Raw genomic sequence first — 55,289 nt, 5'->3', positions numbered from 1 at the left:
GCCCCAGACTGGACCCGACCAACGCCGCCGTCCCACCTGACACCCCACGTCTGAAACCCGCCTGACACCCCGTCCGAACACCCCGCCGCCTGCCCCCGCAGAGGAACGAGGAGCCGCCGTGCACCTGGGCATCCACTTCGCCAACCACACCCTGCCCGGCGGCGCCCCCGCGCTGGGCGCCACCCTGGCCGCCGCCGCCGAGACCGCCGAACAGGCGGGCTGCGCCTCGTTCACGCTGATGGACCACTGGCTGCAGATGGAGAGCTTCGCCACCGCGCACGACCCGATGCTGGAGGGCTACACCTCGCTGGGCTTCCTGGCCGGGCGCACCCGCCGGCTGCGGCTCGGGCTGCTGGTCACCGGGGTGACCTACCGTCACCCCGCGCTGCTGGCGAAGATCGTGACCACCCTGGACGTGCTGTCCGGCGGCCGGGCCCTGCTCGGCATCGGCGCGGCCTGGTACGAGCGCGAGCACCTGGCCTACGGCGTGCCGTACCCGCCGGTGTCCGAGCGGTTCGAACGGCTGGAGGAGACCCTGCAGATCGTGCGGCAGATGTGGAGCGACGACGAGGGCCCCTACACCGGGCGGCACTACCGGCTCGCCGAGACCATCTGCTCGCCGCGCCCGCTCCAGCAGCCGTACCCGCCGATCGTGATCGGCGGCAGCGGTGAGAAGAAGACGCTGCGGCTGGTGGCCAAGTACGGTGACGCCTGCAACCTGTTCGCCACCTCGCCGGAGGAGGTCGCCCACAAGCTCCGGGTGCTCACCGAGCACTGCGAGCGCGAGGGCCGCGACCCGGCCGCCATCCGGAAGACCATCCTCGGCGGCGGCGACCCGTTCGGCGATCCGGACGGGTTCCTCGGCCTGATGGAGCAGTACGCCCGGGTGGGCATCGACACCGTGCAGGTGATGCCGATGACCCCGGACCCGGTCGGCTTCATCGAGGCGGTCGGCGCCCGGGTGGTCCCCCGCCTGGCCGAGATCGCCTGACCGTGGACCGAGCCATGGACCGGGCCCAGCTGGCGGACTTCCTGCGGACCCGCCGGGAGGCGCTGCAACCCGAGGACGTCGGCCTGCCGCGCGGCTCCCGCCGCCGCACCGCGGGCCTGCGGCGCGAGGAGGTCGCGGCCCTGTGCGGGATGTCCCCCGACTACTACAGCCGGATCGAGCAGCAGCGCGGCCCGCAGCCCTCGGAGCCGATGCTCGCCGCCATCGCCCGCGGGCTGCACCTGTCGCTGGACGAGCGGGACCACCTGTTCCGGACGGCCGGTCACAGCACCCCCACCCGCAGCCTGCGCACCGACCACGTCAACCCCGGCATCATGCGGATCCTGGACCGCCTGGACGACACCCCGGCCCAGGTGGTCAGCCTGCTGGGGGAGACCCTGGTGCAGACCCGCCCGGCGGTCGCGCTGCTCGGCGACGAGACCGTGTTCACCGGCCTGGACCGCTGCCTCGCCTACCGCTGGTTCACCGATCCGAGGGCCCGCAGGATCCACCCCGAGGCCGACCACGCGCGGCACAGCCGGATCATCACCTCCGAACTGCGGGCCGTCTACTCGCGGTTGGGGGACGACCCGCGGGTCAACGAAGTCCTCGACGCGCTGCTGGAGCGCAGCGAGGAGTTCGCCGCGCTGTGGCACGCCCACGAGGTCAGCCTGCGCCGCCCCGAGGAGCCCAAGCGCATCCAGCACCCCGAACTGGGCGTCCTGGAGCTGCACTGCCAGGTCCTGTTCGACCACGACCAGGCCCAGGTCCTGCTCGTCTACACCGCCACCCCCGGCACCGAGAGCCACGACAAGCTGCGGATGCTCTCGGTACTGGGGGAGCGGTCGGCCCAGGCCTGAACCGCTGTGACGGTGTGTCAGGCCTGGGCGGTGGTGGTCTGCGCGCCGGTGGCGCTGGCGGCCAGCCACTGGGTCCAGCTGAGGTTGAAGGCCGCGTAGCCGTTGTCGCCCGCCGCGTTGCCACGCGGGGAGCCGGTGATGGTCACCGGGTCGCCCTGCTTGACCATGCCGTAGTACGCCTTGGCGTTGGCCAGCGAGAGGTGCACGCAGCCGTGCGAGCCGTAGCCGTGCCCGGGGACCGGGTCGCCGGTGGAGTAGTGCACGTAGGTGCCGGAGAAGGTCAGGTGCACGTCCCAGGGCAGGGTGAGGTCGTAGAAGTTCGGGTTGGCCCGGTCGCAGGTGATGTGGACGCTGCACGAGGTCATGTGGACCGAGGCGGCCTTGTCGAGCACCGCCATGGTGCCGTCCCAGGTGGGGAACTTCGGGTTGCCCGCGTCGATCGGGTAGGAGTGCTTCAGCACCCCGTCGCTGTAGACCTTCATGCTGTGGCTCGGCACGTCGATCTTGGTCTCCAGGTCCGAGCCGACGGTGAAGCTGTGGGTGTAGTCGTGGGTCCCGTAGCGGCCGTTGCCGTCGCCGACGTCGGTCAGCGCGGCGTCCACGGTCACCTTGGTGTTCGGCGACCAGAACTTCTGCGGCCGCCAGTCGACCCGGCGGCTGCTGAACCAGTGCCAGGCGCCCAGCACCGGGGCCGAGGCGCTCACCTTCAGGTGCTGCTCCACCGCGGCGCGGGCGGAGGTGGCGACCGGGTTGGTGAAGACGATGGATATCGGCATCGCCACCCCGACGGTGCTGCCGGTCGCGGGCGTGATCGAGTCCAACTGCAGCGGCGGCCCCGACGGACGGGTCGGGGACGGGCTGCTGCTGGCGCTGGTGCTCGCCCCGGCCCCGCTGCTCGCGGCCGTCCCGGACGGGCTCCCGGCGGCCGAGCCGCTGCTCCCGCCGCTCTTGCAGCCGCTCACCCCGGCGAGCACCATGCCCGCCAGCCCGAGTGCGATGACGCCGTTCCTGATCAGTCCCACTGCGTTGCCCCTGCCCCTGCCGAATGCGTTCGTTGCGTTGCACGGTCGCGTGCCCCGGTCTCCTTGAAGGATGCCGATCGGCCGGTGAACCGTTGCACCTCTGTTCGACTATTTCCGCGTGACCGCCGTCAGTCGACCAGGCCGTGCTCATGGGCGAAGACCACGATCTGCACCCGGTCCCGCAGGTCGAGCTTGCGCAGGATGCCGCCGACATGGGTCTTCACCGTGGACTCGCCCGCGAACACCTGCTGGGCGATCTCGGCGTTGCTCAGACCGCGGGCCACCGCCCGGAGGATCTCCCGCTCCTTGTCGGTCAGCGACTCGTAGCCGGGCGGCACCGGCGTCCGCGGCCGGAACCGGCCCTCCAGCAGCACCCCCAGGTCCTGCGGCGCCAGCACCGCGTTCCCGGCGTGGACGGTGCGGATGGCGTCGATGAGCATGGCCGGGGTGGTGTCCTTGAGCAAGAACCCGCTGGCGCCGCAGCGGATCGCGGTGGCGGCCCGGTCGTCGAGGTTGAAGGTGGTCAGCACCACCACCCGGACCGGGCGCGGCCGTGCGGACACCCGGGCCGGGGCGAAGATCTGCCGGGTCGCCCCCACCCCGTCCAGCTCCGGCATCCGCACATCCATCAGCACCACGTCCGGGGCCAGCTCGTCCACCAGCCGGACCGCCTGGTGCCCGTCACCGGCCTGCCCGACCACGCACATCTCCGGCTGGGCGTCGACGATCACCGCGACCCCGGCCCGGAACAGCTCCTGGTCGTCCACCAGCAGCACCCTGATCGGTCCCTCGGTCATGCCGTTCCCCCCGCTCGCAGCGGCATCCACGCGGTGGCGGTGAACACCGTGCCGCTGTCGGCCTCCTCGCGGCAGCGCACGTCCAGCCTGCCGCCGACGGCGTCGAGCCGCCGCCGCATGCCGTCGATCCCCGACCCGCTCCGTTCCACGCCCGCGGCCCCGCGGGGCCCGTCCTGCTCCGGGAGCCCGTCCGAGACGGTGTTGCGGACCTCCAGCCGCAGCGCGTCCGCCCAGTGCCGCTCCACCAGCACCGGTTCGCCGCGGCGGCCGTGCTTGAGCGCGTTGGTCAGCATCTCCTGCAGCACTCGGAAGGCCACCGCCTCCAGCTCCGGCGGGAGCGGCTGCGGTCGGCCCTGGACGGTCGACCGGAGCGGACTGCCGGCCGTCCCGACGCCGTCGAGCAGGCTGTCCATGCTGCCGGGCGGCAGCGCGCCGGTGCGCTGCCCGTCGTCCGTGGTGCTGGCGAGCACCTCGCGCACGTCGCGGAGCGACTGGCGGGCCGAGGCCGCGATGTTCTCCATGGTCCGGTGCATCGCGTCGGTGTCGTCCCGCGGCAGGAACTGGGCCGACTCGGCCTGCACCAGGATCACCGCGAGCGAGTGCCCGACCACGTCGTGCACGTCCCGGGCCAGCCGGGCCTGGCCGTCCCTCAGCTCCGCGATCTCCTCGGCCTGGGTGCGCTCGGTCTCGGCCCGCAGCCGACGGGCCTCCGCCTCGGCCTGGTCGCGCTCCGCCGCGGCCCTGACCCGTTGCAGCAGGCCGACCAGCCACGGCACGGTGACCACGGCCAGCAGCGCCGCGCCGACCAGCGTCAGCGACGCCAGCCGGAGCGCGCCCAGGGTCCGGACCAGGTCGGCCAGCGGGCTGGTCAGATCGATCCCGCGACGGGTGATCACCATCACCGCCATCACCGCGCCGCAGGGCAGCGAGAGCCCGCTCAGCCACAGCACCGTCCGGTCCCCGTGGCGCGCGGCGCCGTAGGCGACCACACCGAAGGAGAGCTGCACCATCAGCGCGGGCGGGCCGTCTACCAGCTGGAACAGGGCGGTCACCCAGACCAGGGCGAGCGCGGTGCCGGGCAGCGTCCGGAACAGCGTGACCGCGACGGCGGTGAGCAGTACCGCCAGCTGGACCTGGTGGACGGGGGTGCTGGCCGCGACGACGAACCGGTTCGCCTCGCTGAGCCCGTACCCGGCGACGGCGAGGCCGAGCAGCAGGTCGGGCGCACGGGTCAGCAGCCGGGTCAGCGCTGGACGGGCTGCGGTCGGGGCTGGCAAAGGGGGGAATCTCCTGTGAACGGGGTGTGCGGCTGCTCCCACCATCGAACCATGGTGCTGAGCTGCGCGGTCACCGATGATCTTGAGTCCTGTCGCTGAGCGCGGAACGCAGCAGCTGGTCGAGCAGGGCCGGGTAGGGCAGCCCCGCCTGCTCGAACATCTTCGGCACCTGTGACTGGGCGGTCATCCCCGGCATCGTGTTGACCTCGTTCAGCACCGGTCCTTCCGGTGTGAGGAAGAAGTCGAAGCGGGCGACGGAGCGGCAGCCCAGCGCGGTGAAGAGGGCGAGCGCCGCCTCCCGCAGGGCCTTCTCCTCGGCGTCCGCGAGCGGGGCCGGTATCCGGAACACGGCGCTGCCGTCGTACTTCTGCGCGGTGTCGAACAGCGCGGTCCGCTCCGCCGCCCCGGCCACCACGATCTCCAGCGCGGGCCCGACCAGCAGGCTGCCGTCGGCCCGCTCCAGGACGGCCAGGTCCACCTCACGACCGGTCACGAACTCCTCGACCAGGACCCGGTGGTCGTGGGCGAGGGCGTCCGCCAGCGCGCCGTCCAGCTCCTCGATCCGGTGGACCAGGCCGACGCCGTGGCTGGAACCGGCCGCGACCGGCTTGACCACCACCGGGAACCGGTCCGGGCGCAGCCCGGCCGCGGTCCCGGCATCGACCAGCCGACCGGCCGCGGTGCGGATGCCGAGCTCGGCCGCGACCAGCTTGGTGGCCCACTTGTCCATCGCCAGCGCCCCGCCGCGCACCCCGGCGCCGACGTAGGGCACCCCGGCCAGCTCGAACAGCGCGGCCAGCGAGCCGTCCTCGCCGCGCGGACCGTGCACGGCGGGGAAGGCCACGTCGCAGTCGGCGATCAGCCCGACGGCCGCGGCGAAGCTGCGGGCCCGGGTCGCCGCCAGCGGCTGGCCGTCGGCGCGGAGCCAGTAGCCGTCCCGGTCGACGGTCAGGGACTGCACCTCGAACACGGCGGGGTCGAGCGCCGCGCGGACCGAGGCGGCCGAGGCGAGTGAGACCTCGTGCTCGCTGTTCTGGCCGCCGCCGATGACGGCGACCCGGATACGCCGGGGGAGCGGGGAGAGTTGGGTGTCGATCATGGCGGGAGGGACCGTCCTTCGGGTGGGTGGGTGGGTGTGCTTCAGGGGCTCTGCACGTCAGGGCGAGACCGTGCGGTGGAGGCGGCGGCCGAGGCCGGTCAGCAGCTCGTGCTCGATCGTTCCGGCCCAGCGGGCCCAGTCGGCCGCGGTCGGCTCGCCCCGGTCGCCGGGCCCGAAGACCACGGCCGTGTCGCCCGGCGCCGCCGGGCGGTCGCCGGTGCTGACGACGATCTGGTCCATCGATATCCGGCCGACCACCGGGCAGCGCCGCCCCTGCAACAGCACCTCCGCCCGCCCGTTCGCGGCCCGCGGCAGCCCATCGCCGTAGCCGAGCGGCAGCAGCACCAGGTGGGTCCGCCGGGTGGTGGTGCAGGCATGGCCGTAGCCGACGTGGACGCCGGCGGGGACCTCGCGGACCGACACCACCGGTGCGGTCAGGGTGAGCGCGGGCCGCAGCCGGACCGTGCCGGACGGGTCGATCCCGACCAGGCCCGCGCCGACCCGGCTGAGGTCGAAGTGCGTGCGCGGGTCGGTCAGCGTCGCCGAGGTGGCGGCCAGGTGGCGCAGCCGGGGCCGCAGCCCGGCGGCGCGGGCAGTGCCGACCGCGGCCCGGAATGCAGTCAGCGCCGCGTCGGTGCACGGGTCGCCGGGGGTGTCGGCGCAGCCGAGGTGGCTCATCACGCCGACCACCTCCACCAGCCCGCGCCGCTCGGCCCGCGCCGCCGACCGGCACAGCTCCTGCCAGCGGGCCGGGGCGGCGCCGTCCCTGGCCATCCCGGTGTCGATGTGCAGGTGCAACTGCGCCCGGCGGCCGGTCCGCGCGGCGGCGGCGATCACGGCGTCCAGGTGCTCCCGGCTCGGCACGGCCAACTGCAGCCGGGCCCGCAGAGCGGCGGTGAAGTCGGCGTCCACCGGGTTGAGCCAGCTGAGGACCGGGGCGGCGATGCCCGCGGCGCGCAGCTCCAGCCCCTCGTGCAGCGTGGTCACCCCCAGCGCGGTCGCCCCCTCGGCGAGGACGGTACGGGCGACGTCGGCGGCGCCGTGTCCGAAGCCGTCCGCCTTGACCACGGCCATCAGCGCGACGGCACGGTCCGCCAGCAGCCGGGTGTTGGCGGCCACGGCCCCGAGGTCGATCCGCAACCGCGGACCGGCGGGGCCGGGAACAGGGGCAGCGGGGCCGGGGACCGGGCTGACGGTGCGGGCGGTCGGTGCGGTCACGCGTCGGCTCCGGTGCGGACCGGTCCGTAGCAGGCCTGGCCGGCTCCGACCCGGTAGGCCCAGTAGCGGTCGCCGAAGCTCCAGTGCCACCACTCGGTCGGATAGTTGACCAGCCCCGCCCCGCCCAGCGCCCGCCGCAGCAGCTCGCGGTTCCGCCGTGCCTCCGCGCTGATGCCGGGGGCGGCGAAGTAGCACGCGCCGTCGCTCTCCTCCGGCGTCGCGTCCAGCGCGCAGCCCAGCGGGAGAGGCCGGCCGTCCGCGTCGGCCAGGGTCAGGTCCACCGCGGCGCCCGCGACATGCGGGGCGACCGCGAGCGGAGCGACGTACCTGCTGGTCAGCCGCTCCAGCTCGGCCGCCGGGAGAGCAGGCCGGTCGCGGCGGAGCAGCGCGCGGTAGGAGCGGATGACGGCCTCCTGCGCCGACGCCTGCCGGAAGCCCTCGGACAGATGCAGCCCGATCCCGTCCGGCAGCGCCTGCTGCGCCGCCGCGAGCCGGTCGGCGAGTCCCGCCCTGACCAGCCGCGCGGCACCGGCGGCCGGACCGGACATCCAGTCCAGGGCGACCAGCCGCTCGCCGTTGTCCCGGACCGGGATCCGGGCGACCCGGGGATCGCCGATCAGGGTCGGTCCGGGCTCGGCGGTGCTGGGACGGGTGGTGACAGTGGTGCTCGCGCTGCTCATATCCGGAGCCTAGGAAGCCGGCCCGGCCCGGCACCTCCGCCTGAGGTGCCGACCGCCGGTACCTGAGGCGGAGAACCATCAGGGTCACCCACCGGGGAGGTCCCCAGCCACCTCCCGCTGACGCTCCGTCAGCCGTCCGGTCCGTCGTCGGGTCCGTCGTCCGGCCGGTCGTCCGCGTGCAGACGCTGCATCTCCGCGGCGGTCCTGGCGACGAGTCGGCGCAGCTCGGTCGGGGCGAGCACCTCGACGCCCCAGCCGAGCCGGAACACCTCGCCCAGGGCGTGCGCGGTGGACTCGATCGGGATGACGGCCCGGACCCAGCCCCGCGCGTCCGGCGCCCCCGCGCTGGCCTCGACCGCGGCCAGCACCGCCGAGTCGAACAGGTCCGGCATCCGCCGCAGCGCCTCCGGGGACAGCCGAAGCACGGCCTCGCCGTGGAAGCGCCGGGCGTCGAAGTCGGCGAGCGAGGCCTGCCAGTACCCGGCCAGGTCGAACCCGTCCGGCCGCTCGAACCCGCCGTCCGGGGCGCCCGGGGCCAGCTCCAGGATCTGCGACACCCGGTAGGTGCGGACGACGGGCCCGGCCCCGGCCCCGGAACCTGCCGCCGCCACCAGGTACCAGACCCCGCCCTTGAGCACCACGCCGAGCGGGCTGACCTCGCGCTCCACCTCCCGCGGCTCGGCCCAGCGCCGGTAGCGGAGCCGCAGCGGCCGTTCGTTCCACACCGCGTCGGCGACCGCGGTGAGGTGGGGCAGCGGTTCGGCGGCGCGGTACCAGCCGGGCGCGTCCAGGTGGAACCGCTCGCGGATCCGGGCCGAGCGCTCGCGCAGCACCGGCGGCAGGGCCGCGTCCAGTTTCAGCTGGGCCACCGCGAGCACGGAGCCGAGGCCCAGCTCGGCCGCCGGTCCCGGCAGCCCGGCCAGCGACAGGGCGTCGGCCTCGTCGCCGTGCAGTCCGGTCAGCCGGGTGCGGTAGCCGTCGAGCAGGGCGTAGCCGCCGTCGTGGCCCGGGTCGCCGTAGACCGGGACACCGGCCGCGCCGAGCGACTCCATGTCCCGGTAGACCGTGCGGACCGAGACCTCCAGCTCGTCCGCCAGCTCCTGCGCCGTCATCCGGCCGCGGCTCTGCAGCAGCAGGACGATCGACAGCAGACGGCTCGCACGCATGGGGAGAGTCTCCCAGCATCCACTGACAGACGGTGTCAGGGGATGCCCGCTTCACTGACGTCATGGCTTCCCCACACCCCGTCGGCCGGGCCGAGCGACTGCTCGTCCCCGCCGCCTTCATCACCGCCCTCGGCAACAACGTCCAGCTGATCGCGGGCGCACTGCTGGTGATCAAGTCCGACCCGACGATGCTGGCGGTCGGCTGGCTGTTCATCGCGGTCGCCGTCCCGCAGGCGCTGCTGTCGCCGTTCTTCGGACGGCTGGTCGACCGCTTCGACCGGCGGAGGCTGTGGATCGGCAGCGACCTGACCAGCGCCGTCACCGCGCTGGCGCTGCCGGTCTGGCTCGCCTGGGGCGGCGCGCCGGGCCCCGGGATCTACCTGGCCGGATTCGCGCTGGCGGTGGTCAGCGCGCTGTTCTTCCCGGCCAGCGCCGCACTGATCAAGGAACGGGTGCGGTCGGAGCGGCTGCGGTCGTTCAACGCCAACTACGAGATGGCCACCCAGGCCGGAATGCTGCTCTCGGCGACCGTCGGCGGCCTGGCCGTCCAGGCGTTCGGGGCGGTGCCGCTGCTGCTGGTCAACGCGGGCACCTTCGCGGTGTCGGCGCTCTGCGTGATCGGGGTCGGCCGCCGCCCGGCCGCCGCGCTCGCTGGCCCGGCGCTCCCGGAGACAGCAGCTTCGGCGGCTGCGGAGGCCCCGACGGCCCCGACCGGCGCGGGCTTCCCGATGGGCTGGCTGATCCTGCTCTTCGCCCAGGGCAGCGTCGTGGTCACCGTCTTCAACGCGCTGCTGCCCAAGCTGGTCCTGGGCGAACTGCACCGGGGCGCGGGCACCTTCGGGGCGATCGACGCGCTCGGCAGCCTCGGCTTCCTGTTCGCCACCGGCGCCTACAAGGTCCTCGGCCGCCGCTTCGGCGATCTCGGCGTCGCCACCACTGCCTTCCTGCTCTGCGACGTGCTGTTCGTCCTTGAGCCGCAGTTCGGGGTGATCGGGCTGGCAGTGCAGGTCCCGCTCGGCGCCTTCGTCTTCGGCCAGGCCCGGATCGCGTCCCGCAACCTGCTGATGGCCTCGGTGGACGCGACCCGGGTGGGCAGGGCCTTCGGCCTGGCCAACGGCGGCGGCCTGGCCGCCACGGTGGTGGCCATGCTGCTGGTCGCGACCGTCACCGACCACAGCGACACCCGCTACGGCTTCGCCGCCACCGCCGTGCTGAGCGCGACGGCGGCACTGGCCACCGCCGTCCGCCTGCGCCGCCCGGCCCGCACCGCCGCACCCGCCCCGGCGGTGTACCAGTCGGCGGTGCACTGAGCGGCGGATGACGCGACCTCAGAAGCCCTCATCCGCCGAGCGGATGGCCCGTGGTGGCGTCCACGTGGGCCGGGACCTCGTCGTGGCGGTCGCCGACCGTGGGTGTCCCGGTGGGCTCGAACATCATGATCGACGCTCCGCCGGGAGCGGACGGCCGGTGCCAGACGCCGCGCGGCACGGTGAAGACCGCTCCCCGCGGCAGGACCACGGTGCGCTCACCCGCGGGCTCGGGCTCAGCCGCGGGCTCGCGCAGCGCGATGTGCAGTTCGCCGTCCAGTACCAGGAAGAACTCGTCGGTGTCGTCGTGGGCGTGCCAGACGTGCTCGCCGTCGACCTTGGCCACGCGCACGTCGTAGTCGTTGACGCGGGTGACGATACGGGGGCTCCACAGTGCGTCGAAGGAGGCCAGGGCTTCGGCGAGGACAATCGGTCGTTGGGTCATGGGACCCATCCTTCCCGGTGCGGACGGCCCCGGGTGAGTGCTAGGAATAGCACATGCCGCAAGAATCCTCGCAGCACCCGCTGCACCGGGTCGTGGTCGTCGTGGACGAGAACTCCAACCCCTTCGAGCTCAGCTGCGCCATCGAGGTGTTCGGCCTGCGCAGACCGGAACTGGGCCGCGAACTCTACGACTTCACCCTCTGCTCGCCCGAGCCGCGGACGCTGATGCGGGACGGCTTCTTCGCGCTCAGCGAGGTCCCCGGCCTGGAGGCGGCCGAGTCGGCGGACACCCTGATCGTCCCCAACCGGCCCGACACCGACGTGCCGCGCCGTCCGGCCGTACTCGACGCCGTCCGGCGGGCGCACGCGCGCGGGGCCCGGCTGGTCGGCTTCTGCAGCGGGGCGTTCACCCTGGCCGAGGCGGGCGTCCTGGACGGGCGCCGGGCCACCGCGCACTGGCAGTGGGCCGACGCGTTCCGGGCCCGCTTCCTGCTGGTGCGGCTGGAGCCCGACGTGCTGTTCGTGGACGACGGCGACATCCTGACCGCGGCGGGCAGCGCCGCCGCGCTCGACCTGGGGCTGCATGTGGTGCGGCGGGACCACGGCGCGGAGGCGGCCAACTCGGTCAGCCGCAGGCTGGTCTTCGCCGCCCACCGGGACGGCGGCCAGCGGCAGTTCGTGGAGCGGCCGATGCCCGACCTGCCGGACGAGTCGCTGGCGCCGGTGCTGGCCTGGGCCGAGCAGCGGTTGGAGACGCCGCTGACGGTGTCCGCGCTGGCGGAGCGAGCGCGGGTCAGCCCGGCGACGCTGCACCGGCGCTTCCGGGCGCAGCTGGGGACGACCCCGCTGGCCTGGCTGAACGGGCAGCGGCTGGCGCTGGCCTGCCGGTTGATCGAGCGCGGGGAGTCCCGGCTCGCGGTGGTCGCCCGGCAGAGCGGCCTCGGCACCGCCGCGAACCTGCGCGCGGTGATGCGCCGCGGGACCGGGCTCAGCCCGCTGGACTACCGGCGCCGCTTCGGCCCGGCGGCGTAGCTCCACGCCGCCGGGCCGGTCGGTGGCCGGTCGGGCCGGTCGGTCGGTCCGTTCGGGTGCCGGCTGGGGGTCAGCCGCTGTGCGAGACGGTCAGTCCGTAGAAGGCGACGCGGGCGCCCTTGGTGGTGCTGTTCGAGGAGGACTGGTTGTAGGAGCCGGCCTTGAAGTAGTCCTTGTAGGCGTCGAAGGACGACGGGATGGCGTAGTGGGTGGTGCTGCCGTTGACGGTCAGGTCGATCGTGTTGCCGCCGGAGACGGCGATCGTGTAGGTCCAGGTCTTGCCGATCGACACATGGCCCACCGTGTGCGTGGTCTGGCCGCCGGAGGGCGAGTTCTCCACGCCCGCGACGATGTCGCCGCTGGAGTGGTAGTACAGCTCGATCAGCGGCTTGGTGGACGAGCCGCCCGAGCCGAGGTGGATCTGCCCGACGCAGACGTTCGAGGTCACGGAGACCACCCGCAGTGTCGCGCTCAGCTTGTGGCTGCCGCTGAGCGCCCAGTCCGCGGCGGTGCCGTTGGAGTTCATCTCGCGCAGCTCGGAGCGGGCGTAGTTGGAGTTGGGGGTGGTGACGCCCTTCTCCGGGGCCCAGAAGGTCATCGCACCGTCGCGGGTGTCGGTGTAGAAGTACGAGTCCTGGTAGCCGTTCGAGCCCTGGAGCTCGGAGGACGGGATGGTCGTCGGCGAGCCGGGGGAGCCGACCGGCTCCTGCAGCTCCCACACCGAGAGGTTGAAGTTGCCGCCGGGCGCCTTCGAGGGGGAGGCGGCGTCCGCGTTGGTGCCCATGACGCCGAGGGTGCCTGCTATGCCCACGGTGACGGCCGTGGCGAGGATCCTGGAACGGGTGCGCATGTGGGGGTCCTTCCGAAGCTTGGATGGCGTTCATATACATGAACTAGGTCTAGTCCAATGGCCCGTCAGATCTGGATAGCACGGCTGCTTTTCCAGCGTCAATGGATATGCAGCCTCGAGGTGCGGGCTCAGATTGTTCACATCCATGAATCATGAGCGCTGTGAAAAAATATTGAGCGGACCTGTAGTAGAACGCCCGACCCGTTCGTCATCCAGATGACGAACCCGAACCCGCGATGGGAGTTCTCGATCATGAAGTACCTGATGCTCGTCTGCACCGACCCCGACTTCAAGCCCGGCCAGGACGACGGAGCGCCGGACGTCGAGGACTGGGTCACCGAGATGGACGGCAAGGGCATCCGGCTGATGGGCAACCGCACCCGGCCCGCCGCCGACGCCACCACGGTCCGGGTCCGCAACCGGGAGGTGCTGCTGACGGACGGCCCGTACGCCGAGACCAAGGACCAGATGGCCGGCTTCGACATCCTGGAGTGCGCCGACCTCGACGAGGCCATCGAGGTCGCCTCCAAGCACCCGATGGCCTGGGGCGGCATGATCGAACTGCGCCCGTTCTGGCCCGACGACGAGGACTAGGCACACCATCCGTGTCGGAACAGCTGCCGGAGCAACCGCCGGGTCAGGAACCTGATCAGGCACCGGAACAGGTGCGTGATCCGGTGCCTGATCAGGTGCGGGACCGGATCGCCGGGATCTACGCCGACGGTTGGGGCCGGATCGTGGCCACCATGATCCGGTTCACCGGCGGCGACTGGGACCTGGCCGAGGAGTGCGCGCAGGACGCGTTCGCGCAGGCGCTCAGGAAGTGGCCCGGGACCGGCCTGCCGGAGCAGCCGCTGGCGTGGCTCACCACCACCGCGCGCAACCGCGCCGTCGACCGGATCCGCCGGGCCGCCACCGAGGCGGCGAAACTGCGGGAGGTGGCCGCCACGGAACCCGACTCCGACCCCGACCCGTCGGCGCACCCGCCGGTGTACACCAGTGACGGCGAGATCCCGGACGAGCGCCTGGAGCTGATGTTCACCTGCTGCCACCCGGCGCTGAACCTGGACGCCCAGGTGGCGTTGACGCTGCGAAGCCTGGCCGGGATGAGCACGGCCGAGATCGCCCGCGCCTTCCTGGTACCGGAGCGGACCATGGGCCAGCGCCTGTTCCGGGCCAAGCAGAAGATCGCGCACGCGGCCGTCCCGCTGCGGGTGCCGCCCGGACACCTGCTGCCGGAGCGGCTTCCGGCCGTGCTCCAGGTGCTGTACCTGCTGTTCAACGAGGGCTACGGGGACCAGCGGAAGGCCAGGCTGTGCCAGGAGGCGATCCGGCTCGCCAGGGTGCTGACCGGGCTGATGCCCGACGAGCCGGAGGCGCAGGGCATGCTCGCGCTGATGCTGCTGCACGACGCCCGCCGGGCCGGGCGCGTCGACGCGGACGGAGACCTGGTCACCCTGGACCGGCAGGACCGCTCGCTGTGGGACCGGGACCGGATCGCCGAAGGCGCGGAACTGGTCGAACGGGCGCTGCGCCGGCGCCGGGCCGGGCCGTTCCAGATCCAGGCGGCCATTGCCGCCTGCCACGCCACCGCGCCGGTCGCGGCCGACACCGACTGGCCGCAGATCGTCGGACTCTACGAGCGGCTGGCCGCGGTGGCGCCGGGTGCGGTGGTCGAGCTGAACCGCGCGGTCGCGGTCGGCATGGCCGAGGGCCCGGAGGCGGCGCTGCCGCTGGTCGACGCGGTCGCCGCGACCGGGCGGCTGGACCAGTACTACCTGCTGCACGCGACCAGGGCCGACCTGCTGCGCCGGGCCGGACGACAGCCGGAGGCGGACGAGAGCTACCGCGCGGCCCTCGCCCTGGCCCCCACCGACGCCGAACGCCGGTTCCTGCGGGGACGGTTGGGGCTAGCGGACGGCGGCTGACGCGCTGCGCGGGTCGGGGGTGCCCGGGGAGGGCCAGTGGCGGGCCGCCGGGTCGGAGACCGGCAGGGTGCACCCCTTCCCCTGCGGCTGCTGCCCGCAGACCCGCAGCGTCACTGTGCCGCTGTCGGCGTCGACCATGGGTGAGTAGGCGTCATAGCCCCAGTGGACCAGGGCGACGGCGCTCTGACCCGCGTTGGTGGTGATGGTCGCGGTGTCCCGCGGTGCCGCGTCGGTGAGCTTGGCCCAGGCGGCCCGGCAGGACGGGCTGTAGCGGATGTACAGGATGACCTTGCCGACGTTGCCGGTGAGCAGGGTCACCGCGTCGGCCCCGCATCCGGTGAGCTGGGGGTCCCGGCCGGTGCAGCCGACGCCCACGCAGTCCGGCGTGCCCGCGGCGGCTGCGGCTGCGGTGGCGGTGGCGGTTGGGGTGGGGGTCGTCCGTGGCCGGGCCGAGTGGGCGGCCGGGGCGGCGAGCAGGGCCACGCCGACGACGATCAGCGCGACGAGCGCGGCCAGGTTCGCCAGCGAGAGCAGAAATCGCGGCTCACGTAACGGCGACCGTCGGCCGGGTCCGACCGGTGCGGCGCCGACCGGCAAGGGGCCGACAGGTGCGGGGCCAGCGGGTGAGCCGACCGCTAAAGGGTCCGTTGGCAGAGGGACGGCGTCGGCCACGGCCGGACTCGCGTCCGGACGCGCACCCGGGCCGTCCGGCGCGTCATCGTCCGACGCGCCCGTGGACGCCGCCACCGCTGCCTGCGCCAGCAGACCGCGCAGCGCGTCCGCGTCGCCGCCGACCTGGGTCAGCAGGCTCTCCAACGCCTGTGCGGTGACCAGCCGTTCGCCGTTGAGCCAGCGCTGCCACGATGCCTTGCTGTAGTGGGTGCGCCCGGCGATGTCCGCCAACGACAGCTGCCGGGTGTCCTTGACCTCGCGCAGACGCTCCGTCAGCAGGCGGGCCGGGGAGGACAGATGGGCGGGGAGGGGTTTCCAGCTTGACGCCATGAATCCTCACGGTGGGAGCGGGGTCGTGGGAGCGAGGTCGTTGCTTCCAGCGCGTGGCCGCTGAACACTGATCGGTTGGGGTCGGCTCGGATCTCCGAATGATCCGCAGTGTTCCACACCGCCGGACCCCCTTCAAGGCACCTCGGTGACCCGTCGTCAAAAGTTCGCCGCAATGCCCGGAACGGCTCAAGCACGGGCCTATCCTCGACTCAATCCGCTGGTCAGAGCTGTGGGACGACGGGGGAGCGTCCCACAGCAGCCGAATCGGCTGCACCGGGCGGGTCCGGTCGGGAACAGTTCTGTCGCAGCCGGATTCCGGCCGGCTCCGTCTCTGTTCCGCTGTCGACAAGCCAGAGGAGTCCTTTCCCGTGGATGCCGATTCCCCGCCCGTCGGGCGCAGGCGCGGCCCCAGCGCCCGCCGTAACGCCGACCGCAGCACCCGCCGTCTCCGCGCGACTACGACGACTACGACACGGCCTCGAAGGTCCCCGCTCCGCGCATGGGCCTCGCTCGCCGTCACGGTCGCCCTGCTCGGCGCGGGGGTGGTGGTGACCGCGTCCCCGGCGATGGCCGCCGCTCCGACGCCGATAGCGCTCACCTCGTCGGCGTGCCCCACCAACATCGCCGAGGGCGAGTCGGACGGCTGTGTCACCGAACTGCAGGACCTGCTGAACCGCAACGGCGCGGGCCTGACCGTCGACGGCGACTTCGGCGCGGGCACGCTGGCCGCGGTCAAGACGTTCCAGAGCGGCCACAGCCTGTCCGCCGACGGCGTGGTCGGCCCGCTCACCAAGGCCGCCCTCGACAACACCGGCACCTCGGCGCCCGGCCCGATCGCGCTCGACTCGTCCCGCTGCCCCACCGACATCGCCGAGGGAGAGGACGACGGCTGCGTCACCGAACTGCAGCAGCTGCTGAACGACAACGGCGCCAAGCTGACGGTGGACGGTGACTTCGGGGCCGGGACGCTGGCCGCGGTGAAGAGCTACCAGAGCGCGCACGGCCTGTCCGCGGACGGCGTCGTCGGGCCCGACACCAAGGCCGCGCTGGTGGGCGGCACCGCGCCCGCGCCGATAGCGCTGACGTCGGCGCAGTGCCCGGCCGACATCAGCGAGGGCGAGATAGACGGCTGCGTGACCAAGCTGCAGCAGCTGCTCAACAGCCACGGCGCCAAGCTGACGGTGGACGGTGACTTCGGGGCCGGGACGCTGGCCGCGGTGAAGAGCTACCAGAGCGCGCACGGCCTGTCCGCCGACGGCATCGTCGGGCCCAACACCAAGGCGTCGCTGGACAGCGTTTCCAGCACCGTGCCGGCGCCGATCCCGTTGACGTCGGCGCAGTGTCCGGCCGACATCAGCGAGGGCGAGATCGACGGCTGTGTCACCGAGCTGCAGGAACTGCTCAACAGCCATGGTGCGGGCCTGTCCGTGGACGGCGACTTCGGGGCCGGGACGCTGGCCGCGGTGAAGAGTTACCAGAGCGCGCACGGCCTGTCCGCCGACGGCATCGTCGGACCGGACACCAAGGCGTCCCTTGACGGAACGTCAACCACAGGCCCCACCCCGCCCCCGCCCACCGGGAGCACGCTGTCCAAGATCGTCAGCTATGCGCAGGCGATCGAGAACGGCTCGGCCGAGACCGGCTGGGGCGGCGGCTACGTCCAGTACGTGTGGGGCGGCGGCCACCGTGGCACCCCCGGCCCGTCCACCGGGACCTGCGTCGGCGACCCGCAGTCGCTCAGCTGCACCAACCCCGCCGCGGTCGGAGTGGACTGCTCGGGCTTCGCCCGCTGGGTCTACTCCCTCGCCTACGGGTCCGACGTCCTCGGCGCAGGGCCCACCGGCCAGCAGATCAACGAGATGAGCCGGGTCAGCTCCCCGGTGCCCGGCGACCTGGCCTTCTTCGGAAGCAGCGCCTCGGACACCGACCACGTCGGCATCTACATCGGCAACGGCAAGATGATCAACGCCTACGAGACCGGAACCAATGTGCAGACCAACACCATCGCGGCGGGAGGCAACCTGATCGGCTACTACCAGTACTGACCAGTGCTGATGGCCCCGACTCCCTCGGCGGAGTCGGGGCCGTTGTGCGTGGATTCGTGAGAGTGGACTTGCATAAGGCGTGCGAGCCTCCTATATTTATGAGAGTCAACTCTCGTAAAGGGGAAATCGCATCATGAGTGCCACCGATACCGCTGCTCCTGCCGCCGCTGCCACCGCCTCCGCCCGTACCGTCGAGCTCACCGACGGCCTGTCCGTCACCATCGAGGAGTACGGCACCGCCTCCGACGGCAGCGGCGTACTGCTGCTGCACGGCGGCGCCGGACCCCGCACCATGGCCGGTCTGGGTGCCGCGCTCTCCGGGCAGGTGTACGCCGTCGCGCCGACCCATCCCGGCTTCGACGGCACGCCCCGTCCGGAGTGGGCCGACACCATCGCCGACCTGGCCATCGCCTACCTGGACCTGCTCGACGCCCTGGACCTGACCGGGGTCATGGTCGTCGGGAACTCCATCGGCGGCTGGATCGCCGCCGAGATGGCCCTGCGCGACACCCGCGGCCGGGTCGGCTGCCTGGTCCTGCTCAATGCCGTGGGCATAGCCGCCGCCGACGGCGGCCCCGGCGTCGTGGACGTCCGGGGCATGGCACCGGCCGAGATGAGCAGGCTGTCCTTCGCCAACCCGGCCTTCCGTCCCGACTTCTCCTCGTTCAGCGACGCGCAGCGGGCCGGGATGGCCGCCAACCAGAAGACCCTGGCGACGTACGCGGGCGAGACGTTCACGCACGATCCGAAGCTGCGCCGCCGCCTGCGCCGGGTGACCGTGCCGACGCTGGTCGTCTGGGGCGAGCAGGACGGCATCGCGCCCCTGGACTACGGCCGCGGCTACGCCGACGCGTTCGCTGACGGCCACTTCGTGCCGGTCGCCGACGCCGGGCACTTCCCGCACATCGAGCAGCCGGGGCAGACTCTCGGGGCCATCGGCGAGTTCGTCGACACCGTCGTGAAGCCGGATGAGACGGTCTGACCGGGCCGTTTGACTCGGGCGGTCCGACGACAGTCTGCGGGGGATGCCGACGGGGCGTCAGGCGAAGTCGGTGGCCGGTGTGGTGGCGTAGCGGGCCATCGTCTCGGCGGTCGCCTGCGCGGTCAGCCCGCCGTCCCGGGCGATGGCGTCGCGGAGATCCCGGAAGTACTGCACATACAGGTCCGGGGTGAAGGTGTTGAGCAGCACGACCGGCTGGTCCCCGGGGTTGGCGAAGGTGTGCGGGACGCCGGGCGGGACCATCACCGTGCTGCCGGTCGGCGCCTCGTACTCGGTGTCGCCGACGGTGAACCTGGCGGTGCCGGAGACGACGTAGAAGCCCTCGTCGTGCCGGGCGTGACGGTGCTGGGGCGGGCCGGCGCTGTGCGGGGCGAGAGTGATCTCCCCGATGCCGAGCCGGTGCGCGGTGGTGCTGCCGTCCTCCAGGATGCGGATCCGGGCCGGGCCCAGTTCGATGACCTCGCCGCCGTCCGGGGGCACGATCGAGACAGTGTCCATGGCCATGGGGCCGACTCCTTTGTGAGAGGATGCTCTCATGACTGTAGGATGCTTGCGTTATGATGTGCAAGCTCCCTCCTGTTCCTGGGGGCGTGGGAGTGAACTCCCTACCCGACCGCGCGGACGAGAGGCGGAACGACCGATGACGTCGTCGCAGGGCACAGCGGGGCGTGCCAACCAGAAACTGCGCACGCGCACCGCGATCGTGCAGGCAGCGGCCGAGTTGGGCCGCACCGGCCGCGAAGTGACCATGCCCGAGGTCGCCAAGGCCGCGCTGGTCTCCGAGGCCACCGCCTACCGCTACTTCCCCGACCTGGCCAGCCTGCTCCAGGAGTCCATCGCCGGGCAGCTGCCCGACCCGGCCGAGGCGCTCGCGCCGGTCGCCCACTCCGAGGATCCGGTCGCACGGGTCGCCGTCGCCACCGAGTTCCTGCTGCGCCATGTGCTGGCCCGGCAGGGCGTGGTCCGCGCGATGATCGCGGCCACCGTCGTCCGGCCGGGCGAGGCCACGGCCCGTCCGGGCCTGCGCTTCGGCCTGATCGACCACGCGCTGTCCCCGCTGGACCGGACCCTCGCGGTCACCGACCCTGCCGCGATGGCCCAGCTCAAGAACGGCCTCGCGGTCGTGGTCAGCGCGGAGGCGCTGTTCAGCCTGACCGACCTGCACGGGTTGGAGCCGGAGACCGCCGTCGCCAGCATCGTCCGCACCGCCACCACCCTGACCTGGGCCGCACTGCGGGAGGCCGCCGAGACCGGGTGACCGCGGGGGCCCTCGGTCACCGCTCTCAGCAGGGCGGCTCGGCGCCGGTCAGGTCCACGTCCGCGAACAGCTCCAGCATCCGGCTGAGCACATGCACGCAGGTGGCCAGGTCGGCTTCGGTCAGGTCGCCGCCGACCTGCCGCAGCAGCGCGTGCTCGCGGGCGGTCACGGCGGCGATGGCGGCCCGGCCCGGTTCGGTGAGCTGGATCAGGGACGAGCGCTGGTGGGTCGGATTGGGGATGCTCCGCACCAGCCCGGCCGCAGTCGCGTCGTTGACCATCCGCTGCACGAACTGGCGGCTGAGCGACTGGGCCCGGCCCATCTGCGGGACCGTCAGCGGCCCCTGCTCGCGCAGCAGATCGAGTACGGCGCGGACGCCGACGGAGATGCCCTGGGTGGCGTCCTGCTCGATCCGCCGTTGGACCCGCCGGTAGAGCGGGCCGACGAGGGCGAAGACCTCCATCAGCCGCTCCGGCAACTGCTCGGCGGGGAGGGGGGCGTGGTCGGGTGTGGTCACGGCACCACTATGCCTCATGACAACCTAGTTGCCGTTCTTCCTCAATCATGACACCTTAGGTGTCATGATTGAGCCCGAGACCTTCGCGAACGCCCGGACCCCCGACACCGCCCCCGACGACGCCCTCGCCCTCGACGCCCTCAGCATCTTCGAATCCCAGGACGGCCCCCTCGCCTACCGCGACGCCGGTCCGCGCGACGCCGACGCCGCTGCCGACGCCCCTGCCGTGCTGGTGCTGCTGCACAGCGGCTTCGTCGACCACACCCAGTTCGACAACCTGATCCCCGGGCTGACCGCCCTCGGCTACCGCGTCATCGCCCCGGACGCCCGCGGCCACGGCCGTTCCGCGAACGCGAGCCGCCCGTTCCGGCCCACCGACGACCTCGCCGCGCTGCTGCGCCATCTGGGGCTGCGTCAGGTGGTGCTGGTCGGAGTCTCGATGGGCGCGATGACCGGTGTCGACACCGCGATCGAACACCCGGACCTGGTCCGCGCCCTGGTCGTCAGCGGTCGCGGCCTCGGCGAACCGGACCTGGACGACGCCTGGGCCGCCGCCCTGCACCAGCGCCAGTTCGACGCGCTCGCCGCCGGAGACATCCAGGGCTACCTCGACCACTTCGTCCAGTGGATCGCGGGCCCCCGACGCCCCCTCGCCGACGTCGACCCGGCGATCGTCGCCCACGTCAGGGAGATGGCCCTGTGCACCCTGGCGAAGCACACCCCGGACGAGCCCAACCACGTCGTCCCGGTCGAGGACGTGCCCGGCCGCGCCAAGGGAATCCGGGTCCCGGTCCTCGCCGTCAACGGCGCCCTCGACGCCCCCGGCGTCCTCGCCACCACCGACCACCTGATCCGGACCGTCCCGAACGGCCGCACCGTCCTCCTGGACGGCGCCGCCCACTACACCACCCAGGAGGCGCCCGAGCAGTTCACCCGAGCCCTGCTCGCCTTCCTCCGCAGCGTCGACGCCGTCGGCCCCGCCTGAAGGAGGGACACGGCGGAGGGCCGGGGAACAGCCTGTTACGGCTGCTCCCCGGCCCTCGTCGCTACTGTCGGTGCGTCAGTTCCCCTTCAACACAACGCGCGGGTCAACGAGTCACGGGTACGAGACCACGTTGCTCGGCCCGCCGAAGGTCGGCGAGACCGCCGCTCCGGTGCCGTTGACCACGGAGTCGATCCCGCCCGAGCCGTTGAGGAACACGGTCAGGATGTCGTGGAACTGGACCCCGGCGGTGTTGGGCGCCTGGAAGGCCATCGAGCTGTGGATGTCCACCCCCTGGTTGAAGTAGGAGTAGGCGCCCATCCCGTAGCCCTGGAACGAGGTGACGTTGTTGGCGACGTGGAAGGCCGGGTATCCCTTCTGCGTCCCGCTCGCCATCCACGCGGCCTGGTTCGGCACGTCGTAGGGGTTCTCGTTCTGGTAGAAGACGACGGTGCCGCCCTGGCCGTTCCAGTCGGTCTCGTCCTTCTGGTAGTGCTCGGAGGCGAGGCCGTAGGCGGTGACGTTGTTGCCGTTGACGATGACGCCGGTGTCGGCCTGGTCGCTGGTCCAGACGCCGCCGCCGGCGCCGTGGTCGGCACGCCAGGACCACATGTCGTCGATGATCGAGTTGTTGCTGTTGTCGATGAAGGCCGTGGTGACCGAACCGGCGGTGGCGCCGCCGACGCGCAGGAAGACGTCGTCCACGGTGACCGGGTCACTGGCGTGGCTGACGGTCGAGCCCGCGGTGCCGATCTGCAGCAGCGAGGGGGACTTGACCGGTCCGGCGTCGAAGATGATCGCGGAGACGTTTACACCGTCCACGTCGGCGACCGACATGGTGGTGTTGCCGTTGGTCGGGACCAGGGTCGGGAAGCCCAGACCGATGATCTTGGTGTCCGGGTGGGTGACCTGGATGGTGCTCGGGACGTTGTAGACGCCCGGGGTGAACAGCAGGTTGTCACCGGCGTTCAGCGCGGCGTTGATCTGGTCCACCGTGCTGGACGCGTTGACCACGTAGAACGTGCTCAGCGGCAGCGAGGTGCCGGGGGTGCTGCCGTTCAGCCAGGTCGGACCGGTGGAGTTGGTCTGCTTGGCCGGGACGAACACGTTGTAGTTGCCCGCGGCGTCGGTGTAGAGGTAGGGCTCCTCCTGCGTCACCGGGCTGGCGGCCAGCGTGGTGTACGGCTGGGGGCCGCCGCTGGCACCGGAGTTGGCGGCGAAGCTCTGCGCCGGGGCGCCGGTGTCACCGCTGAACACCTGGTTCCAGACGCCGTTGCTCCATCCGTCCAGGGCGGAGTTGCGGGTCAGGTACTGCTGCTGCGAGCCGTTGGTGATGGTGCCGCCGGTGAACTGCGAGTCCGAGATGAAGCCGCCGGAGGCGTAGTCGGGCGCGCCGGTGCAGTAGTCCATCAGCGTGACGTTGCCGTTCATGTGCACCCTGCGCATCGGGGACGCCTGGGACGCGGCCCAGAAGTCGTCGCCGGAGTAGCAGCCGGAGTTGCCCATCACGTTGACGGTCAGGTTGTTGATGGAGCGCCAGAAGTTGTCGGTGGCGTTGCAGTTGCTGTAGCCGCCGCCCTGGCAGCGGTTGAAGGCGTTGATGGAGCCGTTGATGGTGACGTCGCCCGGGTTCTTGCCCAGGCCCGCGACCTCGGTGTAGTAGCCGACGGTGAACACCAGCGGGTTCGCCGCGGAGCCGTAGGTGCCCGGCTTGAAGAACAGCGCGTAGCGCTGGGTGCCGAACTCGTTGTCGGACTGCTGGTTGGCGATGGTGTTCAGCTGGTTCTGGATGTCGCTCTGCGCCTGGGTCGGGCTGAACACGATCACGTTGGCGCCGAGGCTGCCGCCGGTGGGCGGGGCCGGGGTGCCGGTGCCGCCTCCGCCGGTTCCGGTGCCGCCGTCGGTGGCGAGGTTGAACTCGCCGATGGACCACCAGGCGCCGGTGGACGCGGTGGTCAGCACGATCCGGACGTAGCGGGCGTTCTGGTCGGCGAAGGTCGCGGTCTCGCTGGTGGCCTTGCCGGCCTCGGTGTCGACGGTGGTGAAGGTGCTGCCGTCGTTGGAGACCTGGACCTGGTAGCCGGGCGCGGTGTCGCCGGCCCAGTTGGTGGAGTCCATGACGACCTGGTTGAAGGACTTGGCCGAACCCAGGTCGACCTGGAACCACATCCCCGGCGCGGCCACCGCGTCCGAGCTGTAGCGGGTGCCGGCGTTGCCGTCGATGGCGTTCGAAGGAGCGTCCCCGGCACCGGAGTTGGTGCTCGCGGTGGCGGTCCAGCCGGTGCGGCTGAGGGTGGTCTCGGCGCCGCCGGTCCCGCCCCCGGTGCCGCCCCCGCCGGTGCCCGTGCCGCCGTCGGTGGCGAGGTTGAACTCGCCGATGGACCACCAGGCCCCGGTGGAGTTGCCGGTCAGCACGATCCGGATGTAGCGGTCGGTCTGGTCCGCGAAGGTCGCGGTCTCGATCCCGGTCTGCGCCGCCTCGGTGTCGACGGTGGTGAAGGTGGTGCCGTCGTTGGAGACCTCGACCTTGTAGCCGGGCGCGGTGTCACCGGCCCAGTTGGTGGAGTCCATCACGACCTGGTTGAAGGACTTGGCCGAACCCAGGTCGACCTGGAACCACATCCCGGTCGCCGCTGCCGCGTCGGAGCTGAAGCGGGAGTTGGCGCTGCCGTCGATCGCGTTCGAAGGAGCGTCCCCGGCAGCCGAGTTGGTGCTGGCGGTGGCGGTCCACCCGGTGCGGCCCAGTGTGGTCTCGGTGCCGGCCGCGCCCGCGCTGACCGCGGGGGCGCCGAGCGCCACCACGACCGCGCCGACGGCGAGGAGCGCCGCGCTGGTACGGGCTCGGCGGCCCGGTGTTGCGGCCCCGCGCCGGAGCGCGGGGCGCCCGGCTGCCACATCGGGTCTGTCACTGCTACTGAACTCGGTCATGGGGGACCGCACCTCTTTACCTAGGTGGAACGCGGGTGGGTGGCCCGCGCAGCAAGAGACCGGTGCGGGGCGGGGAAGGCCGGGCACCGGTGACGGACAGTCAGCGAGGAGGGTGGAACGCCCGATGGGGGTTCATGGGATGCCTCCTGGGGGTGGGGAAGGCCGGAGCGCCGCATCGTGGGGAGAGCGCTCTCCGAAGCAGAGTGAAGCAGTGCCGGTGACACGGCGTCAATATCCCCGTAGGTGTGGAATTCTCCCCGGTCCGGCGCGTGGAGCGGGCCGAGAGGGTGTTTGCGCAGGTCCGGGTACATGAAACCAGAGAGCGCTCTCTGGTGAACGCGACGTATACGAATTCCCGTGCAAGGGGCGGGCTGGGTTCCGGAACCGCCACCCTGTTGACCACCCTTGGCATGTGCGTAACTATCGGTTCAGCGCCGGTCAGGTCAGAACCGGAGCGGGACCGTACACCCCCATCCCGGCACCGCGCAGGCGAACAGGCAGGCACGCCGTTCCCCTTGCGGGCAGTGGCCCGATGGGCGATCTGGCCGTAGCGCAGCAGCAGTACGCCGACGCACCGGTCCGGTGGCCCGTGGGGACCCGCCACGCAGACTCCGACGGAGGACCACCGTGCTGTTCGACAAATTCTGGCCGCATGTCCTTTCCCTGTTCCGCGTCGTCGTAGGGGCGCTGTTCCTGTGCCACGGCGTCGCCACGATCTTCGGGATCATGGGCGGCAACATGGGCTCGGGCCACAGCCTGCAGGCCGGCGTCTGGCCCGGATGGTGGGCCGCGCTGATCCAGCTCATCGGTGGGGCCCTGGTCGTGCTGGGCCTCGGCGCCCGGCCCGCGGCGCTGCTGTGCTCGGGCTCGATGGCCTACGCGTACTTCAGCATCCACCAGGCCAAGGCCCTGCTGCCGATCCAGAACTCCGGGGAACCGGCCGTGATGTTCTGCTGGGCCTTCCTGCTCATCGCCGTCGCCGGGCCGGGCGCCTGGGCCCTGGACGCCCTGCTGACCCGGGACCGGGGCGCCCCCGCCGCGGTGCGGCGGCACGGCGCGGCGGTGCGGGACAACATCCCGGCCTGAGCCGCAGGCCGGCGGTGGCGGTGCCCGCCGCTACCGCCGACCTGTCGCGACCTCTGCCCCGCCGCAACCTCCCCGCCCCCCGCTTGCCCTGCCGCCCCGCCAACACCCCGCCGCGGCCCCTGCCCCGCCGTCACCGCTGACCCGCCGTACGTCCTTCGGGCGGCGTTGGCCCGGGGTTCGCCTGCGGCGGTCACGCTGCTCGGGTGCGGAACCGGAACCGGTGGGTGGGGCTCGCGGGAACGACCGCACTGGCCCTGGGCGGGGCGGACGGCGCGGGCGCGCTGCCGTCGGCCGCGGGCGTCCGGCATCCCTCGATCGGCTTGTTCCTGGCCTACTTCGGCCTGGTGCTGCTGGTGGGGGCGTGGTGGCGGCTCGGCCGGACGGTCCGGTCGGACCGGCCGCCGTCCAGCCGGGAACTGCTGCTGACGCTGGCGGTGTGGGCCGCGCCGCTGCTGCTCGCCACCGGCGGCGGCCTGCTCGCGTTGGTCGCCCTGCTGTGCGTACGTCCGGCCCGGTGAGGCCGCGGGCCCCGTGGCGGGGAGCGCTGCGGCGGCTGGGGGTCCCTCGGTCGGGGGTCCCGAGGCAGGCGGGCGCTAGGAGGCGGCTGGGCGCTCAGCGGCCGGGGGTCCTGGGGCAGGGTGCGCTGCTGGGCTTCACCGTCGTCTTCATGGTCACCGTGCCGTTCTACCGGGGCTGGTTCGACCTGTACGTCTACTACGGGACGATCAACGACTGGGTCCGGCACAGCGGCCAGATCTACGACTACCTGCTGCCCGGCACGCCGTACGGCTTCACCTACCCGCCGTTCGCCGCGCTGTGCATGCTGCCGGATGCGCTGGTGCCGCGCGGGGTCGCGGTGGGTCTGGCGTTCGCGCTGAACACCGCGGCCTCGGTGTACCTGCTGCGGCGGCTGGTTCCCGGCTGGCCCCCGGTCGTCGCGGTGTGCCTGTTCGCGATGCTGGAGCCGGTGCGGGACAGCTTCAGCCTGGGCCAGGTCAATCTGCCGCTGCTGGCGCTGGTGCTGACCGACCTCCGGCCGCACCGGTTCTCCGGGGTCGGCATCGGGCTCGCGGCGGCGGTGAAGCTGACGCCCGCGCTGTTCATCGGCTCCCTGCTGCTGACCCGGCGCCGGCGGGCGGCGGGTACGGCGACCGGGGTCGCCCTCGCCGCCACCGGGGCCGGTTGGCTGCTGGCGCCGGGCCCGTCGCGGCGGTACTGGACGTCCGCGCTGTGGGACACCGGACGCGTCGGCGATCCGGCCTACGTCTCGAACCAGTCGCTGCGCGGGGTGCTGGCCCGGCTCGGCGATCCGGGGCACCCGGTGCTGTGGCCGCTGCTGGTGCTGGCGGTGCTCGCGGTCTGGGCGCACCGGGTGCGCCGGGCGCCGGACCAGCTGACCGCGTTCGCCCTCACCGGCGCGGCGGCCTGCCTGGTCAGCCCGGTGACCTGGGTGCACCATCTGGTCTGGCTGCTCCCGGCACTGGTGCTGGCGCGGTCCGCGGTCGGCCATGTGCTGCTGTGCAGCAGCCTGGTGTGGCTGTGGCGCTTCGACGCCCCCGGGTGGCCGGGCGTGGCGGGCGTGGTGGGCTTCCTGGGCGCGAACGCGTATGTGTGGTTCACCCTCTGGTTGCTGCTGCGGCGTTACCGGGCACGACCATTGACGCCCCATCAGACCCCCTGATGTCCTCCGGCATCCCTTGATCAACAGTGTTGGCTTCTGGTCTTTTGTGGAGAGTATTGACACTTAAATGAACACGACAACACACTGTGGGCCACATCCACGCCACACGAAGGGCGTTGACCATGGCGCGCTTACTCCGACTCACCCCCCTGTGGATTCTGGCGCTGCTGGCCGCCCTGCTGGCGGTCGGCGCCCCCGCGCACGCGGCTGCCGCGGCCACGTCCGTCACCGTGGACGGCACCCAGGGCGGGCGGACCTTCGACGGCATCGGCGCGATCAGCGGCGGCGGTGGCAACTCCCGTCTGCTGGCCGACTATCCGGCGACCCAGCAGAGCCAGATCCTGGACTACCTGTTCAAGCCCGACTACGGCGCGAACCTGCAGCTCCTCAAGGCGGAGATCGGCGGGGACGCCAACTCCACCGACGGCTCCGAGCCGTCGATCGAGCACAGCAAGGGCACGGTCAACTGCAACGCGGGCTACGAGTTCTGGCTGATGCAGCAGGCCAAGGCGCGGAACCCGAACATCAAGCTGTACGGTCTGGCCTGGGCCGCGCCCGGCTGGATCAGCGGTGGATTCTGGTCCACCGACACCATCAACTACCTGATCTCCTGGCTTGGTTGCGCCAAGCAGCACAATCTGACGATTGACTACCTCGGCGGCTGGAACGAGCGCGGACACGACGTCAACTGGTACATCCAGCTGCGCTCGGCGCTGAACGCGGCCGGCTACGGCGCCGTGCAGATCGTCGGTGACGACAGCGGCTGGAGCGTCGCCGACGACATGGCGAGCAACTCCGCCTTCAACAACGCGGTCCAGATCATCGGCGCGCACTACCCCTGCCAGGGCGGCGACGGCGGGAACTCGGACACCTGCTCCAGCACGGCGAACGCCAAGAACAACGGCAAACCGCTGTGGGCCAGCGAGAACGGGTCGCAGGACATGAACAGCGGCGCGCCCGCGCTGATCCGCTCGATCACCCGCGGCTATGTCGACGCCGACATCACCGGCTCGCTCAACTGGCCGCTGGTCGCCGCGATCTACCCCAACCTGCCCTACGCCACCGTCGGCCTGGCCACCGCCGCCTCGCCCTGGTCGGGGAACTACAGCATCGGTGAGAACACCTGGGCCACCGCGCAGGTCACCCAGTTCGCGCAGCCGGGATGGAAGTTCATCGACTCCGGCTCCGGCTACCTCGGCGGCGCCGAGTCCAACGGCAGCTACACCACGCTGAAGTCGCCCAACGGCAAGGACTGGTCCACGGTCCTGGAGACCACCACCGCCACTGCCGCGCAGACTGCGACGTTCACGGTCAAGGGCGGGCTGTCCACCGGCGCGGTGCACGTGTGGGCCACCGACGTGAACGCGCCGAAGGCGGCCACCGACTTCGTCCACACCCAGGACATCACCCCGGTCGGCGGGAGCTTCTCGCTGACCATGCAGCCCGGCTACGTCTACACCGTGACCAGCACCACCGGGCAGGGCAAGGGCACCGCGACCTCGCCCGCGGCCCACCCGCTGGCGCTGCCCTACGCCGACGACTTCGACGCCGACGCCAGCGGCACCGAGGCGACCTACCTGTCCGACATGCAGGGCGCCTACGAGGTGCAGCCCTGCGCGGGTGGCCGTTCCGGGCAGTGCCTGCAGCAGATGGCGCCGGTCAAGCCGATCGAGTGGCAGGACGACTCCGACGCCTACTCGCTGATCGGGGACACCAGTTGGTCCAACTACACGGTCAACTTGGACGTGTTCCTGCGCAGTGCGGGGACGACGGAACTGTTGGGCCGGGCCAATGAGCAGGAGCGCCCGCAGTCGCACATGAACGCCTACTACTTCCGGATCCGCGACACCGGGCAGTGGTGGATCGAGAAGATGTACACCGACGGCTCCAACCACACCCTGGCCACCGGAACCACGACCGCGCTGGGGACCGGCACCTGGCACAAGCTGTCGTTCACCTTCCAGGGCACGCAGATCAGCGCCGCGGTCGACGGGCACACGGTCGGGTCGGTGGCGGACTCCTCGTTCCTGTCCGGGCAGGCCGGGCTCGGCATCCAGGGCTACCGCACCGACCAGTTCGACAACCTCTCGATCACCCCGGGCACCGGCACCGCCCAGCCCCCGGTGGGGCCGGTCACCTCCGGCATCAGCGGCAAGTGCCTGGACGACTACACCGGCTCGTCCGTCTCCGGGACCAAGGCCGACCTGTGGGACTGCAACGGGACCGCGGCGCAGCGCTGGGCCTTCACCGACGGCACGCTGCAGACGGCGGGCAAGTGCCTGGACATCACCGGGGCCGGCAGCGCCAACGGCACCCTGGCCGAGCTGTGGGACTGCAACGGCGGAGCCAACCAGCAGTGGGAGCCGGAGAACGGCGCCCTGGTGAACCCCGGCACCGGCAAGTGCCTGGACGACCCGGCGTTCAGCAGCACCAACGGCACCCAGCTCGACATCTGGACCTGTGACGGCGGAGCCAACCAGCAGTGGACGCTGCCGTCCTGACGGACTGTCTGTTTCTGACGGGTTGTCTGTTCGTTCGCCGAAACCCTAGCCGTGAGCCCGGCCGCCGGGCTCACGGCTCGTCGCGGGGTGGGAAGCCGCCGATCGCCCCCTCGGCCCGGCCGGTCAGCCCCGGCCGGGCGGCCCGGCGGCTGGCCGCCTGCTCCTTGCGCTGACCCGCAGGGTAGAAGCGGCGGAACCACCACGATCCGGGGCGGGCCAGCCGCAGCGCGACCACCAGCGAGGCGAACGGCACCAGGATCCCGGCCAGGGCGAACCAGTACCGCCCCTTGAGCGCCGCCACCAGCGAGGTCGCGGCGTGCAGCAACAGCACCCCGACGAAGAACCAGATCCCCTCGCCCTGTTGCCGGGACAGCGGGTTGGCCGCGACCAGTCCGACCGTGCCCAGCCCGGCGACGCCGACCACCGCGTCGACCGACTGGCGCCCCTCCTGCTCCCAGTACACGTCGGTCAGGTGCAGCCACAGCGCGAACTCGTCCAGCGTCAACGCTGCTCCGGCGCTGAACACGCCCGCCAGCGCGTTGCGCGCGGCGCCGTGCGGGGCGAGGACGAACTCCAGCGGGGCGCTGGCCAGCATGATGAAGATCCCCGGTACCAGGTGGTGCACATGCACGCCGTCGACCTGCACGTCGCCGAACGGGCCGCGGCCGGACCGGATCAGGCGCACCACCAGCCGGGTCACGCCGAAGGTGGCGATGAAGGACAGCAGCATCACCAGCAGGGTGACCCGGCCACTGTCCGCGGCGAGCTGCTCCATTGCGCCATTACTACCGCACCGGGGCGGTCGCCGGGCGGCACCACGCCCGGGGAGTGCGGGGGCGGTATTGACCATTGTGGGTTAGGTATGGCTAACCTAAGTTCCTGTTGCTTCACGTGCCCCCGTATCTGCGAGGAAGGCCACACCCGTGCCCCTGCCGTTGCTGTCCCCTGCCCTGCCGCAGCTCGCGGCTGATGCGCCGTCGACACCGTTGGGTCCGTTCGCGGACAGTGCTGTGGCGTGGACCACCTGGGTCACCCTGATGGGCTTCGTCGGACTGGCCGCCCTGGCGCTGCTGGTCGCCGGGCCCGCGGCGGCCCGCACCGTGCCCGGGGCGATAGCCGCGATCACCTCGCGGCTGGCCCTGGTCGCGGTCGTGGTCGGCGTCCTCGCGGTCCCCGCCGTGCTCACCGACCTGGCCCACGGCGCGTCGCAGAGCGGGGGCTACGACTACTCGGCGGCCTGGAACTCGCTCTACGACGGCAGCAACGACGGCCGCCTGTCCGGCCTCGAAGTCACCTTCTCCCTGGTCGGCGCCGCGCTGCTGGCGCCGCTGACGCTGCGTACGGTCGCGGCGGGCCGAGCCCGGCGCTGGCTGCTCGGGGCCGGTCTGGCCGCGGGCACGGTCGCGCTCGGCAGCACCAGGTTCCCCGACAAGACGCCCGACAACTGGGGCCGCACCGTCTTCGAGACGCTGATGTGGATGCTGCACCTGATCGGCGGCGGCGTCTGGCTCGGCGGGCTGGCCGGGCTGGTGGTCATCGCCGCGCTCGGCGCGGTCCCCGCCGCCGAGCGCGGCGCGTTCTGGTCGGCCGCCATCCGCCGCTTCTCGGTCTGCGCCATGAGCTGCGTCGCCGCCATCGCGCTGTCCGGCCTGTTCCTCTACTGGGAGCACGTCGACGGGCCGACCCAGCTGGTCACCACCATGTACGGGCGGGTGCTCGGGGTGAAGATCCTGATCTTCGGCGGGCTGCTGGTGCTGGGCGTGTTCAACCAGTTCTGGCTGCACCCGCGGATCGACGCCCTGCGCGCCGCGGGCGACCAGCGCCCGCTGGCCACCGTGCTGCTGCGGCGGTTCCCGGTTGTGGTCGCGGTGGAGGTGCTGCTCGGGCTCGCGGTGCTGTTCGTCGCCCCGTTCCTGCACGGCTCGGCCCGCAACCAGGCCTACCAGGCCGACCTGGCCAAGCACTCGGCTTCTGCCACCGTGGACGCGAAGCAGCTGCCCAAGCTGGCGCCGAAGACGGCCGGCGGCTCCACCTGGGCCTGGGGCACCGTCGAGACGATCGCGGTGATCGCGGTCATGGCCGGCGGCTACCGGCTCTCTGGCCGACTGGCCGGTCGTCGGGCGGCGGCCGCCGCCGGTGTGCCGGCCGCGGACCCGGGCGATCTCGTCGGAGCCTGAGCCCCCGCGGCGGGAGGCCTGGGCCCCGGGTCGGAGCCCGGTCTTCCGGCCGCGATCGGTTGTCGTGTCCGCGGGGTGTCCGTTCGCGTGGTACCGCGCGTAGTCTCGGATTTGGTGGATTTTGTGGTGACGCCCGTCACCATTCGACGCGGCGTCGCCCGTCTTTGCCTCTTCATCCGTTCTCGATCGGAAGGACCCGATCATGAGCAGCGAAATCCCCGCCGAGACCCCCGCGGCTGCCGAAGTCCCGCCCCCGACCCCGGTAGCCGCAACCGCCACCGCCGCCTCCGCAGCGGCCCCCGCCGCGTCCTCCGCCGACCCCGCGCCGCTCGGACTGGCCGGGTTCGCGGTGACCACGCTGATGCTGTCCTTCATCAACACCCACATCATCAAGGAGGACGGCGCGATCATCGTGGTGCTGGGCCTCGCCGCGTTCTACGGAGGCATCGCCCAGTTCGCGGCGGGCCTGTTCGAGTTCCGCCGCGGCAACACCTTCGGCGCCACGGCGTTCGCCTCCTACGGCGCGTTCTGGCTCAGCTACTGGTGGATTGTCACCCACCTGAACGCCGCCAGCGGCGACGTGCACCAGGCGCTCGGGCTGTTCCTGCTGCTCTGGGCGGTCTTCACGGCCTATATGGCGGTCGCCTCGCTGCGCGTCTCCAGCGCCGTCCTGGCCGTGTTCGTGCTGCTGACGCTGACCTTCGTGTTCCTGGCCATCGGCAGCTTCCAGAACGGCATGCCGGCTCCGGACGCGATGACCAAGGTCGGCGGCTGGCTCGGCATCGCCACCGGCGTCGCCGCCCTGTACGCCTCCGCCGCGACCGTGGTCAACGCCACGCACCGGCGGAGCCTGCTCCCGACCGGCCCGCGCTGAGAAGGCGGTAGCCGTGTCCGAGGAGACCCTGTCGAACCTGCTGAACGAGACCCGCCGGTTCCCGCCGCCCGCCGAGCTGGCCGCCACCGCCAACGTGACCGAGGAGGCCTACCGGCAGGCGGCAGCCGACCGGCTCGGCTTCTGGGCCGAGCAGGCCGCGCGGCTGCACTGGGAGCAGCCCTGGGACGAGGTGCTCGACTGGTCCGACCGCCCGTTCGCCCGCTGGTTCACCGGCGGCAGGCTGAACGTGGCCTACAACTGCGTGGACCGGCACGTCGAGGCCGGACACGGCGAGCAGATCGCGATCCACTTCGAGGGCGAGCCCGGCGACAGCCGCTCGGTCAGCTACGCCGAGCTGCAGCGCGAGGTCTGCCGGGCGGCCAACGCGCTGACCGAGCTGGGCGTCGTCGCCGGGGACCGGGTCGCCATCTACATGCCGATGATCCCGGAGACCGTGGTCGCCATGCTGGCCTGCGCCCGGATCGGCGCCCCGCACTCGGTGGTCTTCGCCGCCTTCTCCGCCGCCGCGCTGCGCTCGCGCATCGACGACGCCGAGGCGAAGGTGCTGATCACCGCGGACGGCTACCACCGCCGCGGCACGGTGGTCGACCTCAAGCCGCAGGCGGACGAGGCGGTGGACGGCGCCGAGTCGATCGAGAAGGTCCTGGTGGTGCGCCGCACCGGCCAGCAGGTGCCGTGGCAGGACGGCCGCGACCTGTGGTGGCACGAGCTGACGGACCGTCAGTCCGACCAGCACACCGCGGAGGCCTTCGACTCCGAGCACCCGCTGTTCATCCTCTACACCTCCGGCACCACCGGGAGGCCCAAGGGCATCCTGCACACCACCGGCGGCTACCTGACCCAGGTCTCCTACACCCACCACGCCGTGTTCGACCTCAAGCCGGACACCGACGTCTACTGGTGCACGGCCGACGTGGGCTGGGTGACCGGCCACTCGTACATCGTCTACGGCCCGCTCAGCAACCGGGCCACCCAGGTGCTCTACGAGGGGACCCCGGACACCCCGGACCGGGGCCGGTTCTGGCACAACGTGGCCAAGTACAAGGTGTCGATCCTCTACACCGCGCCCACCGCGATCCGCACGTTCATGAAGTGGGGCGGGGACATCCCGGCCAAGTCGGACCTGTCGTCGCTGCGGATCCTGGGCAGCGTCGGCGAGCCGATCAACCCCGAGGCCTGGATCTGGTACCGGGAGCACATCGGCGGCGGGCGCTGCCCGATCGTGGACACCTGGTGGCAGACCGAGACCGGGGCGATGATGATCGCGCCGCTGCCCGGCGTGGCCGCGACCAAGCCGGGCTCGGCGATGCGTCCGCTGCCGGGGATCTCGGCCCAGGTGGTGACCAACGCGGGCGTGCCGGTCCCGGACGGCGGCGGCGGACTGCTGGTGCTGGACCAGCCCTGGCCGTCCATGCTGCGCGGGGTCTGGGGCGACCCGGAGCGCTTCCGCGACACCTACTGGTCCCGCTTCCCGGAGCAGGGCTACTACTTCGCCGGCGACGGGGCGAAGAAGGACGCGGACGGCGACCTGTGGCTGCTGGGCCGGGTCGACGACATCATGCTGGTCTCCGGCCACAACATCTCCACCACGGAGGTGGAGTCCGCGCTGGTCTCCCATCCCGCGGTGGCGGAGGCGGCGGTGGTCGGCGCGAAGGACGAGACGACCGGCCAGCGGATCGTGTCCTTCGTGATCCTGCGCGGCGGACGGGAGGAGGACCCGGGCCTCGACGCCGAACTCAAGGCGCACGTCACCAAGGAGATCGGGCCGATCGCCAGGCCCCGGCAGATCCAGTTCGTCGCGGAGCTGCCGAAGACCAGGTCCGGCAAGATCATGCGTCGGCTGCTGAAGGACGTGGCCGAGGAGCGGTCGCTGGGCGACACCACCACGCTCACCGACGCCTCGGTGATGGACCTGATCGCCGCCAAACTCCCGCACGCGGCGGAGGACGCGTAGCGGGGCGCTGGACAGGGCGGGGCGGTCACGGCGGAGTTCGCCGGGGCCGCCCCCGTCCGGTTCTGTGGAGGCGCCCCGCAGGGGGTCAGTGCCGTGGGGCGACGCGTCGGCCGCCGTCGACCAGCAGGTCGGTGCCGGTGACCCAGGCGGCGGCGGGGGAGAGCAGCCAGAGCACCGCCTCGGCGATGTCCTCCGGCTCGCCGAGGCGTCGTAGCGGGGTGGCGGCGGCCAACCGGGGTTCGGTCGACTCCCAGTAGTGGCGCGCGAGTTCGGTGCGGACCAGGCCGGGGGAGACCGAGTTGACCCGTACCCCGGGGGCGAGTTCGGCGGCCAGGTGCCGGGTGAGCTGCAGCAGCGCGGCCTTGCTGGTCTCGTAGGCGGCCAACCGGGGCCCCGCGCCGTGGACCCCCTCGGTGACGATGTTCACCACCGCGCCGCCGTGCTCCCGCATCCACGCCTGCCAGGCGCCGCGGACCAGGGCGAGCGGGCCGTGCACATTCACGGCGAACGTTTCCAGCCAGACCGCCGGATCGCCGTCGACGGCCGGGGCCAGCGGCTGGTTGGCCCCGGCGTTGTTCACCACGAGGTCGACCCCGCCGAACAGTTCCAGGCAGGCGCCGACCCAGTCGGCGGTGTCGGCGGGGCTGCCCGCGGAGCCGGTGCGGCCCTCGACCCGGCCATGGCGTCGGCCGTCGGTCGGTTCTGCGTGCTTCGCCCGCAGCCGTTGGACGGCGTCCGCGACGCCGGCGGCGTCCCTGGCGGTCAGCAGCACGTCCGCACCGGCCGTCAACAACCCGTCGGCGACTGCGAGTCCGATTCCCCGGGAGCCGCCGGTGACGATCGCCGCGTGTCCGTCCAGTCGTCGCATGGCCACAGGGTGGGCCGCCGTCCGCGAGAAGGGAAGCCCAGGCGGGCCGGGGGGAGGCCGGGAGCCGGTCGGTTCCGGTTCCCGCATCCGTGCGCGAAGGCTTGACAGGCTCGTAACAGAGCCGTAGAAATCAGCTGCTAGAGAGCGCTCTCTAAATCGCACGGAAGAGCCAACCGGCTTGCCCAGTAAGCGTGTTGTGGCAGATCAGGTGCCGCAACTTTGCGCTGCGCGCCGCCGGAACCGAGAGAGCGCGATCCGCGCTGAAGGGAAGGCAACGTGTCCTTCATACCCCGTCAGGGCCGACAAGTCGGCCGCCGAAAAGCCGCGTTGAGGGGCCGTTCGATCCTGGCCACGGTGGCACTCCTCGCCGGATGCCTGACCGGCGCGGTCGCCGCGACGGTGGTCACCGCGCCGGCGGCGATGGCCGACACCGTGCCGGCCGCGCCCGCGGGCTGGAACACCGTCTTCGGGGACGACTTCGCCGGGGCCGCGGGCTCGGCGCCGTCGTCCTCGAACTGGTTCTACGACATCGGCAGCGGCTACGGGACCGGAGAGATCGAGCAGACCACCAACTCGACCAACAACTCCTACCTGGACGGCAACGGCCACCTGGTCCTCAAGGCGATCAACAACGGCGGGACCTGGACCTCCGCGCGGCTGGAGAGCACGAGGGACGACTTCCAGGCCCCGGCCGGCGGCGAGTTGGAGATGACCGCCTCGATCCAGCAGCCGAACCCGGCCAACGGCCTCGGCTACTGGCCCGCGTTCTGGGCGCTCGGCGCCCCGATGCGGACCGGCGGCGGCTGGCCCACCTCCGGTGAGATCGACATGATGGAGGACGTCAACGGCTCCAACCAGGCCTCGCAGACCCTGCACGACTCGGCGAACAGCCCCGGGCACGCGCTGATCGCCTGTCCCGGTGCGGGCTCCAGCTGCCAGACCGGATACCACACCTACTCGGTGATCGTCGACCGCACCAACACCAGCGCCGAGACGATGCAGTTCCTGATGGACGGCACGGTCGAGACCACCATCACCGAGGCCTCGGTCGGCACGACCGCCTGGCAGCAGGCCGTCGACCACGGGTTCTTCATCATCTGGGACCTGGCCATGGGCGGCAACTACCCGGACGGGATCTACGGTTCGCCGACCCCGACCGCGGCCACCAGTTCGGGCGCGTCGATGAGCGTGGCCTATGTGGCGGTGTACGAGAAGGGTGGCAACTCCACCCCCACCGGCACGGCCACCGCGACCGGCACAGTCAAGGGCATCAACGGGCTGTGCCTCGCCAACCAGAACTCCCTGAACACCGAGGGCAACCCGATCAACGTGAGCGCCTGCGACGGCAGTGCGGGCCAGCAGTGGTCCCCGTACTCCGACGGCACCCTCCGCGGTCAGGGCGGCTGCCTCGACGTGGTGAGCGCCGGGACGACCAGCGGGACCAACGTCGACTGGTACGCCTGCAACGCCACCGCCGCGCAGGGCTGGACCCATCAGGCCAACGGCGAGCTGGTGAACCCGAGTTCGGGTCTGTGCCTGACCGACCCGGGCGGCAACACCGGCAGTCGGCTGGACATCGAGACCTGCACCGGCTCGGCCCAGCAGCTGTGGACCCTGCCCAGCGGGGGCGGTGGTGGTGGGAACACGGTCACGGTGACCGGTCCCGGCAACCAGAGTTCGACGGTGGGTTCGGCGGCGAGCCTGCAGGTGAAGGCGAGTGACTCGGCGTCAGGTCAGACCTTGAGCTACAGCGCGACCGGTCTGCCCGCTGGGTTGTCGATCAATGCGGCGACCGGGTTGGTCTCGGGCACGCCGACGGCGGCGGGCACGTCCAACGTCACCGTCAAGGCGACGGACGGCACCGGTGCTTCCGGTACTGCGGCGTTCAGTTGGACGGTGGCCGCCGCGGGCGGCGGCGGTTGCGGCACGACCGACGTCGCGCTCAACAAGACCGCGACCGCCTCGTCCACCGAGAACGCGGGCACCCCGGCGAGTGCGGCGGTGGACGGTGACACCAACGGCACCAGGTGGTCGAGTGCGTTCTCGGACCCGCAGTGGTTGCAGGTGGACCTCGGTTCGACGCAGTCGATCTGCAAGGTGGTGCTGTACTGGGAGACGGCGTATGCCACGGCCTTCCAGCTGCAGACCTCCAACGACGGGACCAACTGGACCACGATCTACTCCACCACGACGGGCACGGGCGGCACGCAGACCCTCAACGTCACCGGCAGCGGGCGCTACCTGCGCATGAACGGCACCGCCCGAGCCACCCAGTACGGCTACTCCCTCTGGGAACTCCAGGCCTTCGCGGGCACGGGCGGTGGTGGTGGCGGGAACACGGTCACGGTGACCGGTCCCGGCAACCAGAGTTCGACGGTGGGTTCGGCAGCGAGCCTGCAGGTGAAGGCGAGTGACTCGGCGTCAGGCCAGACCTTGAGCTACAGCGCGACCGGGTTGCCTGCCGGGTTGTCGATCAATGCGGCGACCGGGTTGGTCTCGGGCACGCCGACGGCGGCGGGCACGTCCAACGTCACTGTCAAGGCCACCGACGGTACCGGTGCTTCCGGGACCGCCGCCTTCACCTGGACCGTGACCGCGGCAGGCGGCGGTTGCGGTAGCACCGACCTCGCGCTGAACAAGACCGCGACCGCGTCCTCGCAGGAGAACATCGCCTTCCCGGCGAGTGCGGCGGTGGACGGTGACACCACGGGCACCAGGTGGTCGAGTGCGTTCTCGGACCCGCAGTGGTTGCAGGTGGACCTCGGGTCGACGCAGTCGATCTGCAAGGTGGTGCTGTACTGGGAGACCGCTTATGCCACGGCCTTCCAGCTGCAGACCTCCAATGACGGGACCAACTGGACCACGATCTACTCCACCACGACGGGCACGGGCGGCACGCAGACCCTCAACGTCACCGGCAGCGGGCGCTACCTGCGCATGAACGGCACCGCCCGAGCCACCCAGTACGGCTACTCCCTCTGGGAACTCCAGGCCTTCGGCAGCAGCTGATCCCGACCCGTACAGCGCATCGCACCTCGTCCATCGCACACCGGCAGGGCCGCGGCACTCCCGCGGCCCTGCCTTTGGCTGGGGCATCACCTTCGCTGGCAGATCGAGTCCGATCCGGACCACTGCAGCGAGGTCGAGGTGCGCTTCGTCGCGGAAGCGCCGGGGCGGACTCGCGTCGAGCTCGAACACCGCCGGATCGACCGGCACGGCCCCGGCTGGCAGTCCCTCAGGGACGGCGTGGCGGGGGACCAGGGCTGGCCGCTGTACCTGGCCCGCTACGGCGCGCTCTTTCCCGAGGTGAGTTGAATGGCTCCGACGGCCTCAACCGCTCCGATCGCCGTGAGCACCGAGGTGAACCGCCCCGCGGAACGGGTGTTCGCCTACGCCACCGGCCCGGCCCGGCCCGGCCCGACCCGGCTCGGCCCGCAAGGAGATGCCCGCCAACCTGGCCACACTCAAAGCCCACCTGGAATCCGAGCCGGGCTAGCTCCCGACTGGGGCCGCCATCGCCTGTCCGTTCTTCACGGCCCGTGGCGGGCGGGTACCTACAGGTGCCTGGGCTTCCGGAGCAGCCACTGGCCGGGTGACCGTCGGGGGCGGCGGACCACGACGCGGCCGAAGGTCTTCTTGCCGGTCAGTTCGACGCGGAGGGTGACCGGGGTGTCGGGGTTCGGCGGGTGGTGGATCCTGACCTTGCTGAAGGCCAGGTTCAGGGCGTCGGCGTCGACCACGATGCCCGGAGCGGTGATCAGGGTCAGGTTCTTGCCGTGCATCTCCATGTCGATCCGCAGGGTGTCCTGGGTGATCACCGCCTGGGTGAAGTCGAGCGTCACCTCGCAGAACTCCGTTGCCAGTTCCAGTCGCCGGGGCACCGCCCAGCGTCCCGCGCGTTCGACCGGGCTGAACCTCTGGTCGATCCGGAGCACGTCCTTGACCTCCCCGAGCACCGCGCCGCCGGAGGCGGAGACGGGCGGCAGGTCGGCGGTGAGCGCGGTCAGTTCACTGAGCGTCCGGGCGGCCAGGGCGGCCTCCACCCGCTCGTCCAGTTCGACCGCGGTCAGCCGGCCGTCGCCCGCTCCGACCCGCAGGACGTCGACCACCCGGTCCCGGTCCGCGTGAGAGGCCCGCAGCTCGGGGTGGGGTGAGCCGCCGTCAAAGCGCTTCCCGTCAGGGCGCTTCTCGGGGAGCGAACTGTCTCCGGGCATGGTCCCGTCCGTCCTGGTCGTGTGGGGAGGTCCTCGCGCGAGGTGTCGGGGACACGGCCGCGCGGTAAGAACTAACGCTATATCGCGTTGTGGAGTGCCGCCAAGCCTGATGGGGGGAATCATGGAACCGTGTGATGGGATCACAGCGCACGCCGAGACGTCTGACGAGAGGGAGCGGAATGGCTGAGCAGCCCGCCTGCATCGACACCGACTGGCAGCCGGACATCCTCGGCGACGGCTACCGTCGGCGGGAGATCGAGCTGGGCGCCGACCCGGACCGGGAGGGCGCGGTCGCCGCCGTGCTGGTGCGGCGTGAGGTCCGCGCGGACGAGGTGGCCCGGGGCGCCGTCCTCTATGTGCACGGGTTCTCCGACTACTTCTTCCAGACCGGGCTGGCCGACGCCTTCGCCCGCCGCGGCCTGCCGTTCTACGCCCTGGACCTGCGCAAGTCGGGCCGGGCCCTGCGTCCGGGGCAGACCGCGCACTACGTCTCGGACCTCGCTCTGTGCGACGTCGAGCTCGAACGCGCGCTGGAGATCGTCGCCGAGGCCCATCCCGGGCTACCGGTGACCCTGGTCGCGCACTCCACCGGCGGCCTGATCGTCCCGCTGTGGCTGGACCGCCGCCGGGCCGCGGGGCGGGTCGCGCCGGTCGCCGGCCTGGTGCTCAACAGCCCGTGGTTCGACCTGCAGGGCAAGCCGGTGCAGCGCGGAGCGGCGACCCAGGCGCTGCGCCTGCTGGCGCGGGCGCTGCCGAACCGGGCGCTGAAGCTGCCGCCGAGCGTCTACGGGGAGACCCTGCACACCAGCGGCACCGGAGAGTGGGACTTCGACCTCCGGCTGAAGCCGTTGGCGGGCTTCCCGGTCACCGTCGGCTGGCTCAACGCGGTGCGGCGCGGACACGCCCGACTGCACCGGGGCCTGGACGTCGGCGTCCCGTCGCTGGTGCTGCGCTCCGACCGCACCCACTTCTCGACCCGGTACTCGGAACTGAGCGACCGCGCCGACACCGTGCTGGACGTCGCCCAGATCGCCCGGTGGGCCGGCTGCCTGGGCGGGGAGACCACCGTCGTCCCGATCGAGGGAGCACGCCACGACGTGTTCCTGTCCCTGGCCGAGCCGCGTGAGCAGGCGTACGCGGCCCTGGGCGGCTGGCTCGACCGGCACGGCCTTCCGCCGGTCGCGGCGGGGGACTGAGCACGGACGGGCCGACACCCGCCGATGCCCAGCCGACACCCCTGAGACCCCCGACACCCCTGAGACCCCCGACACCCCTGACACCCCTGACACCCGCCGGGCCTACCGGCGGGTGTCAGGTTGCGGAGCGTCACGTGTCAGGTGGCGAGGCCGTCGCTCAGACGCTGCCGACCCCGTCGGAGTAGCCCGTCATGTTGTAGGTGCCGAAGCCGTTCTGCACCGGGTCGCCGCTGTTGTTGATGCAGTGCAGGATGCCTCCGCCACCGGGCCCGTTGAGGCAGACGGTCATCAGGTCGGTGAAGACCACGCCGGGGGTGTCCGGGACCTCGTAGGCCCGGTCGGTGTAGATGTCGGCGTTGAGGTCGAAGAAGCAGTAGCTGCCCAGCCCCCAGGCCTGGTGGTGGCGGACCGAGTCGGCGACCTTGTAGGCGGCGTAGCCGTTGGTGCCGCCGTGGACCCAGGCGGACTGGGTGGGGACGTCGTAGGGGTGCTCGTTCTGGAAGAAGTAGGTGCGGCCGTGGTCGCCGTTCCAGAGCACCTCGTACTTCTGGTAGTGCTCGACGGCGAGGCCGTAGGCGGTCACCCGGTCGCCGTTGACCAGGAAGCCGGTGTCGGCCGGGTTGACCGACCAGCCGACGGTGCCGTCGTTGCCGTGGTCGGCGCGCCACAGCCAGAGGTTGTCGCAGACCACGTCGTTGCTGTCGAGCTGGACGCTGACGGTCGCGCCGCCGGCCAGCGCGCCGCCGATCCGGGCGTAGACGTCGTAGAGCACGGTGGGGTTCCCGCTGTGGCTGGTCCGGCTGCGGCCGTGGCCGACCCGGAGCAGCACCGGGGAGTGCGCCGAGGCGGCCTCCAGCAGCACTCCGGCCACCGAGACGCCGCCGACGTCGGCCACCTCGATCAGTGAATTGCCGTGCGTGGCCTGGAGAGTGGTCAGTCCCAGGCCGAGCACGACGGTGCCGGGGCGGTTCACCCGCAGGGCGGAGGAGAGGGCGTAGACGCCGGGGGTGAACAGCAGGTGCTGACCCCGGGCCAGGGCCGCGTTGATGGTGTTGGCGGAGTCGCCGGGCTTGGCCACGTGGAAGCGGTCCAGCGGAATGCTCTGTCCCGCGGTCCGGCCGGAGGCCCAGCTGGTCCCGGCGGAGTCGCGGCGGAGCGCGGGGACGAAGACCCGGTAGGAGCCGTGGGCGTCCACGGTGAGGAACGGCTTCTCCCGGACGGTCGGGGTCCGGTCGGCCACCGTCCAGGCCGGGTTGGGGAAGTGCTGGGCCGGAGCGCCCTTGGTGCCGACGAAGACCATGTTCCAGTTGGAGCCGGTCCAGCTGCCGAAGGCGTCGTTGCGGGACAGCCACTGCTGCTGCGAACCCGAGTCGACCTGGCCGTCCACCACGCTGTCGGCCAGGAACCCGCCGCTGGACCACTGGTTGCCGGGCGGGCTGGGCCACAGCGTCATGTCGCCCTTGACGTGGGTCCGGCGCATCGGTCCCGCCTGGGCCACCGCCCAGCGCTCCAGGCCGTCCGGCGGGACGATGCACAGGTTCTCGGCGGTGCGCCAGAAGTTCTGGGTGCCGTTGCCCTGCAACCACTGGGCGTCGACCGTGACATGACCGTTGATCACGACGTCGTCGGGGCTGTCGCCGAGCCCGAGCACATGGGTGTAGAAGCCGACGTTGACGTCCACGTTGTAGGTGCCGGGCTTGAAGGCCAGGGCGTAGCGCTCGGTGCCGAACTGGTTGGACTGCTGGGTGGTGAACACCGCGTCGACCTGGGCCTGGATCGCGGCGTCACCCATCGAGGGGTCGAACACCAGCACGTTCGGGCCCAGCAGGCTGGAGTGGCAGGGGTCGCCGGGATGGCCGTGGGCCGGGGCACCGGACCCGTGGTCGGGCGAGGAGGCGAAGGCCGACCCGGCGGAGAGCGGGCCGACCAGGGGCAGCGCGGCGGCGACGGCTGCGCCGCGCAGCAGGGTACGGCGGTTGGGTGTGACGGACATGGCTCTCCCTGGAGTGGTGGGTGGGGGAGGGTGGTGCGGCTGTCCACGAGCGCGAGAGAGCGCTCTCGCAGGGAAGTGAAGCAGGTGGGTTGTACAGCGTCAATAGAGTCAAGGGAAACGCGAGAGCCAAGGGAAACGCGAGAGCCAAGGGAAACGCGGTGCGGGCCCCTCGCGGCAGGGCGCGGGCCCCCTCACGGCAGGGCACGTGTCCCTTGCGGCTGGCCGAGGGCCGTGCTGTCGATCCGTCAGCTGACGAACAGTCACGGAGTGCGGTCGGACGGCTGCTTGGCGGTGTCGGCCTCGATGCTGATCTTCTGGAGCTTCTGGCCGAACGACACCGTCGCGCTCACGACGGTGCTGCCGTCGGCTCCGGCCCGCATCGCGTCCTGGACCCAGGCCGCGACCTCGTCCAGGGTGAGGAACTCGCCTTTGTCTGCCGCGATCTCAAGCCTGCGCTTCGCCATGGACGTCAGTATCCCAGGCCTACTCGGCGAGCGGGGGCGCGTCCTTCAGCAACTCGGGGCCGTTGTTCCGGACGCTGTTGACCGCGGTGCTGACGGGGCGTGCGGTGAGGTGTCCGGCGGCGGGCTGCCCGAGCAGCGCGCGGAGGTCAGGGCCGGGCTCCTTCCCGAGCCCATCGGCGAGCGCCTGCGCGTCAACGCCAAACGGCTCCGTACCTGGGCCGACGACCACGACCGCACCCGCATCGCTGCTGAGGAGGACCCCGCGTGAGCCCCGCGCCCGACGAACGCGACCGTATCCGTGCCGCCATGGACCGTATCCTCGCCGGCGCCCCCGAGCGCTCCAACGGCGCCCTGACCATCGTCGCCCTGGCCATCGAAGCCGATTTCCCCAGAAATGCCCTGACTCAGCGTCACCTGGACCTGAAGAACGAGTTCTACAAACGGGTCAAGATCCAGGGCGGCACCAGCGAGGTCGAGACCCGCCTCCACACGAAAATCGTCACACTCAAGACGACGATCGCGAACAAGAACGCCGAGATCGCCCGGCTCAAAGACGACGTCAACGGGTTCCTCGCGGAGAACACCAGACTCACGCTCGAGAACCAGGAACTGCGCGACGTGCTCAGCGGGACAGCCGCCAACGTCACGCCGCTGCGGTCCGGTCCAGGCCGCTGACAGTGACTCTGGCCCGACGTCCTACGTGCCGCTGCCCCATCGCGAGTAGCCCCGCTCGATCTCAGCCAGGTACTGGGCCAGGTCAAAGCGGACTTCTTCGACGACACGGTCCCCGACACCTGGGTACATCAGATCGCCCCAGATCACGGTCTGCTTCCGAAGCCGGATCCGGATTCCGACCACCGAGACAGTGTCGGAGCCCTGCCCGTAGGTTGCCACGTCCACACTCCGGGCTTGATCGGTCGGGTAGAGCGGGCCTCCAGGCCTGAGCAACTGACTGGGATGGCCGCCGACCGCGCCGTTGTAGGCGCGCGCGATCAAGTCGAGGCCGTCGACAAAGAGGTACGTGTGCACGGTGCCGCAGGTGGGCGGCCCGGGGCAGGTGGCGACCAGCAGTGTGCTGACTGAGGCGTGCCCCTGGCGATCCGTACGGCCGGCACGCAGCAGACGTGGGGGCTTACGCGGCATCCGACCTTTGCGACATCACGGTGCCGATCATAGGCGGCCAATCATCCGTCCAGCAGTTCCTTTTCCAAGCCGCAGGTCATGCCCTCTTGAGATGCCAGTTCCTGCTCAACCCGCAGGCTTCCAGTTCAAGTCGCCCTGCTCGTCGACTTCGCCCACACACGTCGCCTCGGCGCCGCCGAGAGCGGCATGCCGCAGCAGCACCGGCGTCTGTGTCTCGAGTGCGGCAGCGACATCCCGAAGCATCGAGCCGACCGAGTCCCACAGGGGTACCCCCAGTCCCCAGCGCTCGTGGTCCCAGAGGAATACCGCCCCGTAAGATCCGCCGGGCCGAAGGTCAACAATCAGGCCGTCACCGCCGGGGCTCATCGCGATCGGCATGAACTCCGGCAGGAACCGAGGTTCCGGCTCCCCGTTCGCGTCGAGTGTGGGCCCCTCCTGCTCTGCGACGAGCAGCCAGGTCTCCCTGGTTTCCAGCGCCTCGTCCAGTGAGACCGGGGCGAACGACCCGGGAATCCAGTAACCGGCGCTGACGTCGGCCAGGGCCCACCACTCCTGCAGGTCCACCGGGAGTGGCACGGCAAGTGAGACCTCTACGGTCTCCAGGCGGCCAGGGTCCACTGCTGGTCTGAGCGGAACCCACCGGGCACGGGCCTTCAGCCAGAGGCCGATTCGGTCCCATGACTCCCGTACTGCATCCTGATCAATTGAGGTCATGGCGCGCAGTCTGCCAGCCCGCTACGACAACTGCTCCCGACCTCATACCCCGCATCTGGCCCCGGCCTGCGCGACCGCACCCACCTCAGGGTCTTCCCCAACTGCACCTGGGTCGACTACGTCACCGCCCAGTTCCAGGTGATCGAGTCCAACCTGGAGACGGCCGCCAGCTACGGATCCCAGCAGCTGCATCCGCGGTCAGCGAACCCAACTGTCGCGGCCGACCAGGCGTGCCTCTCTCCTCAACACGTCGAGCGCTGCCCGAAGCCCTTCCACAGCTGATTGGAATGCCTTCGTGGTCTCCGGCCCCAGTGTCGGAGACGGCGGAGTGTCCCAAACGCCGTCGCCGACTGCTGCGGCGAACCGCTTCCATGCGGTCCTGTACAGATTCGTGCACCGCTCGAGCTCGGCGGTGCAGTCCCACCAGGCATCACCGATCGCTCCGCCCTTGGTGCACGCCAGGAGATAGTTGACCTCCGCATAGGCAGTGATCATCTCCCCGGTCAGGGCTCGCCGCTGCGAGCCGGAGAAGCGGTGACTCAGGACCTCGATGAACAACTGGTGCGGATTGACGTACGGGTGCCGATCGTCGGGAAGCGGTAGACCCGGTATCGGGCCGAGCGCCAGGGGTCGGTCGGGATCGCTCAGTTCGTCGAGCCTTGCCGTGATCTGCTCCACCGACTCCGCGGCACTGCTGAGGCACGCGGCCCGCTCGGCCCTCCTGGCCGGTTCGACGCTGTGCATCATCCGCACCTCGCCGACGATACGGCCCAGTGCGTTCACCAAAGCCCGGGCCCAGGTGTCGGGGCCGTCCAGGTACTCGTCGTCTGTCACGGCCACATCATGCCGGGCCGAGCCCGCCCAGGTCACCCGGTTGCAGCTGCCCTCCAGGCGGCGGTGACGCAACCTTCCTCCCAGTGCCACCACTCCTTGGCAGCCCCGTGCTGCAACAGCTTCTGAATTCTCGGGAGGTCCGCTCCCGGCGGGACATCCAGCGCGACCATCCGGTACTTCTCGATTCCCTCACCGGTCGTACCGAGCCGGTGGAAGACCTCCAGCACGCTCTGCCGGGCAGCTGCTGAACCGCCGTCCTTCAGCACGATCAACCGGATCGTGCAGTTCTCCGACGCCCTGACCGTCTCCCCAGCCCAGTGCAGGCCCTGTCCATCCGGAAGTGGACCTTCACATGGTCGGCGCTGATGTTCGTCATCGCGCCATCATCCCTGCTGCCCCCACGCCGCCGAAGACTGTCCCCGCCTGGGAACCGATCGCAGTGAAACCGGCCCATGCCATCATCTGCGGATGAGTGAGTACTCCTGGCCCGACGACGGGCCCCTCGTCGGGGCGCGAGCCCAGGCCGCCTGGGCGGCGACCTGCCGGGCCCTGCCGCTGGGAACCCAAATCACCGGCGAGGTCATCGGTCACCAGCCCTTCGGCGTCTTCCTCCGCATAGACGCGGTGCCCGACGCGCTCGGCCTGGCCGAGATCATCTCGATGCCCCGTGAAGCGGCGTTGCCACAGCTAGGAGAGCGGGTTGGCGGCGAAGTCCTCGGCCACGCAGACCACAACTGCCAGGTGAGAATCAGGCTCGACGGGAGTGAGGAGGGGATGTGATGTCCAAGACCAGGCAGGAGTGGCGGGACAGACTCGGCCGGCCCGCCATGGTCGTGCTGTTCAGAACCCCGCTCAGATGGCGCTACGCGGTCTACTTCGCCGAGCCCGGCGGTGTATTCGACGGCGCTTTGACCGACGAGCCGGCCGACGGCCCGCCCGAATCCGCCCAGGCAGCCATGCGCCAGTGGATCCAGGACACCTTCCAGCAGCCCGTCGCCGTCGCCTGGAAGGCCAGCGATCAGGCGGATCGGTGGACCGGAACCGTCCACCCAGTCCCCAACCCGCCACCGGAGATCACAACCCCATGACACTGACCCGTATCAACCTCGCCTCCGGACGCACCATCGGGCTGGCAGAGCTACGGATGTCCTCGACCTACGGCGGACTGCTGGAGGGCTACCCGTTCAAACGGATGAACGACCTCAAGCTCCACTGACAGGCCCGGCACCTGTGCGCGCACCAGGCGGAAGATCTCGGCCACGGGACCGTAGGCGTCCTCGCTCACCTCAAGCACACCGTCATAGACGATGTTGAACGCTTCGGCGGCGGCCTCGTACCTCGCCAGTAGGCGGCGGAGCGTCGCTGCTGCCAGTGGTGCTCGAAGTTCCAACTCGGCCCAATGGACGAAGCGAAGTTCCGTGGGCATCTCGACGAGGCCAGTGATCGCATCCCAGAATGCGTCCCAGTTCATGCCATAGAACGCGGGGAACTTGAGCTGTGCCTTGAGGAGCGCGTGGAGGTCGCGCTCAGTGCGTACGGGGCCCACGTCGATCACCACGGAGCAATGCTCAAGACTTGTGGATCGGTTCCGGGAGGGCACGTGGAGGGCGTACCTTCCCGAATGATCCTTAAGGTCTCCGAGTAGGCCCGCGTTGCAGCGCGGGTCGGGAAGGTACGCCCCGTGCTCAGCGTAGTCACCGACGACGGCTCCACCCAGTCCGGCTCCCTGATCGATGAGATTGTCCGCGAAGGTGCCCGCCGCATGCTGGCCGCCGCCCTGGAGGCGGAAGTCAACCAGTACATAGCCGAGTTGGCGGCTGAGACCGACGAGGCTGGTCGACGCCTGGTGGTCCGCAACGGCCGCCACCGTCCCCGGACCGTGGCCACGGCCGCCGGGGCCATCGAGGTCACCGCGCCCCGGGTGAACGACCGCCGCATCGACGAGTCCACGGGCGAGCGCAAGCGGTTCTCCTCCAAGATCCTGCCGCCGTGGTGCGCAAGTCGCCCAAGGTCAGCGAGGCCCTGCCGCTGCTCTACCTGCACGGACTGTCGTCGGGGGACTTCGTGCCCGCTCTGGAGCAGTTCCTCGGCTCCGCCGCCGGGCTCTCGCCGGCCACCGTGACCCGGCTGACGAAGCAGTGGGGCGAGGACCACGCCGCCTTCCAGGCCCGCGACCTGTCCGACCGCGACTTCGTCTACGTGTGGGCCGACGGCGTCCACCCCAAAGTCCGCCTGGGCCAGGCCCACTCGTGCGTCCTGGTCCTACTCGGAGTGCGCGTGGACGGCACCAAGAAGCTGATCGCCATCGCCGAGGGCCTGCGCGAGTCCACCGAGTCGTGGGCCGACCTGCTGCGCGACTGCCGCCGTCGCGGCATGCGCGACCCGGAGCTGGTGGTCGGCGACGGCGCGATGGGCCTGTGGAAGGCCCTGGCCGAGGTCTTCCCCGCGGCCCGACACCAGCGATGCTGGGTCCACAAAACCCGAAATGTAAACAATGCCCTGCCGAAGTCCGCACAGCCGGGCGCGACGAAGGCGATGCAGGAGATCTACAACGCCGAGGACCGCACCCACGCCGAGAAGGCGATCGAGGCGATCGCGAAGACCTACGGCACCAAGTGGCCCAAGGCCGCCGCAAAGATCACCAACGACCAAGAGGAACTGCTGGCGTTCTACGACTTCCCCGCCGAGCACTGGATCCACCTGCGCACCACGAACCCCATCGAGTCCACGTTCTCCACCGTCAAGCTCCGCACCAAGGTCACCCGCGGCGCGGGCAGCCCCGCCGCAGCCCTGGCCATGGTCTTCAAGCTGGTCGAGTCCGCCCAGGACCGATGGCGCGCGATCACCGGCGCCCACCTGGTCGCACTCGTTCGCGCCGGCGCCACTTTCGAGAACGGTGCCCTTGTCGAGCGGCAGGAGCAGGTCGCATGACCGACGACGCACTCCAGTCGCAGGAGCCGGCCGAGCACCTGCGCTTCCGGGCCTACCTGAGCGCGCTGGAACAGGTCACCGACGCCGACGAGCCCGGGCTGATCCGTGAAGTCCTCGCCGATCCGGGCCAGATGATGGCCGCGTCCGCCGTCCTACGGCACCTGGACCACCGCGCCAGCGCACTCCACCTCGGACCTGACTACGTGCCCTGGGCCGAGATGATGACCCAAGCCACGACGGGCTCTCCGTTCCTGGGGCAGCGCCTGCATGAATGGTCCCTCCTCCGGGCCGTCGCGCTGGGTCAGCCCTGGCACCCGGACACCCTCCTGGGCTCATCCAACTGGCTTCAGCTCACGATGGCCACCACGTCGAACACCGACGCGGTCAGCCTCCTCGCCGAGCAAGGCCGCACCAAACGGATCCGCAGCACCGCCAAGACCACCCTCCAGCGGCACAGCTCACACTGAGCCGCAGGTCACCTCATCCACAAATCTTGACTATTGCTCATCACCACGTAATCGCCGGCGCCCGGCTCCGGCTCCTCGGAGAGCCCCCAGAAGGAGGGGAGCCACCAGCACAGAACTGACCGGTCATCGGGCCAGGGGCGGCGATCTTCGCTCCCCCAGTCCTCGAAAGTGTCCATGGCCGGGTCGATCGGTCGCCAGTCGAGGCAGAGCGGCTCATCAGCTGCCGGTGGTCGCACAGACCGCCTACCTTGCTGATCGCAAGCCTCGAAGTCCTGGAAGTTCCGCTGGGCCTGGACCAGCGAGACCCGGTTAGCGCCGCTCGGCATGAACGGCCATCGGAACTGCACCGCGTCGTCCTCCCAGAAGCAGACAGGGCAGATGACGTGCGAACCGGGCCACCCCTCCTCGATATCGAAGACGAGATGACCACAGCAGGGACAAGGCCGACGGGTATCCACCCCAGAAGTCTGGCCGGGTGCCCTGGCCACCAGCGACTCGATTTCGCGAAGCGATCTTCGACTGGCCCCTTTCGGCCCTGACCAGTCCAACTCGTCAACCCCATGCTCCGTGATCACGCCAGGGCCTACACAATGACTTGCCAGGGAAGCACATGCCTCCACCGTGCCACGGCGGCCTCGGGTGCGACAGGCGGCGGGGCTGGAGGCGCGGGTAGCGTGACCGGTATGAGCGTGACCGTGTGGCAGGTCGCCGAGGTGCCCGGGGCTTCTGTCCAGCCGTCCTGCGACCACCTCGAAACCGGGGATCCGCCGCTGCCGGAACCGCTCGGCTGTGCGGAGTGCCTGCGCGGCGGCGGCCGATGGGTCCATCTGCGGCAGTGCCTGACCTGCGGACACGTCGGCTGCTGCGACAGTTCACCGGGTCAGCATGCCCACGCTCATGCCCGGCCCGGCCACGACGTGGGGCGACCGCTGGAGCAGGGCGAGACCTGGGCCTGGTGCTACACCGACGAAGCGTTCCTCCGGCCGGCCCGCCGCCGCTGAGCCGCCGTCCCCGGGCTGGCGGGCGCCGTAGCCCGCAGACTTGTCGGTAGAGCCTCCGGGAGGAGCGTGCCGTGGCCGAGAAAGCGCTGCTCGGGCCGAAGCCGGGGCTGAGGCCTGGATGGGCCCGGCTGCCGGTGCGGGCGCGGCATCTGCTGGTCGGCGCGTTCGCGCTGCTGGCCGCCGCCGCTGTGGTCGACCTGGTCACCGGGCCGGCCTCCACCGTCTCGCCCGCCCTCGCCGCGATCCCGGTGCTGGCCGGGGCGGTCACCCGCTCGGTGAAGGTCCCGCTCATCGCCGGGGCGTTCGCCGCCGCCTGCGTCGGGCTGCTGGCCCTGGCGAACCGGGCCGTTCCGGCCGACGTCCACGTCGCCGCCCTGATCGCGGTGCTGGCGGTCACCCTGGCCAGCGCGGCCAATGTGGTCCTGGTGCTGGCCAGGGAACGGGAGCTGCTGCAGGTGCGGACGGTGTCCGAGGCGGCCCAGCGGGCGCTGCTGCGCCCCGTCGCCGGGCGGGTCGGGCCGCTGCGGGTCGCCGTGCGCTATGTGGCGGCAGCCGCCGAGGCCCGCATCGGCGGCGACCTCTACGACCTGCTGGACACGCCGTACGGGATCCGGATCCTGCTCGGGGACGTTCAGGGGAAGGGACTGGCCGCGGTGGAGACCGCGGCCGACGTGCTGGGCGTGTTCCGGGACACCGCCAGAACCGAGCCCGACCTGGCCCGGGTGGCGGAGCGGCTGGACGCCGCGCTCGCCCGGCGTCCGGGCGGCGAGCGGTTCGTCACCGCCGTGCTGCTCACCGTGCCGCACCTGGCCGACCAACCGGCCGAGGTGGTCAACTGCGGCCATCCGCCACCGCTGCTGCGCCGCGGCGGACGGGTCGAGGCGGTGGAACCGCCGTCCTTCGCGCCGCCGCTGTCCCTGCTCGGGCTGACCGGCGGGCACTACCGGGCCGGTCCGCTGGACCTGCGCCCCGGCGATCTGCTGCTGCTCTACACCGACGGAGTGTCCGAGGCCAGGGACCGGGAGGGGCGCTTCTACCCGCTCCCCGAGCGGCTGGCGGCGCTCCCGGCGCAGGACCCGGACGGGGTGCTGGACCAGCTGCTCGCCGACGTCGTCGGCTACGTCCCGGACGGGCTGACGGACGACGCGGCGCTGCTGGTGTTCCGCCGCGAGCCGTAGTCGGCGGGCGGCCGGTGTCCTTCCGCGAGCCGTAGTCGTCGGTCGGCCGGCGGTCGCTCGGACGGCGGGTCGGACGGTGCTCACCAGGCCAGCGGCGGCCCGTCCGGGTGCGGTGGGCGGGGCGCCGGGGTGCCGTGTTCGCGCCAGAGGTCGGAGGCGACCTCGTGCAGGGCCTGCAGCCTGATCCGCTCGGCGGCGGCGAAGGGGCCGGGCAGCCCGCTCAGCGGCGTCCCGCGCCAGAGCGCGAACGCCCGCGCCAGCAGGTCGGCCGAGTCGCTCGGCGAACCCTCGCGGAGCGCGTGGGCCGCGCCGACCAGCCGCTCGAAGGCGATGCCGTCGACGCGTCCCGGCGCGATGTCCAGCAGGTAGCCGTCGTCGGTGCGGTGCAGCAGCGAAGCGGCCTGGTCCGGCCAGGACGGTCCGCCGAGCAGGGTGCGCAGCCGGTCGGCGTCCCGGCGGAGCTCCTCGGCGGCCCAGCCGTCCGCGTCCGCGGCGTGCGTCCCCTCCCCGTACAGGCCGTCGACCAGTTCCGCGCGGCTGACCTCCTGGCCCGCCCGGAGCGCCAGCACGGCCAGCACCGCCCGCTGCCGCGGCGATCCGGTCAGCAGCGGACGGCCGCCGGACCAGGCCCTGACCGGGCCGAGGAAGGCCAGGTAGGGGGATTCGGCGGCGGTCAGTGCGGCGGCGACTCTGACCGCGGGCCGGGAGGAGAGGACAGCTGTGCGTCTCACGCTTCACGCTCTTAGGGCTCGGACCGGTGCGCCGACCAGGGTGTCGGCGTCAGGGGGGAGACGGTAGGAGCAGATGGTCAACACCCGTTCAACGTGGCGGAATCGGGCCGTTGCGGGGAATGTCCCGGATACCGCCGCATACCGTTTCGGCGGCGGGCGGATGTGGTGGAACCGCCGCCGGTGCTAGGGTCCGTGGACGCCGCACGGGAGTTCCACTCCCGGGTTCCGCGTCGCAGGGGAGACGAGACGGACCATGGACAAGACGGAGGAGGACCAGGCGGGTCCTCCGCTGGAGTTCCAGCTGCTCGGACCGGTGCAGGCCCGGCTGGACGGGGCGCGGCTCGAACTGGGCTCGCCGCAGCAGCTCGCCGTGCTGGCCCGGCTGCTGCTCGCCGCGGGCCGCGTCGTCCCGATCCAGGACCTGGTCGACGGCATCTGGGGTGAGTCCTCGCCCCCGCGCGCGGTGGGGACGGTGCGCACCTACGTGTCGCGGCTGCGCGCCCTGCTCGACCCGGGGCGGGCCGCTCGCGGCCGGGACGAGGTGCTGCTCTCGGTCGGCGACGGCTACACGCTGCGGATTCCCGAAGGATCGCTGGACCTGACCGCCTTCCTGCGGCTGCGCGCCCGCGCCGCCGAGCAGCGGGGCGCGGGCGACCAGGCCGCCGCCGGGGCGCTGCTGGACCGGGCGCTGGCGATGTGGAGCGGCGAACCGCTGGCCGGGGTCCCCGGCGGGTTCGCCGAGCGGGAACGGGACCGCATCGCGGCGCTGCGCTTCGACACGGTCGAGGAGAAGGCCGCGGCGGACCTGGCGCTGGGACTGCACGGCCAGGCGCTGGCCCTGCTCGGGCCGCTGGTCGCCGAGCAGCCGATGCGGGAGCGGCCCAGGGCGCAGCTGATGCTCGCGCTCTACCGCGGCGGCCGGCAGGCCGAGGCGCTGGGCGTCTACGCGGACACCCGGCGGCTGCTGGTCGCCGAGCTGGGCGTCGAGCCGGGCTCCGAGCTGGCCGCGCTGCACCAGCGGATCCTGGCGGCCGACCCGGACCTCGACCTCGCGCCGCCGCCCAGCGGCCCGGACGACACCGCGGCTGCGGTCGTCCGCCCGTCTCAACTCCCGTCCGACATACCCGACTTCATCGGCCGCGCGGACACCGTCGACTATCTGCTCCGGGCCCTCACCGAGGCGCAGCAGGGCTCGGCGGTGGGGGTGCACGCGCTCTCCGGCCTCGGCGGCGTCGGCAAGACCACCCTGGCCGTCCATGTGGCGCACCGGGCCCGCGAGTCCTTCCCGGACGGCCAGCTCTACGCGGACCTGAACGGCACCCAGTCGGTCCCGGCCGACCCCGCCGACGTGCTGGCCCAGTTCCTGACCGCCCTCGGCACCGCCCCCGACCAACTGCCGGAACGGCTGGACCAGCGCAGCTCGCTGCTGCGCTCGCTGCTCGCGGACCGGTCCGTGCTGATGCTGCTGGACAACGCCAGGGACGCCGACCAGGTCCGCCCGCTGCTGCCGGGGACGTCCGGCAACGCCGTCCTGGTCACCAGCCGCACCCGTCCGGCCGAGCTGCCCGGGGTGCGGCTGCTGGACGTCGGCGCGCTGGAACAGGACGAGGCGGTGTCGCTGCTGGCCGCGGTCGCGGGTCCGGGCCGGATCGCCGACGAGGAACCGGCCGCGCGGGCCCTGGTCAACGCCTGCGCGCTGCTGCCACTGGCGGTCCGGATCGTCGCCGCCCGGCTGGCCGCGCGACCGTCCTGGACGGTCGGATCGCTGCTGGCCCGGCTGGAGGACCAGCGTCGGCGGCTGGACGAGCTGCGGGTCGGCAGCCTCGCCGTGGAGGCCACCTTCCAGCTCGGCTACCAGCAGTTGACGGAGCGTCAGGCACGGGCCTTCCGACTGCTGGCGCTGCCGGACGGGCCCTCGCTGCCGGTCCTCGGCGCGGCGACCGTGCTCGGCGGACGCGAGCGGGAGGCGGAGGAACTCGCCGAGTCGCTGGTGGACGCGGGCCTGCTGGAGGCGGACGGGGCCGGCCGCTACCGCTACCACGACCTGCTCCGGCTGTTCGCCCGCTCCCGGGCCGAGGCCGAGGACGGGGCGGAGCTGTGCGGCGGGGTGCCGCTGGTGCTGCTGGAACGGCTGCTGGAGCGGGTCTGCGACGCCTGGCGCACCCTGATCGGCGATCAGACCCTGACCTGGCGGCTGCACCCGGGCACGAGCGGGACGGCCGGGCAGGGCGTGCTCTCGGGCACGGGCGGCCTCGGCTCAGGCCAGGCCCCGGGCCTGGCCCCGGGCTTCGCCGACGAGGACTCCGCGTGGGGCTGGCTGCGGGCCGAGCGGCAGTTGGTGCCCGCCGTCGCCGAGCAGGTGCTGCGGCACACCCCGGCGCAGGGCCTGCGGGCGGTGGTGGACCTGTTGATCGGCTGGATCTGGCTGTTCGAGAACGAGGCCGCCGCGCAGGGCTTCGCCCCGGTCCTGGCGTTCGCCCTGGACACCGCCCGGGAGCAGGACGACCCGCGCAGCACCGGCCGACTGGCCTACCTCACCGGGCTGCTGGCCGCTCTGGCCGGTCGCACGGCCGAGGCGGAGCAGCACCTGAGGGACGCCCTGGAGCTGCTGGAGACCGACGACAACCTGGAGATCCGCTACACCGCCGCCGCCGAGCTTGCGCTGACCCTCAACTCGTCCGGCCGCCCGGAGCAGGCGCTGCCCTACCTGGAGCTCGCCCGCCGGCTCAGCGCGGAACTCGGCCATCTGGCCGACGAGGCCCGGCTGCTGGGCAACATCGCCCGAGCCCATCTGACCGCGGGACGCAGCGCCGAGGCGGTCCGCGCCGCTGAGTCCGCCTTCGCGATCGCGCAGACCTCGG

51 protein-coding genes and 3 pseudogenes (1 of these 54 only partly in view) are annotated in these 55,289 nt (G+C 71.7%); 28 read left to right on the top strand and 26 right to left on the bottom strand.

The window, feature by feature from the left end; genetic code table 11:
- Positions 1-118 precede the first annotated feature (118 nt).
- Entirely contained in the window at positions 119-991 is an 873-nt protein-coding gene (locus ACEZDE_RS03165; protein WP_380531714.1) for an LLM class F420-dependent oxidoreductase, read from the top strand.
- Positions 992-1,005: 14 nt separating this feature from the next.
- Positions 1,006-1,848 carry a helix-turn-helix transcriptional regulator gene (locus ACEZDE_RS03160; protein ID WP_380532338.1) on the top strand — a complete coding sequence of 281 codons (843 nt, stop codon included), beginning with the start codon at positions 1,006-1,008 and terminating at the stop codon, positions 1,846-1,848.
- A gap of 17 nt (positions 1,849-1,865) precedes the next feature.
- Here ACEZDE_RS03160 and ACEZDE_RS03155 read toward each other — a convergent pair whose 3' ends face one another.
- The 7 genes from ACEZDE_RS03155 to ACEZDE_RS03125 form a co-directional block, all read right to left on the bottom strand.
- Complete coding sequence (locus tag ACEZDE_RS03155) at positions 1,866-2,870, bottom strand: L,D-transpeptidase (protein ID WP_380531711.1); 1,005 nt, start codon at positions 2,868-2,870, stop codon at positions 1,866-1,868.
- Positions 2,871-2,998: 128 nt separating this feature from the next.
- Complete coding sequence (locus ACEZDE_RS03150; protein WP_380531708.1) at positions 2,999-3,667, bottom strand: response regulator; 669 nt, start codon at positions 3,665-3,667, stop codon at positions 2,999-3,001.
- Entirely contained in the window at positions 3,664-4,944 is a 1,281-nt protein-coding gene (locus ACEZDE_RS03145) for a sensor histidine kinase (RefSeq protein ID WP_380531705.1), read from the bottom strand. Before ACEZDE_RS03145 ends, ACEZDE_RS03150 begins: the two co-directional genes overlap by 4 nt.
- Positions 4,945-5,014: 70 nt before the next feature.
- Positions 5,015-6,043: a D-alanine--D-alanine ligase family protein gene (locus ACEZDE_RS03140; RefSeq protein ID WP_380531702.1), complete on the bottom strand. Its 1,029-nt coding sequence runs from the start codon at positions 6,041-6,043 to the stop codon at positions 5,015-5,017.
- Positions 6,044-6,100: 57 nt separating this feature from the next.
- Positions 6,101-7,261, bottom strand: a complete 1,161-nt coding sequence (gene alr, locus ACEZDE_RS03135; protein WP_380531699.1) for an alanine racemase — start codon at positions 7,259-7,261, stop codon at positions 6,101-6,103.
- Complete coding sequence (locus ACEZDE_RS03130) at positions 7,258-7,941, bottom strand: M15 family metallopeptidase (protein ID WP_380531697.1); 684 nt, start codon at positions 7,939-7,941, stop codon at positions 7,258-7,260. The genes alr and ACEZDE_RS03130 overlap by 4 nt, the downstream gene beginning before the upstream one ends.
- A 128-nt stretch (positions 7,942-8,069) precedes the next feature.
- Positions 8,070-9,107 carry a helix-turn-helix transcriptional regulator gene (locus ACEZDE_RS03125; protein WP_380531694.1) on the bottom strand — a complete coding sequence of 346 codons (1,038 nt, stop codon included), beginning with the start codon at positions 9,105-9,107 and terminating at the stop codon, positions 8,070-8,072.
- 62 nt (positions 9,108-9,169) lie between these two features.
- On the opposite strand from ACEZDE_RS03125, the gene ACEZDE_RS03120 reads away from it, so the two are divergent.
- Positions 9,170-10,417: an MFS transporter gene (locus ACEZDE_RS03120; RefSeq protein WP_380531691.1), complete on the top strand. Its 1,248-nt coding sequence runs from the start codon at positions 9,170-9,172 to the stop codon at positions 10,415-10,417.
- A 28-nt stretch (positions 10,418-10,445) separates the two neighbouring features.
- Here the strand turns inward: ACEZDE_RS03120 and ACEZDE_RS03115 are convergent, their stop codons facing one another.
- Complete coding sequence (locus ACEZDE_RS03115) at positions 10,446-10,859, bottom strand: cupin domain-containing protein (protein WP_380531689.1); 414 nt, start codon at positions 10,857-10,859, stop codon at positions 10,446-10,448.
- Positions 10,860-10,912: 53 nt separating this feature from the next.
- Here ACEZDE_RS03115 and ACEZDE_RS03110 point away from each other — a divergent pair, with 53 nt between their 5' ends.
- Positions 10,913-11,890 carry a GlxA family transcriptional regulator gene (locus ACEZDE_RS03110; RefSeq protein ID WP_380531687.1) on the top strand — a complete coding sequence of 326 codons (978 nt, stop codon included), beginning with the start codon at positions 10,913-10,915 and terminating at the stop codon, positions 11,888-11,890.
- A 70-nt stretch (positions 11,891-11,960) separates the two neighbouring features.
- On the opposite strand, the gene ACEZDE_RS03105 is transcribed toward ACEZDE_RS03110, so the two are convergent.
- Positions 11,961-12,740, bottom strand: a complete 780-nt coding sequence (locus tag ACEZDE_RS03105; RefSeq protein WP_380531684.1) for a polysaccharide lyase family 7 protein — start codon at positions 12,738-12,740, stop codon at positions 11,961-11,963.
- A 216-nt stretch (positions 12,741-12,956) separates the two neighbouring features.
- Here ACEZDE_RS03105 and ACEZDE_RS03100 point away from each other — a divergent pair, with 216 nt between their 5' ends.
- Both ACEZDE_RS03100 and ACEZDE_RS03095 read left to right on the top strand, forming a co-directional pair.
- Positions 12,957-13,334 (top strand): YciI family protein, encoded by a 378-nt coding sequence (locus ACEZDE_RS03100; protein ID WP_380531681.1) that lies wholly within the window; start codon positions 12,957-12,959, stop codon positions 13,332-13,334.
- A gap of 83 nt (positions 13,335-13,417) precedes the next feature.
- Positions 13,418-14,668 carry an RNA polymerase sigma factor gene (locus ACEZDE_RS03095; protein WP_380531678.1) on the top strand — a complete coding sequence of 417 codons (1,251 nt, stop codon included), beginning with the start codon at positions 13,418-13,420 and terminating at the stop codon, positions 14,666-14,668.
- On the opposite strand, the gene ACEZDE_RS03090 is transcribed toward ACEZDE_RS03095, so the two are convergent.
- A complete protein-coding gene (locus tag ACEZDE_RS03090) occupies positions 14,651-15,670 on the bottom strand; it encodes a DUF2690 domain-containing protein (RefSeq protein ID WP_380531676.1) in 1,020 nt (339 codons plus the stop codon). The genes ACEZDE_RS03095 and ACEZDE_RS03090 overlap by 18 nt on opposite strands.
- Positions 15,671-16,038: 368 nt before the next feature.
- Between ACEZDE_RS03090 and ACEZDE_RS03085 the strand changes: the two genes are divergently transcribed.
- Together ACEZDE_RS03085 and ACEZDE_RS03080 are read left to right on the top strand one after the other, a co-directional pair.
- A complete protein-coding gene (locus ACEZDE_RS03085; RefSeq protein WP_380531674.1) occupies positions 16,039-17,715 on the top strand; it encodes a C40 family peptidase in 1,677 nt (558 codons plus the stop codon).
- A 133-nt stretch (positions 17,716-17,848) separates the two neighbouring features.
- Positions 17,849-18,697, top strand: a complete 849-nt coding sequence (locus tag ACEZDE_RS03080) for an alpha/beta fold hydrolase (protein ID WP_380531672.1) — start codon at positions 17,849-17,851, stop codon at positions 18,695-18,697.
- A gap of 57 nt (positions 18,698-18,754) precedes the next feature.
- Here ACEZDE_RS03080 and ACEZDE_RS03075 read toward each other — a convergent pair whose 3' ends face one another.
- A complete protein-coding gene (locus ACEZDE_RS03075) occupies positions 18,755-19,213 on the bottom strand; it encodes a cupin domain-containing protein (RefSeq protein WP_380532335.1) in 459 nt (152 codons plus the stop codon).
- 142 nt (positions 19,214-19,355) lie between these two features.
- Between ACEZDE_RS03075 and ACEZDE_RS03070 the strand changes: the two genes are divergently transcribed.
- Positions 19,356-19,973, top strand: a complete 618-nt coding sequence (locus ACEZDE_RS03070; protein WP_380531669.1) for a TetR/AcrR family transcriptional regulator — start codon at positions 19,356-19,358, stop codon at positions 19,971-19,973.
- Between the two features lie 25 nt (positions 19,974-19,998).
- Here ACEZDE_RS03070 and ACEZDE_RS03065 read toward each other — a convergent pair whose 3' ends face one another.
- A complete protein-coding gene (locus tag ACEZDE_RS03065) occupies positions 19,999-20,436 on the bottom strand; it encodes a MarR family winged helix-turn-helix transcriptional regulator (RefSeq protein ID WP_380532332.1) in 438 nt (145 codons plus the stop codon).
- Between the two features lie 118 nt (positions 20,437-20,554).
- Here ACEZDE_RS03065 and ACEZDE_RS03060 point away from each other — a divergent pair, with 118 nt between their 5' ends.
- A complete protein-coding gene (locus ACEZDE_RS03060; RefSeq protein ID WP_380531666.1) occupies positions 20,555-21,475 on the top strand; it encodes an alpha/beta fold hydrolase in 921 nt (306 codons plus the stop codon).
- A 111-nt stretch (positions 21,476-21,586) separates the two neighbouring features.
- Here the strand turns inward: ACEZDE_RS03060 and ACEZDE_RS03055 are convergent, their stop codons facing one another.
- Positions 21,587-24,400, bottom strand: a complete 2,814-nt coding sequence (locus ACEZDE_RS03055) for a discoidin domain-containing protein (protein WP_380531664.1) — start codon at positions 24,398-24,400, stop codon at positions 21,587-21,589.
- Positions 24,401-25,027: 627 nt separating this feature from the next.
- Between ACEZDE_RS03055 and ACEZDE_RS03050 the strand changes: the two genes are divergently transcribed.
- The 4 genes from ACEZDE_RS03050 (at position 25,028) to ACEZDE_RS03035 (ending at position 29,668) form a co-directional block, all read left to right on the top strand.
- On the top strand, positions 25,028-25,486 hold the full coding sequence (locus ACEZDE_RS03050; protein ID WP_380531661.1) for a DoxX family protein: 459 nt from the start codon (positions 25,028-25,030) through the stop codon (positions 25,484-25,486).
- A 203-nt stretch (positions 25,487-25,689) separates the two neighbouring features.
- Positions 25,690-26,004, top strand: a complete 315-nt coding sequence (locus ACEZDE_RS03045; protein WP_380531659.1) for a hypothetical protein — start codon at positions 25,690-25,692, stop codon at positions 26,002-26,004.
- 149 nt (positions 26,005-26,153) lie between these two features.
- Positions 26,154-27,167: a glycosyltransferase 87 family protein gene (locus ACEZDE_RS03040; protein WP_380531656.1), complete on the top strand. Its 1,014-nt coding sequence runs from the start codon at positions 26,154-26,156 to the stop codon at positions 27,165-27,167.
- Positions 27,168-27,289: 122 nt separating this feature from the next.
- Positions 27,290-29,668, top strand: coding sequence for a ricin-type beta-trefoil lectin domain protein (locus ACEZDE_RS03035; protein WP_380531654.1), 2,379 nt, complete (start codon positions 27,290-27,292; stop codon positions 29,666-29,668).
- A gap of 70 nt (positions 29,669-29,738) precedes the next feature.
- Here the strand turns inward: ACEZDE_RS03035 and ACEZDE_RS03030 are convergent, their stop codons facing one another.
- Positions 29,739-30,443, bottom strand: coding sequence for a hypothetical protein (locus tag ACEZDE_RS03030; RefSeq protein WP_380531651.1), 705 nt, complete (start codon positions 30,441-30,443; stop codon positions 29,739-29,741).
- Between the two features lie 235 nt (positions 30,444-30,678).
- On the opposite strand from ACEZDE_RS03030, the gene ACEZDE_RS03025 reads away from it, so the two are divergent.
- The 3 genes from ACEZDE_RS03025 to acs all read left to right on the top strand — a co-directional run bounded on the left by ACEZDE_RS03025 (position 30,679) and on the right by acs (position 34,694).
- On the top strand, positions 30,679-31,845 hold the full coding sequence (locus ACEZDE_RS03025; RefSeq protein ID WP_380531649.1) for a copper resistance D family protein: 1,167 nt from the start codon (positions 30,679-30,681) through the stop codon (positions 31,843-31,845).
- Positions 31,846-32,047: 202 nt separating this feature from the next.
- Positions 32,048-32,719 (top strand): acetate uptake transporter, encoded by a 672-nt coding sequence (locus ACEZDE_RS03020; protein ID WP_380531647.1) that lies wholly within the window; start codon positions 32,048-32,050, stop codon positions 32,717-32,719.
- 13 nt (positions 32,720-32,732) lie between these two features.
- On the top strand, positions 32,733-34,694 hold the full coding sequence (gene acs / locus ACEZDE_RS03015) for an acetate--CoA ligase (RefSeq protein ID WP_380531644.1): 1,962 nt from the start codon (positions 32,733-32,735) through the stop codon (positions 34,692-34,694).
- A gap of 85 nt (positions 34,695-34,779) precedes the next feature.
- Here the strand turns inward: acs and ACEZDE_RS03010 are convergent, their stop codons facing one another.
- Positions 34,780-35,562 carry an SDR family oxidoreductase gene (locus ACEZDE_RS03010; protein ID WP_380531642.1) on the bottom strand — a complete coding sequence of 261 codons (783 nt, stop codon included), beginning with the start codon at positions 35,560-35,562 and terminating at the stop codon, positions 34,780-34,782.
- A 354-nt stretch (positions 35,563-35,916) separates the two neighbouring features.
- On the opposite strand from ACEZDE_RS03010, the gene ACEZDE_RS03005 reads away from it, so the two are divergent.
- Together ACEZDE_RS03005 and ACEZDE_RS03000 are read left to right on the top strand one after the other, a co-directional pair.
- Positions 35,917-38,571, top strand: coding sequence for a galactose-binding domain-containing protein (locus ACEZDE_RS03005; protein WP_380531640.1), 2,655 nt, complete (start codon positions 35,917-35,919; stop codon positions 38,569-38,571).
- 138 nt (positions 38,572-38,709) lie between these two features.
- Positions 38,710-38,877, top strand: coding sequence for a hypothetical protein (locus tag ACEZDE_RS03000; RefSeq protein ID WP_380531638.1), 168 nt, complete (start codon positions 38,710-38,712; stop codon positions 38,875-38,877).
- A gap of 239 nt (positions 38,878-39,116) precedes the next feature.
- On the opposite strand, the gene ACEZDE_RS02995 is transcribed toward ACEZDE_RS03000, so the two are convergent.
- Positions 39,117-39,776: a DUF1707 SHOCT-like domain-containing protein gene (locus ACEZDE_RS02995; RefSeq protein WP_380531635.1), complete on the bottom strand. Its 660-nt coding sequence runs from the start codon at positions 39,774-39,776 to the stop codon at positions 39,117-39,119.
- A gap of 179 nt (positions 39,777-39,955) precedes the next feature.
- On the opposite strand from ACEZDE_RS02995, the gene ACEZDE_RS02990 reads away from it, so the two are divergent.
- On the top strand, positions 39,956-40,972 hold the full coding sequence (locus tag ACEZDE_RS02990; RefSeq protein ID WP_380531632.1) for an alpha/beta hydrolase: 1,017 nt from the start codon (positions 39,956-39,958) through the stop codon (positions 40,970-40,972).
- Between the two features lie 157 nt (positions 40,973-41,129).
- Here the strand turns inward: ACEZDE_RS02990 and ACEZDE_RS02985 are convergent, their stop codons facing one another.
- From ACEZDE_RS02985 to ACEZDE_RS02975, 3 genes and pseudogenes are all read right to left on the bottom strand, one after another.
- Positions 41,130-42,965 carry an adenylyl cyclase gene (locus ACEZDE_RS02985; RefSeq protein WP_380531630.1) on the bottom strand — a complete coding sequence of 612 codons (1,836 nt, stop codon included), beginning with the start codon at positions 42,963-42,965 and terminating at the stop codon, positions 41,130-41,132.
- Between the two features lie 260 nt (positions 42,966-43,225).
- Complete coding sequence (locus ACEZDE_RS02980) at positions 43,226-43,429, bottom strand: hypothetical protein (RefSeq protein WP_380531627.1); 204 nt, start codon at positions 43,427-43,429, stop codon at positions 43,226-43,228.
- A gap of 19 nt (positions 43,430-43,448) precedes the next feature.
- A pseudogene (locus ACEZDE_RS02975) lies at positions 43,449-43,577 on the bottom strand (SOS response-associated peptidase); the annotation flags it as partial.
- A 116-nt stretch (positions 43,578-43,693) separates the two neighbouring features.
- Between ACEZDE_RS02975 and ACEZDE_RS02970 the strand changes: the two are divergent.
- Entirely contained in the window at positions 43,694-44,104 is a 411-nt protein-coding gene (locus ACEZDE_RS02970; RefSeq protein WP_380531624.1) for a hypothetical protein, read from the top strand.
- 21 nt (positions 44,105-44,125) lie between these two features.
- On the opposite strand, the gene ACEZDE_RS02965 is transcribed toward ACEZDE_RS02970, so the two are convergent.
- The 4 genes from ACEZDE_RS02965 to ACEZDE_RS02950 all read right to left on the bottom strand — a co-directional run bounded on the left by ACEZDE_RS02965 (position 44,126) and on the right by ACEZDE_RS02950 (position 46,443).
- Positions 44,126-44,572, bottom strand: coding sequence for a hypothetical protein (locus ACEZDE_RS02965; protein WP_380531622.1), 447 nt, complete (start codon positions 44,570-44,572; stop codon positions 44,126-44,128).
- Between the two features lie 105 nt (positions 44,573-44,677).
- Complete coding sequence (locus tag ACEZDE_RS02960; RefSeq protein WP_380531620.1) at positions 44,678-45,286, bottom strand: SMI1/KNR4 family protein; 609 nt, start codon at positions 45,284-45,286, stop codon at positions 44,678-44,680.
- Between the two features lie 198 nt (positions 45,287-45,484).
- Positions 45,485-46,120: a hypothetical protein gene (locus tag ACEZDE_RS02955; RefSeq protein WP_380531617.1), complete on the bottom strand. Its 636-nt coding sequence runs from the start codon at positions 46,118-46,120 to the stop codon at positions 45,485-45,487.
- A gap of 32 nt (positions 46,121-46,152) precedes the next feature.
- Positions 46,153-46,443, bottom strand: a complete 291-nt coding sequence (locus ACEZDE_RS02950) for a DUF4265 domain-containing protein (protein WP_380532330.1) — start codon at positions 46,441-46,443, stop codon at positions 46,153-46,155.
- Between the two features lie 145 nt (positions 46,444-46,588).
- Here ACEZDE_RS02950 and ACEZDE_RS02945 point away from each other — a divergent pair, with 145 nt between their 5' ends.
- Both ACEZDE_RS02945 and ACEZDE_RS02940 read left to right on the top strand, forming a co-directional pair.
- Positions 46,589-46,900 carry a hypothetical protein gene (locus ACEZDE_RS02945; protein ID WP_380531614.1) on the top strand — a complete coding sequence of 104 codons (312 nt, stop codon included), beginning with the start codon at positions 46,589-46,591 and terminating at the stop codon, positions 46,898-46,900.
- Entirely contained in the window at positions 46,900-47,208 is a 309-nt protein-coding gene (locus tag ACEZDE_RS02940; protein WP_380531611.1) for a hypothetical protein, read from the top strand. The genes ACEZDE_RS02945 and ACEZDE_RS02940 overlap by 1 nt, the downstream gene beginning before the upstream one ends.
- A gap of 239 nt (positions 47,209-47,447) precedes the next feature.
- Here the strand turns inward: ACEZDE_RS02940 and ACEZDE_RS02935 are convergent.
- Positions 47,448-47,666, bottom strand: a pseudogene (locus ACEZDE_RS02935) (barstar family protein); the annotation flags it as partial.
- Between the two features lie 135 nt (positions 47,667-47,801).
- Between ACEZDE_RS02935 and ACEZDE_RS02930 the strand changes: the two are divergent.
- Together ACEZDE_RS02930 and ACEZDE_RS02925 are read left to right on the top strand one after the other, a co-directional pair.
- Positions 47,802-49,051, top strand: a pseudogene (locus ACEZDE_RS02930) (IS256 family transposase).
- Complete coding sequence (locus ACEZDE_RS02925; RefSeq protein ID WP_380531608.1) at positions 49,048-49,518, top strand: hypothetical protein; 471 nt, start codon at positions 49,048-49,050, stop codon at positions 49,516-49,518. Before ACEZDE_RS02930 ends, ACEZDE_RS02925 begins: the two are co-directional and overlap by 4 nt.
- Positions 49,519-49,526: 8 nt before the next feature.
- Here ACEZDE_RS02925 and ACEZDE_RS02920 read toward each other — a convergent pair whose 3' ends face one another.
- Positions 49,527-49,976, bottom strand: coding sequence for a CPCC family cysteine-rich protein (locus ACEZDE_RS02920; RefSeq protein WP_380531605.1), 450 nt, complete (start codon positions 49,974-49,976; stop codon positions 49,527-49,529).
- Between the two features lie 225 nt (positions 49,977-50,201).
- Between ACEZDE_RS02920 and ACEZDE_RS02915 the strand changes: the two genes are divergently transcribed.
- Entirely contained in the window at positions 50,202-50,519 is a 318-nt protein-coding gene (locus tag ACEZDE_RS02915; RefSeq protein ID WP_380531602.1) for a UBP-type zinc finger domain-containing protein, read from the top strand.
- A 71-nt stretch (positions 50,520-50,590) separates the two neighbouring features.
- On the top strand, positions 50,591-51,697 hold the full coding sequence (locus tag ACEZDE_RS02910) for a PP2C family protein-serine/threonine phosphatase (protein ID WP_380531599.1): 1,107 nt from the start codon (positions 50,591-50,593) through the stop codon (positions 51,695-51,697).
- Between the two features lie 80 nt (positions 51,698-51,777).
- Here the strand turns inward: ACEZDE_RS02910 and ACEZDE_RS02905 are convergent, their stop codons facing one another.
- Positions 51,778-52,428, bottom strand: coding sequence for an AfsR/SARP family transcriptional regulator (locus tag ACEZDE_RS02905; RefSeq protein ID WP_380531596.1), 651 nt, complete (start codon positions 52,426-52,428; stop codon positions 51,778-51,780).
- Positions 52,429-52,681: 253 nt separating this feature from the next.
- On the opposite strand from ACEZDE_RS02905, the gene ACEZDE_RS02900 reads away from it, so the two are divergent.
- Positions 52,682-55,289: the 5' portion of an AfsR/SARP family transcriptional regulator gene (locus ACEZDE_RS02900; RefSeq protein WP_380531593.1), read on the top strand. 485 nt of this gene lie beyond the right edge of the window; only the first 2,608 of its 3,093 coding nucleotides appear in the window; its start codon is at positions 52,682-52,684; the stop codon falls past the right edge of the window.

The sequence above is a fragment of the Streptacidiphilus cavernicola genome (genome assembly GCF_042510955.1).
GTDB lineage: Bacteria > Actinomycetota > Actinomycetes > Streptomycetales > Streptomycetaceae > Streptacidiphilus > Streptacidiphilus cavernicola.
Note: the sequence above shows the minus strand (reverse complement) of the source record. Positions and strands in the feature narration are given on the sequence as shown.

What these genes read in the sequence shown, in the direction of transcription:
- ACEZDE_RS03160 (WP_380532338.1), top strand. Translation starts at nt 1,006, where the DNA reads ATGGACCGGGCCCAGCTGGCGGACTTCCTGCGGACCCGCCGGGAGGCG.
- ACEZDE_RS03150 (WP_380531708.1), bottom strand. Translation starts at nt 3,667, where the DNA reads ATGACCGAGGGACCGATCAGGGTGCTGCTGGTGGACGACCAGGAGCTG.
- ACEZDE_RS03140 (WP_380531702.1), bottom strand. Translation starts at nt 6,043, where the DNA reads ATGATCGACACCCAACTCTCCCCGCTCCCCCGGCGTATCCGGGTCGCC.
- ACEZDE_RS03130 (WP_380531697.1), bottom strand. Translation starts at nt 7,941, where the DNA reads ATGAGCAGCGCGAGCACCACTGTCACCACCCGTCCCAGCACCGCCGAG.
- ACEZDE_RS03125 (WP_380531694.1), bottom strand. Translation starts at nt 9,107, where the DNA reads ATGCGTGCGAGCCGTCTGCTGTCGATCGTCCTGCTGCTGCAGAGCCGC.
- ACEZDE_RS03120 (WP_380531691.1), top strand. Translation starts at nt 9,170, where the DNA reads ATGGCTTCCCCACACCCCGTCGGCCGGGCCGAGCGACTGCTCGTCCCC.
- ACEZDE_RS03115 (WP_380531689.1), bottom strand. Translation starts at nt 10,859, where the DNA reads ATGACCCAACGACCGATTGTCCTCGCCGAAGCCCTGGCCTCCTTCGAC.
- ACEZDE_RS03110 (WP_380531687.1), top strand. Translation starts at nt 10,913, where the DNA reads ATGCCGCAAGAATCCTCGCAGCACCCGCTGCACCGGGTCGTGGTCGTC.
- ACEZDE_RS03105 (WP_380531684.1), bottom strand. Translation starts at nt 12,740, where the DNA reads ATGCGCACCCGTTCCAGGATCCTCGCCACGGCCGTCACCGTGGGCATA.
- ACEZDE_RS03100 (WP_380531681.1), top strand. Translation starts at nt 12,957, where the DNA reads ATGACGAACCCGAACCCGCGATGGGAGTTCTCGATCATGAAGTACCTG.
- ACEZDE_RS03090 (WP_380531676.1), bottom strand. Translation starts at nt 15,670, where the DNA reads ATGGCGTCAAGCTGGAAACCCCTCCCCGCCCATCTGTCCTCCCCGGCC.
- ACEZDE_RS03080 (WP_380531672.1), top strand. Translation starts at nt 17,849, where the DNA reads ATGAGTGCCACCGATACCGCTGCTCCTGCCGCCGCTGCCACCGCCTCC.
- ACEZDE_RS03075 (WP_380532335.1), bottom strand. Translation starts at nt 19,213, where the DNA reads ATGGACACTGTCTCGATCGTGCCCCCGGACGGCGGCGAGGTCATCGAA.
- ACEZDE_RS03070 (WP_380531669.1), top strand. Translation starts at nt 19,356, where the DNA reads ATGACGTCGTCGCAGGGCACAGCGGGGCGTGCCAACCAGAAACTGCGC.
- ACEZDE_RS03065 (WP_380532332.1), bottom strand. Translation starts at nt 20,436, where the DNA reads ATGGAGGTCTTCGCCCTCGTCGGCCCGCTCTACCGGCGGGTCCAACGG.
- ACEZDE_RS03060 (WP_380531666.1), top strand. Translation starts at nt 20,555, where the DNA reads ATGATTGAGCCCGAGACCTTCGCGAACGCCCGGACCCCCGACACCGCC.
- ACEZDE_RS03055 (WP_380531664.1), bottom strand. Translation starts at nt 24,400, where the DNA reads ATGACCGAGTTCAGTAGCAGTGACAGACCCGATGTGGCAGCCGGGCGC.
- ACEZDE_RS03040 (WP_380531656.1), top strand. Translation starts at nt 26,154, where the DNA reads ATGGTCACCGTGCCGTTCTACCGGGGCTGGTTCGACCTGTACGTCTAC.
- ACEZDE_RS03035 (WP_380531654.1), top strand. Translation starts at nt 27,290, where the DNA reads ATGGCGCGCTTACTCCGACTCACCCCCCTGTGGATTCTGGCGCTGCTG.
- ACEZDE_RS03030 (WP_380531651.1), bottom strand. Translation starts at nt 30,443, where the DNA reads ATGGAGCAGCTCGCCGCGGACAGTGGCCGGGTCACCCTGCTGGTGATG.
- ACEZDE_RS03020 (WP_380531647.1), top strand. Translation starts at nt 32,048, where the DNA reads ATGAGCAGCGAAATCCCCGCCGAGACCCCCGCGGCTGCCGAAGTCCCG.
- ACEZDE_RS03010 (WP_380531642.1), bottom strand. Translation starts at nt 35,562, where the DNA reads ATGCGACGACTGGACGGACACGCGGCGATCGTCACCGGCGGCTCCCGG.
- ACEZDE_RS02995 (WP_380531635.1), bottom strand. Translation starts at nt 39,776, where the DNA reads ATGCCCGGAGACAGTTCGCTCCCCGAGAAGCGCCCTGACGGGAAGCGC.
- ACEZDE_RS02990 (WP_380531632.1), top strand. Translation starts at nt 39,956, where the DNA reads ATGGCTGAGCAGCCCGCCTGCATCGACACCGACTGGCAGCCGGACATC.
- ACEZDE_RS02985 (WP_380531630.1), bottom strand. Translation starts at nt 42,965, where the DNA reads ATGTCCGTCACACCCAACCGCCGTACCCTGCTGCGCGGCGCAGCCGTC.
- ACEZDE_RS02980 (WP_380531627.1), bottom strand. Translation starts at nt 43,429, where the DNA reads ATGGCGAAGCGCAGGCTTGAGATCGCGGCAGACAAAGGCGAGTTCCTC.
- ACEZDE_RS02965 (WP_380531622.1), bottom strand. Translation starts at nt 44,572, where the DNA reads ATGCCGCGTAAGCCCCCACGTCTGCTGCGTGCCGGCCGTACGGATCGC.
- ACEZDE_RS02960 (WP_380531620.1), bottom strand. Translation starts at nt 45,286, where the DNA reads ATGACCTCAATTGATCAGGATGCAGTACGGGAGTCATGGGACCGAATC.
- ACEZDE_RS02945 (WP_380531614.1), top strand. Translation starts at nt 46,589, where the DNA reads ATGAGTGAGTACTCCTGGCCCGACGACGGGCCCCTCGTCGGGGCGCGA.
- ACEZDE_RS02940 (WP_380531611.1), top strand. Translation starts at nt 46,900, where the DNA reads ATGTCCAAGACCAGGCAGGAGTGGCGGGACAGACTCGGCCGGCCCGCC.
- ACEZDE_RS02925 (WP_380531608.1), top strand. Translation starts at nt 49,048, where the DNA reads ATGACCGACGACGCACTCCAGTCGCAGGAGCCGGCCGAGCACCTGCGC.
- ACEZDE_RS02915 (WP_380531602.1), top strand. Translation starts at nt 50,202, where the DNA reads ATGAGCGTGACCGTGTGGCAGGTCGCCGAGGTGCCCGGGGCTTCTGTC.